The organism is Dyadobacter sp. OTU695, assembly GCF_038440355.1.
Taxonomy (GTDB): Bacteria; Bacteroidota; Bacteroidia; order Cytophagales; family Spirosomataceae; genus Dyadobacter.
The window spans coordinates 57,672-101,243 of record NZ_JASATN010000022.1; the positions used below are offsets into that span (position 1 = coordinate 57,672).

Below are 43,572 nucleotides of genomic sequence, written 5' to 3' on the forward strand. Positions count from 1 at the left end.
GAATCCGCTGGGAACGAAGGTATTTCGGAAACTGTTGCATTGTTACGCCGGGCTAAATGAATGGTTCTGGAATCCGGCAGTTTCCTCCGCCGGGCTTCCGGCGGGAGTGTATCATTACACGATCAATCGCGCAGAAGGCAGCTTCGCTCCTGCGTTTCCCTTCGAAGGTGTGCGGGGACATTTGCTTTACACGCCCTGAGCCAGCGCCGCAGAATGCCTGTTTTACCGCTGTACCTCATTTTGTTTCCACAAAAACTTATTATTTTTGTCCATTATATAAAAGATATCCCATTGAAAGAATACGGAAGTAACGTACAAAAACTGGCCGATCACATCGTCACGATCGAGGATAAGGCTAAGCGCACACTTTACGCGCATATCCTGGTCGAGCTTATGCGTCAGATACATCCCAACATGCGGGATAACCAGGACTACACCAACAAGTTATGGGACGACCTGTACATTATTTCCGGTTTCGAGTTGGATGTCGACAGTCCTTTTCCGCCGCCATCCAAAGAAGCGCTGGGCAAAAAGCCACTCCGGGTTGAGTATAACCAGCAAAACCTGACATTCCGCCACTACGGCCGCAATATCGATCTGCTTCTGGAAAAGGCTTCGCAGACAGAAAATCCGGAAGACCGTCTCGCATTTGTTTCCTATATTTTCCGACTGATGCGTTCATTCTTCAACGCATGGAACAAGGATAATCCGGAAGACAGCGTTCTGCTCATCCAGCTGGAACAACTCAGCAAAGGCCGTTTGCAAGAAGAAATCGACTATATCCGCAAATCTGGGCCGATTGATGCGGCGCCGAAAGACCGCAACAACAATCAGGAGCGCAACCGCGTAAACCAGATGGGCGGAAATAACTTCAAACCGCAGCCCAGCCACAATTCCGACAGACAAGGCAGCAACCAGGGCAACCAGAACCGGAACCGGAACAACAAATTCTCGAACCGGAACAACAACAATAACAACAACCGGAATAACAACCGCAAAAAACCTGGAATCTAACATCCAGGTTTCATTTTATACAGTCTCAATTGCCCAAAATCTTTCTATGGCATCATTCAAAATTACCGGGGATCGACGTCTCAAGGGTGAAATCGTGCCGCAAGGCGCCAAAAACGAAGCGTTACAGATTATCTGCGCCGTACTCCTGACCAAAGAGCCGGTTACGATCCACAACATCCCGAATATCCGCGACGTAAACCAGCTGATCAACCTCCTGGGCGATCTGGGCGTACGCCGCACGCGTCTGAGTGAAACTTCCATCCGTTTCGAAGCCGACGATATCAACCTCGATTACCTCGAATCGGATTCCTTCCGCCAGAAAGCTGCCGCATTGCGCGGCTCGGTAATGCTGCTAGGGCCTATGCTGGCTCGTTTCCGCAAAGGACGCATTCCCCGCCCGGGTGGAGACAAAATCGGCCGGAGAAGACTGGATACCCACTTTCTGGGTTTTGAGAAACTGGGCGCGGAGTTCAGTTATGACGGAGAAGATGGCGGGTTCTACCGGGTCGATGCCGCCAATCTGAAAGGTACTTATATGCTTTTGGACGAGGCTTCGGTAACGGGTACTGCCAACGTTTTGATGGCGGCGGTAATGGCCGAAGGCACGACTACCATTTACAACGCGGCCTGTGAGCCTTATTTGCAGCAGCTTTGTAAAATGCTGAACCGAATGGGCGCCAAAATATCGGGTATTGCTTCCAATATGCTGATTGTGGAAGGCGTAACGGAACTGAAAGGAACCGAGCACACGATGCTGCCGGATATGATCGAAATCGGCAGCTTCATCGGACTGGCGGCTATGACGCAATCCGAGATCACTATCAAAGACTGCCAAATTCCGGAGCTGGGCATTATTCCCGACGTTTTCAAAAGATTAGGTATTCAAATGGAATTCCGTGGTGATGATATCTTCATCCCGGCCCAGGAGCGCTACCGCATCGAAAACTACCTCGACGGCTCTACACTTTCTGTTGCCGATGCTCCATGGCCCGGCTTTACGCCCGACTTGCTGAGTATCGTGCTCGTTACGGCTACACAAGCCCAGGGAACGGTTCTTATCCACCAGAAAATGTTCGAAAGCCGTCTGTTTTTCGTGGATAAACTGATCGAAATGGGCGCGCAGATCATTCTCTGCGATCCGCACCGCGCTACGGTGATCGGACATAACCGCGAGACCCAGCTTCGCGGCATTCGCATGACATCACCCGACATCCGTGCCGGGGTTGCATTGCTCATCGCGGCGATGTCCGCCAAAGGTGTAAGTATTATCGACAATATCGAGCAAATCGACCGCGGATACCAGAACATCGACACACGTCTGAATGCGATCGGCGCGGAGATTGTGCGATTGTAACTCAAATGTCACCCTGAGCGCAGTCGAAGGGTAGTTGCGTGATGCCCATACGCGGCTACGGTAAGGATTGCCTTCGACTCCGTTCAGACTGACAATCTGCTAATTACTTCTTCTTTCCGTAGGTACACAAGCTATTGTCGGCCTTCACATAGTACGACTTGTAATTGGTCGCTTTGGGATCCATACAGCCTTTCAAATCCAATATCTCCACTTTTCTGAACTCCACCGGGTGGCTTTCGCTTTGCAGCGAGATCGACCCGTGATCGAGCAGTTTCCCGGCGATCATCAGCGACGGGTCATGGCCGCTTACATTGCCACCGCCCAGTTGTGGTTTGTTGTATTCCAGAACCATTTCCCCGTTAGCAAAATGCTGGATCAGCGAATCGCCCAATACTAGCACTTCGGCCCGCACCCACTGGTCGCCATTGTAAGTTTTGGACTTGGAGTTGATGCAATGCTGCGTAACCAGCTTACCATCAATTACTACATTGGTACCCGGCGTACAAAGATTGCAGGTCGTGCGGGTCTTTTCGTTTCCACCCAAAAGCTGCACCTCGATCGACGCAGGAAAGTCCTGATTTTTACCCATTGTGGCAGCCGGTTGTCCGTGTACCATGATACCACTGTTGCGCCATGCCCAGCCTTCGCCTTTGGGTGCCTGCTCGCCTACGAAGCGGTATTCAACGGCAATGCGGTAATAGGAGAAATCCCCCTTATAAAAGATGTGGCCGTATTTCTGCGCGAAATCGTCGTATTGATCGTAGCGTACCACCATTTTGCCATCCTCCACACGGAAAGTATTGTTGTAGTTATCGTTCAGGTCGTAGCCGCGGATTTTGATATCCCAGCCGTCTAGATTTTTTCCGTTGAAGAGCTGCTTCCATTCCTGTTTGCCGGCATCATTCTTTTGGCCAAAAACCATAAGGCACACCATGCTGAATAGGATCGTGAGTTGTAATTTCATGAATACTGGTTAAGTTAAGATTGATTGCGCCTTGACTCGGTTGCGGCGTCGGGCACCTGTAAATATACGATTTGAAAAACCATACTCGTGCGGAGGCAATGATTAAAAACCTTGTCCTGCCACAGGTTTCCTGATCCAAAAACAGACTTACTTCGTAGTTAATTTGTATTAATAATCCCTTATCCCGATCACAAGAGTTATATGAGCCTGAAAACGAAAGACAAAATCGCGATATTCTGGTTTCGTCGCGATCTTCGCTTGCAAGACAATGCAGGGCTCTATTATGCATTGCGCTCCGGTTACCCGGTCGTCCCGCTCTTCATTTTCGACCGGAATATCCTCGATGATCTCGAAGAGAAGAAGGACCCTCGCCTGACTTTTATATATGAGGCCATTTTAAAGATGCGGGAAGAGTTAAAGCAAAAAGAAGCGGATATGCTCGTTGAATACGGATTCCCATCAAAAATCTGGGAGAAGCTTGTAGATGAATATGACATTGCAGAAGTATATACCAACACCGACTACGAGCCCTATGCGACCGATCGGGACAAGCAAGTTTACCGGATTCTGAAGAAAAAGGGGATTGTTTTCAAAACCTGCAAAGACCAGGTTATTTTTGAGAAACAGGAAATACTGACATCACAGGGAACGCCGTACACCGTTTTTACTCCTTACAGCCGGGTTTGGAAAGAAAATCTCAACGATTTTTATCTCAAATCTTATCCTACGAAAAAGTATTTCAGGCATTTCTACAAATGGCACGGCGCAGCATTACCTGCATTGAAGGATATGGGGTTTGAAAAGGTCGACTATGAATTTCCTTCCGACCGCATCGACGATGCTTTGCTGAAAGATTATGCAACGGACCGCGATTTCCCCGCCAAAGAAGCCACAAGCCGCATCGGCATTCACCTGCGCTTCGGCACGGTGAGCATACGCGAGCTGGCAAGCCAGGCCCGCGGGCATAGCGATACCTTCCTGAACGAATTGATCTGGCGGGATTTTTATCAGCAAATCCTGTTCAATTTCCCGCACGTAGGCAAAGGCGAGGCCTTCCGGAAGGCTTACGACTTTATCAAATGGCGTTACGACGAGGCCGATTTCCGGAAATGGTGCGAGGGAAAAACAGGCTATCCGCTTGTGGACGCCGGAATGCGCCAGCTCAATGCGATCGGCTTCATGCACAACCGTGTGCGGATGGTCACTGCCAGTTTCCTTTCCAAACATCTACTGATCGACTGGCGCTGGGGGGAGGCTTATTTTGCCCGAAAACTGTTGGACTACGACCTGGCAGCCAACAATGGCGGTTGGCAATGGGCTGCGGGTTCAGGCACGGATGCAGCGCCGTATTTCAGGATATTCAACCCGGCATCGCAGGCGGAGAAGTTCGACCCGAAAATGGAATATGTTAAAAAATGGGTACCGGAGTATGGCACTGATGAATATCCGGCGCCAATGGTCGACCATAAAGAAGCCCGGGAGCGCTGCCTGAAAGCCTATAAGGACGCCCTTGATAAGGCTAACCAGTAACTATTTACCACCGGCAACGACCGTCACCATATCGTCAGCACTCAGGTAATTATTGGCCATTTCCATCACATCCTCGGCAGTTGTTGCGTGAATGCGGTCGATATACTGGTTGAAGAAATCGGCCGGCAAACTGTCCAGCAACAGTATCTTCCGTCGATCAGCCACTTCGAATGCGGTATTCAGAGAGCCGGCAAACTCGCCGGCCATAAAGCTTTTGACGGTCTGCAATTCTTCGGCACCAACCAGCTCGGTTTGCAACCGGACTATTTCTTTTTTGATCTCGTCGATGGTCTGTTGGGTAAATTCCTTCTTCACATCCGTACCGATCATCAGGTAACCCTCGTTACGCAACGTCACCACGTGCGAGGAGATCCCGTAAGTAAGCCCCTTTTCCTCGCGGATATTTCTCATTAGCCGCGACCCGAAATAACCGCCCAGGATTTCATTGGTAACCAGCATCTTGAAATAGTCGGGATGGTGACGGTTAAAAAGAACACGTCCCATTCTGATCGAGGATTGAACACTTTCAGGCCGCTCCACGATCGTCTCTTCGCCCTGGTAGGGCTCGGAAGCCTGGAACGAAAATTCACCCGGCTCTATATGGAAAGAATTTTGTCCTAACGTCGCATTCACATGTTGCACATCGGCGTCGGTAATCTGTCCGGCGAGCACTGCTGTAAATTTGCCATTCCGGATAAACCGTTCATAATGCGCCCTCACAGCGTCAAGATCCAATGCTTCGATTTCTTCTGCATTCTGGCTTTGCCCGTAAGGATGGCCTGCTCCGAACAACCGCGCCCTGAACTCCGTGGTGGCCAGGTATGCGGTCTTTTCCCTGTTCACTTTCAGATTCTGGACCGTGATATTTTTCAGTTCCTGAAACTCTTTCTCCGGAAACGTAGCATTGCGGATCAGCTTCTGAACCAATGGCAGTACCTCCGGCAGGAAGCGCGACAAGCAGTACACCACTATGCCAACGCGGTCCGACGTATGGGTTAGTTCTGTGAACGCTCCAACCCGATCGAATGCCTCGCTGATTTCCTGCGACGTCATCCCCCCGGCACCTTCCATCAGCATTTTAACCGCAAAATACGACGCCGCCGGCTCGCTCTCATACCAGTTGCCTGCTTCGAAAATACATTCGAGACGTACCACTGGCTGCTCTCCGATATTGATCACGTGTAATGCGATCCCGTTATCGAGCGTGTGGGTTTGAGGGCCGGGCAAATTGACGGTTTGAATGACTTTGAAATCAGGGGCAATAGTACGGTCCAGCATGGGCAGCGATGAGTATAAAAAAACGAATGACGTTGCAATAACGCCATTCGTTCGGAATAATTAAATTCTGTTAATGCTTAGTTTTCGTTGTCGCTTACGTCCAGCTTCTCGGCTTTGTTCAATCCGAGTGATACGGTGATACGCAATGTCTGAGCAAGCGGGCTTCCTTGTGTTGTCGGGAACATGTAGGCGAAATCGGCACCCCATTTATCTGCGAAACGAAGGCCGGCTCCCGCGGTGAAGAAACGGCGGTCGCCTTTATTTTTGTTCTCTCCAAAATACCCGGCTCTCAAAGCGAAAATATTGTTGTACCAGTATTCCAGACCTGTCGCGATGGCCACTTCCTGGATTTCCTCTTTAAACCCGTCCGGAGCATCCGAGAATGAACCGAACACACCGTTCAGCAAGGGCTTGGTATTGATATTGGTTTTCCCGTCGGGAGTAGGCACCATCAGTTTACTGAAATCGATGATGAAGTTGAAGCGGTTTCTGCCGTCGCCGGTATACGACAATCCGGTACCCACTTTCAAGGTTGTAGGAATAAAATTCTCTGTTTCACTGCTGGAACCGTAATTGATCTTACCGCCCAGGTTGGAAAGCACGGCACCCAATGACCATACGAGCTCGCTGCCGGTATCTTCGTTTTTGAATTCCTTCTTATAGTAAGCGCTGATATCACCCGCAGCTACACGTGCAGGGCTCAACGAAACATTATTGACTACCGCGTTTCCTGCAAGGTTCGAGGAGATGTATTTCAATGTCAAACCCATCGAGAAGTTTCTGCCCAACTGGCGTGAGTAGGTTCCGTTGAAAGCAACTTCACGGGAATTAAAATAACCGATATTATTACCTACGGCATCCCGCAAATCCAACTCACCGTTGTTGAAATAATTAGCAGAAAAAGCAACTGCCTGACGGTCTCCCAATTTCTTGTAAATAGAGACATAGCCGAGCCACATATCGTCCACCAGGTAACGGAGCCATGGAGTATAGGAAAGCGAAACGCCAAAATCTTTGGTATTGTAAGGAAGCTTTGCTGCGTTCCAGTAAGCTGAATTTGCATCGGGGCTGAGTGCTACACCGGCTTCTCCCATTGCTGCACTTCTAGCATCAGGGGCAAATGTCAAAAAGGAAAGTGGTGATGCCGGTATTCTTCTTGTAGAATCCTGCTGAGCGAAAAGCGTACCTGATGTTAAAAAGAATAGTGAGGATAATGTAACAAAAAAAAGTCTCATAGAAATTGGATTTGCGATAGGAAGTGCCTGTGTCAGCTTCTTTAAAGGGTCAAAAATACAATGAAAGATAGTTATTACTAAAAATTTGATAAGTTTTATTATCTTAAGGAGACCGGATCAATTTCCCGGCTTTCTGATCGGAAGAATTGTCTTTTAACGATCTGATCAGTAATTGGTAAACCAGCGATTGACCAACCGGCACTGTCCTGAGCCACTCGGTGACCTCCATGCTTTCCCTGATAACCGGCTCGCTGTTATAATAGCGCTTTTTATAAGTACCCAAACGCTGACCGTTAGCAAGCAATATATTAAAAATTAATTCTACATCGTCATTTACCCGGTTGTGCCCAAGCTCGAATGCAATATCCTTCTGAAATGGGTTAGGGTAAATCCTAAAAGTGTTGAGTTCAATTCCTTTGGCAGCGCCTACTAGAAACCCGAACGCTATTTCAGAAAAGTTAGTATACGCATCCCACACTTTTACACGGACAATATATTTTCCGGCAGGCAGATTATTTAGCGGATAATTGATAGTCCCCGATCGATAATTATCCAGATCCGCCGCGTAATAATCATTCAAAACGACTGTCAGCGTATCATTCAAAGTCATTGTAATATCATGCCCGATTCCCGCCCGGGAGATGCTGATCCCACTCTCGTCGCTCATCCGCAGCACGAGCACCGACGATGGCTCGACCGTATCACCATCCCGGAATGCGGGGGTATTGAGGTAACCGGCCAGCTTGGGGGGAATCGTATCTTTCTGCTGCACGGCGCTGCCTCCAACTACAAGCTCCAGTTGCGCCGAGGCATCTTCCGTACTGTCGGCATTCACGGCGTAAAGGCTCGCGCGTCCAGGGCCAATGCGGTAATCGATGTCTTTCGGCATTTGCAAACTGCATTGCAACCGACCGTTTTTCACCGTCACATTTCCATCAAAAAGTTTGCTGCGAAACTCCTTATAAGTTTCCGGGGTGCCCTCATTACCCAGCGTCCGGAATTCGATCGCTTTGTCGTAAACCACCAGCCTGGCCGTGCCGTTGAAATTCGCATCGGTCTTTCCCGTTTCGGGGTCAAAAACCTCTGCAAGCAACGTTGCTTTCTGCAATGCACGCAAGGTATCGGGCACAGAAGTCCATCTTAACCTTTTCTTTCCGGGCGTCAAAACCATCGACGGATCGGCCAGCAATGTGAAATTCCGGTTCAGGCTACCGGCCAGCGCATTGTTTTTGGTGTATTTAAAAAAATCACCTAGTCGCTCGCCCGGTTTTGCATTTAACAATGCTTCGTAAAATGCCTTGTTCAATGCAAAATTGGTACTGGAATAAACCGGTCGTGTAGTACTTATCGCCCCCATCGCCGCTCCTTTCGGACTTAAAACCATCAATTCGGCGCCTGATACGACGCCTGGGTCATCGTAACGCCCAAAATCACAGGTTGCTGTGATCAGTAAGGGCAGGTTACCCATGCCTCGACTCGAAAGCATATCTGCCAATGTCAGTACCTGTTCCTCGGCCCAGCCGCTGGTGCCTCCATGACCCGTATAATTCAATATCAGCGTCCCGTTGTCGATCGCATTCCGAATAGCCTTGTTGATAGCCGGCGCTTTCTGTCCGGCATCGGTCGTGGTTTGCGGCACTTCGTCGATGAAAGACCTTGCAGAAAACATTCTTCCCTGAATAAGATTGGCGAGCTGGTCGGCGTGACGCTGATGAATATTCCCATCACCGTCATCGGCCACAAACCGCACCGAATTTTTCCAAACCCCAAATGACGATTCGTAGCGTATCAACTTATCGACCACGATCCGCGCTTCTTCCAACGACTTCACAGGCAACCTTCCGATACCTGTATCGACAGTATGATCGCCAGCCGAGCTCTCGTTCCAGTCACCCTCATCTACATCCATAAAGCCGAAATAATCATCAGACGAATAGGTATAGACCGGGTTGAGCGATTCCCGGCTTTCGTACACGGGCACCCACGCGGCGCGCTGCGCCTGCGATTGATTTTTGAGGAGGTTCCTGTAATCGTAGGTGGCATCACCAAACAACAAAAGGTATTTCAGCTTGCCGGGTGTCTGGCGATAAAGGTGTCTGGCAAAATCGCGGATTGCGGTGATGTCGGGCCGGCCAGAGGCATACTCATTGTAAATCTGCTCGGTCGTTACGACCAGCACATCCAATCCGTCGTGGCTATTCCTGAACCCTGCGAGCCGGTTGGCTTCGTTCGCCCAGGCAGCCGGCGTTACAATGAGCAAGTCAGGTGTAGTTGCCGAAGCCACATTCTGGTTTTCGACGCGGCGCCAGTTCGCCGGTAACAATGCATCATCCGTTTTAAAACTGATGTATTTTTGAAGCATTTTACCGCCCTTTGCAGTCCACCTGAAAGCCCCGGAAGCATCTTTCTGAACTATTGAAAGCGGTGCAATCGGATTTGTGATATTCCAGAGACTGAACCCTTCCCCTGAACCCTGAAACTGACACGTAACGGTATCCACCGGTTGCGGCAACAAATAATAGGTCTGTTGGCCTTCGTAGTTCCTCAGTTCCCGTTTTACCTGTAAACCGATATAATCCAGATAAGCCTCGGCAGAGCTCTGTCCGTTTTTGTTATAGGTTACCCCAATATTGAAGTTCCCCGACGCCGGCGCATTTTTCAAAGTATAGGTATTCCCGGTCTGCAGCGCTTTCACATCATAAGTCCCGGGGCTCACTGTCCCGATGGCCTCCTGGCCTATCTCCCCGCCGTTAACCTGCCATATAAAACGGGTTGGCACCTGCGCCGCTCCTATGGTGGATGTTCTAAGTATAAAGTCGGAAGATGGTACTACTCCCGGCATATTTACCTGAATACTAAAACCCGATGTGCCGCCAAGATATTCGCCCCACCATTCACGCCCGGATTTGAGTGTATTGGACAATTCCGTTTCATGATACCAGTAATCATCAAACTGGCTCACTGTTTTTGAAGCGGTAACCGAAAGCCCGGCATCGGGTCTGATCCTCTGACCATCGCCTTCTGCGAACGTGATAAAATAGAAACTCGAATCGGAGTAGTAATTGAGCTGATGCCGGAGTTGCGCTTTTGCAGCGTCATACTGGACAGTATGCGGGCCTTCCGCGTAGAAGTATACGGCATCGCTTTTATCAAACTTCCCATCCTCCTGCCCGCTGACCCAGATCGCATTTTCCATTAATGCATTCACATATCCAGATTTGTTGGATTGCGGAAGCATAGTTCCCCCATTTCCATAAATCCGGATGCCGGCAGGCCGCACGGAAGTGATATCGATGCCCATTTTGGAAAGCAGGTCGGCATCCACGCGGTAAATGCCCGATTCCGTCACAGCCAGTTTAAACCACTGACCTTCGGACAATACCGATTTTTGCCCATAGGAAAAAAAGGACAGCAGCAATGCCAGACAGCTCAAAACTGAATGACAAGCTCTCTTCCGGACATCAACACGCTTCAACCAATGCATGAGCGGGGATTGTGTAGAGACGCTGAGAGGCTTTATCCGTGCAAAGTACGCGTGTGCGCCTGAGCGTTCCGCGTGTGAATGTCCTATTCTGGAAGACGAAGTTGGTACCCTCGTCCAACTGAAACAAACATACCTTGCCGGTATTCAACTCCTGCTCATCGTACTTTCTGAGCACATTAAAAAGTTTCTGATCACCACCGGTGGACGCGGCGGGGTTTTGAGCATAACGAAGCAGGTGGACGAGAATGTCTTCCGGGAAAATACTTTCGCGCATGACAGGCATCAGTAGTTCCCTGAACTCATGTTTCCATTCCGCACCGTGCGGCGCTACCCGTCTGCGGCCGCGGCCTTTATATTTGTAATGCACAACACAATGCGCCACTTCATGCAGGTAGGTAATGAGGAAACTGTAAGGATTCAGATTGACATTGACCGTTATCCGAGGAACCATGCCCGGTTTTACGGTGAAATCGCCCAGGCGGGTACGACGCGGGCGCGAAAGGAAAAAATCAAAGCGGTGGGAACGATACAACTCCTGGCAATACTCAGCTGCCCCGTCCGGCACATACGAACCCAAAGACACGTTTTTCATACCCCGAATAAAAAAAGAAAAGCCCTACTTTCATAGGGCTTTTCAAGATTTTCGACTTGTACGTCTGATTACTTCTTAGTAGTATCAGCAGCAGTAGTGTCAGCAGCAGCAGCAGTTGTATCAACAGCAGTTGTGTCAACAGCTGGAGTTTCAACAGTTACAGCAGTTGTATCAGCTGATTCGTCAGCAGGTTTGCTAGTACAAGCAGCGAAAGCTACCATCCCGGCAACAAACGCAAATGCAAAGAATTTTTTCATTTCTTGGGTGTAATTAAGGTTCGATGCAAAGGTAATAGGATCGAATTGAATATTCCTAAATTTTGAGTTTGTATTTTTCCAAGAACTTAAAATTTCCTTAGAAAATTCTTAATTCACTTTAATTTGTCCTATTATTTCTCTCCATCCCCCTAAACGCTCTCCAACTTTTGGTTATAAGCCTTCACACAGGCAGCGATTTCCGGTAACAATTCCTGGTTGGCTTCAATGCCGTTGCCGACTACGATCACATCCGCGCCCGCTTGCAGGGCCGCGTCCGCTTTTTCATAGGAATCGATCCCGCCACCGACGATGATCGGAATGTCCACGGCAGCCCGTACAGCTGTAATGGTTTCTGCCGGAACCGGGAACAATGCACCGCTGCCGGCATCGAGGAAAATGTTTTTAAGGCCCAGGTATTCACCGGCCAATGCGGTACAGGCCGCAATACCCGGCTTGTCGCGCGGGAGCGGTGTGGTATTACTGATATAGGAGACGGTCGTGAGCTTGCCGCTTTCAATGAGCATGTAACCCGTCGGCAGCACTTCCAGGCCGCTTCGTTTCAATAAAGGCGCAGCGATAACGTGCTGGCCAATCAGCAACTCGGGGTTGCGACCGGAAATCAGCGAAAGCAGCAAAATAGCATCGGCCGAGGGCTCGATGTGCAGGCTGCTGCCGGGGAAAAGTATCGCGGGAATGTCAGTATATTCATGAATGGCGGCAATCAGCTTGTCGATGGCGTAGTTGGTAATAAGACTTCCGCCTACGAAAAAGAAGTCAACGCCGTGCCCAGCCGCGTATTCAAGGAATTTCGGGAATGTGGAAAGGTTAATTTTATCCGGATCAAGGAGAACAGCAAACGATTTCCTTTTTTCGTCTTTACGTTCGGAAAGGAGGTCTGCGATTTGATGTTTCGCTGCTTTCATTCGGTTTTTCGTTCGTCATCAATAAAATGTTTCAGCTTCTGGCGCGCCCACCCCACAGCCAATGTCCAGGCTAAACTTTGAACGGCTTGTCCGACCGCAGACTGGGTTTTGATTTTGGTGACTTTCTTTTCGACAGGCTCTACCGGCTCGACCAAAATTTCCTTTTTCTTTTTCCCCTTTGGCAGCAATGCATTCATGACCACAAAAGTCGTTGCTACGACCCCGCCGATGATCAGCGCCTGCTTACCGTATTCAGTAGCCTCTTTTTTGAGCCCGCTCCATTGTGTTTCCAGCTTGTCGCGGTACAGATCAGCATCCTGCAACAAACCTTCTTTTTCCTTGTCCGTATCGGATGAAAACGGCTTCGTGATTTTTACCGAAGAATCTATTGAAGAACTCATTTCATATCTGTTGAATAGTGTCCGGGAATTTTTCAAAAGGAATCCAAAAATAGCAATTCAGAGAAACTAATTGCCAAATAAAGCAGCCAAAAAGCATTATTCCTCCTTCTCGCTGACAAAACGAACGATTATTTTCCGGATCAGTCTGATCCAGGTTTCTTTCCAGATGATGGTAACGGCCAGCTTGATAATGAAAACGCCCAGCAATATCACAAAGCCGAGGTAATCGCTGTGCAGCCACTTGTTCAGGAATGTCCCGAGCAATATGACCAGCAAAATCAGGATCGTAAGGCCAAGACAAAGCAGTATGGCGGCAAATATCCCTATGACAACGGCCCGCTCGATCTTGTCACGGGTCTCAATTTTAAATAGATCGATCCTGGTTTCGAAATATTTAAAAAGCGTGTCCTTGATTTCTTCCAGTTGACTCAGCATAGCGGTAAATTTCAAATCATGTGAAACGTTTTTAGGTCTGAACAACAGACTTTTTTCACATTAATCCAAAAACATACCAAGGATTGCGGAAACGACTGAAACGATAAGTCCGAAGAACAATGCGGAAATGAAACCATCGACCCGGAAGCCGTCTACAAGCGACGCAGCGAGATAAATGATGAAAACGTTGACTACAAAATAGAATAGCCCCAGCGTCAGTATCGTGATGGGTAAAGCGAGAAGTTGCAGGATCGGTTTGAGAAATGTGTTCAGAATACCCAACACAATGGCTACGATGATGGCCGTGCCCGTACTCGCAACCACAACCCCGGGCACCAAATTTGCGGCGACAATGATCGCCAATGTACTGATTACAAGACGCAGGAGTAGCTTCATACTAAATTGGTTTTTATTGGTGACGGCTACGAAGTACGTCAATTACCTCATCTAAGTCAATGTTTTTTTGTTCCAGCAAAACAAGCAGGTGGAACAGCAAATCCGACACTTCGTTCTTGAAAAGATTGTCGTCATTATCCTTCGATTCAATGACAACTTCGACCGCCTCCTCCCCTACTTTCTGAGCAATTTTATTGATCCCTTTTTTGAAAAGACTGCTCGTGTACGAAGAATCCGACGGGTTGAGTTTTCGCTCACGGATCACACTTTTTTGAAGATAATTCAGGAATGCCGCTTCGCCCGAACGTGTGTCATCAATTTCCGGCTGACTATTTTTTTCCCCAAAACAGGTATCCGCCCCGGTATGGCAAACAGGGCCCGCAGGCGTGGCTTTAATGAGCAAAGTATCACCATCGCAATCCGCCGCAATTTCATTTACAAACAGAAAATTACCCGACGTTTCACCTTTCGTCCACAAGCGCTGCTTGCTCCGGCTGAAAAAAGTAACGGTTCCCTGCTGCCTGGTAACGTCCAGGGCTTCGGCATTCATGTAGCCCAGCATCAGCACTTTACCGGTATTTGTGTCCTGGACAACTGCCGGCACCAGGCCGTCGGCCGATTTATTAAAGTCAATGGATGAAAACGTCTCGCTCATTTTTTGTTTTTCTATTAAAACTTTTCACCGCGGCCGCAGCCATGCGCTGGCTGGCCTGCCGGTTTAGTATATTGGATAAAACTCCGCGCCATTACCGGGTCACCCGGATCGGCAGGTCTTTGTTTTTGAGATATTCTTTCAAATCCGGAATATCGATTTCACGGAAGTGAAAAATGCTTGCGGCCAATCCGGCGTCGGCTTTACCTGCTGTAAATACGTCGTAAAAGTGCTCCATATTCCCCGCACCACCGGACGCGATCACGGGAATATTCGCATTGCCTGAGATTGTGGCGGTCAGTTCCAGCGCGAAGCCGTTCTTCGTTCCGTCCGTATCCATCGAGGTGAGCAGGATTTCACCCGCGCCCCGCTCTTCTACCTCTTTTGCCCAGGGTATCGAGCGGATTTCCGTCGCTTTCCTGCCCCCGTGCGTGTGCACGATGTGCTCGTAGCCGTTTTCCGTTTCGATATAACGCGTATCGATGGCCACCACGATGCATTGGCTGCCAAATTCGAGCGACAGCTCGTTGATCAGGTCCGGATTCCGCACCGCCGCCGAGTTGATCGACACTTTGTCCGCACCCGCATGCAGGAGCGCCGACACGTCCGCAATCGAGGAAATGCCTCCACCGACTGTAAAAGGTATGTTAATGGTCTGCGCTACTCTGCGTACGAGGTCGATAAATGTCGAACGCCCATCGACAGTGGCGGTAATATCGAGATAAACCAGCTCGTCGGCTCCTTGTGCCGCATACATAGCGCCCAGTTCCACCGCGTCGCCGGCATCGCGCAAGTTCACAAAATTGACCCCTTTGACCGTCCGGCCGTCCTTCACATCCAGACAGGGAATGATTCGTTTTGTAAGCATATTTTAAACTGAAAAACGCTGTAAATCGGCCAGACTGATCCGGTTTTCATAAATGGCTTTCCCGATGATCACGCCGTAGATATTCATTTCCGCCAGTTTCTCCACATCCTCGATCCCTGCAATGCCGCCGCTGGCGATAATGTTCAGGTCGGGACATTTGTCCTGGAGGTTTTTATATAAATCAAAAGAAGGGCCTTGTAGCAGGCCGTCTTTGGCAACATCGGTACTGATGGTGTATTTGACACCCTTTTCCACGTATTCTTCCACAAAGTCATATACCCAGATAGCAGTACCTTCCTCCCAGCCACTTACCGCGATCTTTTCGTTCTTCGCATCTGCTCCGAGAATAATCTTTTCACCGCCATAAGTTTTAATCCAATGCTCAAACAAATCGGGCTGCTTCACGGCAATGCTGCCGCCGGTAACCTGTTTTGCACCGCTTTCGAATACCGTTTTCAAATCATCATCCGATTGCACCCCACCACCGAAATCGACATGCAGCGAAGTTTTGGACGCAATTCTTTCCAGTACCTTCCAATTGACGACCTTTTTGGCCTTTGCGCCGTCCAGATCCACCAAATGCAGCCTTTTCAGCCCGGCGTCTTCAAATTGCATCGCTACTTCCAGCGGGTTTTCATTGTAAATCTTCTTCTGACCATAATCTCCCTGGGTGAGGCGGACACATTTGCCTTCAATCAGGTCGATAGCGGGAATAATCTGGATCATGGGTTCGGGGCAGGCGGTTGTCAGAGTTTAAGAAAATTTTCGAGGATTTGCTGGCCGGCATTTCCGCTGATCTCGCAGTGGAACTGGGCCGCGTAAAAGTTGTCTTTATGCAGCATCGCGCTGAATGGCGAAGCGTAATCGCAGCTGGCGACGGTATATTCGCAAACCGGTGCCGCATAGCTGTGTACGAAATAAACGTACGCATTGTCGGGCAGGCCGGCCGTGAGCGGCGATTGATAGCCAGTGATATTGTTCCAGCCCATATGCGGCACTTTCAGCCCCGAAGCTGCCGGAAAGCGCTTCACATCGACATCGAAAATGCCCATGCACTCGGTATTGTTCTCTTCCGAGAAGCGGCACATAAGCTGCATGCCCACGCAGGTTCCGAACACGGGTTGTTTTAATGAAGGAATCACTTTGTCGAGGCCTACATTCCGCAGATAACTCATGGTGGTGCTGGCCTCGCCTACGCCTGGGAAGATCACCTTGTCCGCGGAGCGGATCTCGGCCTCATCGTCGGTATAAAGGTAGCTGGCCCCAATGCGGTCGAGCGCGTACATGACCGACTGCACATTGCCTGCATTGTATTTGATAATGACGGTTTTCATACCATTCAGTGCTTGAAATCGACAACAAAAAAGCCCGATCTTAACAATCGGGCTTCTGGGATACTATGTATTCAACCTTATTACAACACTACTTGCAAAAACACATCACCCTAGACGTCCGAAAGCCAAAAGGCCGTGATGCAAATGATATGTTTCAGCTGTTAACATGCCACAAATGTAAGCAAAAATTACAATAAGCGGACAACAAAACGCGTAAATATTACATTAAAATTTGCTTAGAGAAACTTCGTACCTTGCGGGTAACAAATGGCCTTGAACCATGACCAGACCAACTATTCTGCCACTATTTTTCCTGTTCATTACCTTGATTACCATTGATTCCCAGGCACAAAACAAAGAGCTTGCCGACCGTCTTTTCAAGATTCACGAAACCTACCGCGAACAGTCCCTTACCCAGCGCCGTTTCAAGCAAAAAGACATTCTCCCCCTGATTTCCAGGCGGCAGGGTAATGCCATGTACCAGATCGAAAAAGTGGGAGAATCCTTTGAAGGAAGGAGTATTCAAATGATTAAAATCGGGGCCGGGAAGAAGAAGGTGCTGCTATGGACACAAATGCACGGCGACGAGCCGACCGCTACCATGGCGAGCTTTGATATCTTTAATTTCCTGGAAGGTAAAAACGACGGATTCGACGATCTGCGCAAAAAACTGCTCGACAATACCACCCTGTATTTTGTGCCCATGCTCAACCCCGACGGCGCCGAACGTTACCAGCGTCGGACCATGCAGGGCATCGACATGAACCGCGACGCAGCGGCACGCCAGACGCCCGAAGCACAAATCCTGAAAGGCCTCGTCGACCGCCTGAAACCAGATTACGGCTTCAACCTTCACGACCAGAGCCCGCGCTACTCTGCGGGCCGCAGCCCAAAAGTGGCTACGATCTCATTTCTGGCAACATCCTATGATTACGAACTGTCGATCAACGACGTACGCGAGCGCTCGATGCAGTTGATCGTGGGTATGAATAAAATTCTCCAAAAGTACATCCCGGGCCAGGTAGCGCGCTATGCCGACGACCACGAGCCGCGTGGATTCGGGGATAATGTACAAAAATGGGGTACCACACTGGTATTGATTGAATCGGGCGGCTATGTGGGCGATCCTGAAAAACAATATATACGTCAGCTCAATTTTATGGCCATCTTGTCCGCACTGGATAAGATTTCGGACAACTCTCTGACCAAAGAAAACCGCGAGGATTATTACAATATTCCCGAAAACGGCCGCTGGGTGTACGACCTCGTCGTACGTAATGCGACTGTCCGGCAATCAGGCAAATCGTTCACGGCCGACCTGGGCATCAACCGGGCGGAGGTCAACTATGCCAATGCTACCAAGTTCTTTTATTACAGCAAGATCGAGGACTTCGGCGACCTGCACCCACAATACGGCAGCCAGGAGCTCGACGCGACGGGGCTTACCATCGAAAAGGGTAAGCTTTACCCCACGGCATTTAAAAATGTGAGCGAGATCAGCAAGCTAAATGCATTGAACCTGCTCAGAGAAGGTTACACGTACGTGCGCCTCGCTCCCGACACCAACACCCGCGCATTAGGCCTGTATTTCACCACCGCGCCGCTGCATATTCTCAGAAGCGGGCAAGCAGTACCGACGGGTACGCCAGGCCTCGGGGCCACCGCCACGTTCATTCTGAAAAAAGCCGGAAAAGTGAAATATGCCGTGATCAACGGCTTCGTGCATGATTTGGACGACTTCGATGCTGAAAAAGGACAAGGAATTGTTGAGTAAACGGCTGATTTTTAAGGAAAAGTACAATTTTTAAATAATTGACGCGTAACATAGGGTTAACATTGGGGTAACATTGGCGATCTACTTTTGTGTCGAAAATTTGACACCTTAAGAATGAAGACCAAACTGTTTACTTTACTGTTTACCCTCGCTGCCGTCATAACGGCATTCGCAGATCCGGGTACTATCCGTGGCTCGATCAAAGACGCTAAAACCAAAGAGGCGCTCATCGGAGCGTCCGTTCTCATAGAAGGCACGCAGATCGGTGCGGCCGCCGACGTCGACGGAAATTTTGTTCTTTCCAATGTTCCTGCCGGTACCCACAAGATCATCATTTCCTTTGTTTCCTACCAAACCAAAGAAATCCCGAATGTCCGTGTAGAATCCGGAAACATTACGGTGATCGATACGGAACTGGATGAGGAAGGCAAAGCATTGCAGGAAGTTGTTGTTCGCGGTAGCCGTGCGACCAATACCGAAGTAGCAGTTATCAGCGAAATCAAGCAGCTTAAACCCATCGCTGTTGGTATCTCCGCCGCGCAGATCCAGAAATCGCAGGACCGTGACGCTGCCGCCGCTATCCGCCGTGTACCAGGTATCAGCATTGTCGACAACCGGTTTGTCATGATCCGCGGATTGGGCTCACGCTACAATGCAGTGCTGATCAACGATGTGATCACCCCTTCCAGTGAAGTGGATACCCGCTCGTTCTCATTCGACCTTATTCCAAGCAATATCATCGACCGGATGATCGTCTACAAATCCGGTTCTGCCGAATCTCCCGGCGATTTCGCAGGTGGTGTGATCAAGATCTATACCAAACGCCGTCCCGACCAGAACTTCACCGACGGTGCCCTCACAGTAGGTTACCGTGCCAATACCACGTTCCAGAACGTTCAGTCGCATTCGCGCAGCGGTGCCAACTGGCTTGGTTTGTGGGGCGCGGATCAGACATTGTCCAGCGCTTTCCCTAAACGTTCTGCCGATTTCAACACCCTTAGTTCACCTGAAAGAGCCGCTTTCGGCAGGATCCTTCCTAACAGCTGGGCTTTGAAAAACGTGAATGTTTCCCCGGACTTGCGTCTCGCATTCAATCTCGGCCGCCGTTTCGACATTGGTAATGTCGATGTGAGCAACATCACGAACATCAACTATTCGATGACCAACCAGGTTTCCAACATTGATTTGAAACTCTATCAGAATGGTCTGAATGCAAATGATGTTTTTGAAAAATATAAAGATTCCAACTACTCACGCCAGACGCGTATCGGCGTGCTGCATAACTGGACATTCCGCTTCTCCCCGGTTTTCAACCTGGAATGGAAGACGTTGTTCAACCAGATGGGCAATACCGAAACCGTGGCCCGCGAAGGCCAGCGTGTAGTGGATGGTTACGATATCAAAAACTATTCTCAGCGATTTGAAAACCGCAGCATTGTGACAACCCAGGTTTCGGGCGACCACAAGATCGGCGACCTTACCAAACTGAACTGGATCACAGGTTTCGGCTACACAGGCCGCTGGGAGCCCGACTGGAAAAGGATCCGTTTTCAGCGCCAAACTGCCGAAGACGGTGCAGAAGCATCTCCTTACCAGGCTGTGGCGCCGATCGATCCTAACCCGATCGACCTGGGACGCTTCTACTCCAAACTCAATGAGCGTGTGCTGACACTGGCTGTAAACGGTGAGCACGCATTCGGCAACCCGGTTGACCGCGAGCCTAACAAGATCCGTTTCGGGATTTATGGTGAGCGCAAAGACCGCGATTATTCTGCCCGTTTTTATGGGTATACCAATGTAGGAAATGCTTCTGACATCCTCCGTGCCGACATCGGTTCGATTTTCACTCCTCAAAACGTTACCGGCCAGGATGGCGGTCTGACCATTAAGGACGGAACCAAAGACCTTGATTCTTACAATGGTATCAACAACTATTACGCGGCCTATCTGAGCGGTGATGTTAACTTCGGTTCGAAAGCCATTCTGACCCTCGGTTTCCGTGGCGAGTACAATAACCAGCAGTTGCATTCGACGATCGTGAACGAACGCAAGGAGCTTGTGAACAACATCGTGTTCATCCCGCTGCCATCCCTGAACTTCACTTATAAGCTGAGTGAAAAACAGAACTTGCGCCTGGCCTACTCCTCAACCCTTAACCGTGCTGAATTCCGTGAAATGGCGCCATTTACCTACTTCGATTTCAACCTCCTGGCTGACATCCGCGGTAACACGGCACTGAAAACGGCAAAAATCCAGAATATGGATGCCAAATGGGAGTTTTACCCAACACCCAACGAACTGATCTCGGTTACAGGTTTCTACAAGCATTTCAAAAACCCGATCGAAACATTCCTGATCCCGACGGGTAATGGCCTGGCTTACACGTTCATCAACGCCGGTTCCGCACAGAGCTACGGAGTTGAGGCGGAAGTACGCAAAGGATTTGCACAGGCTTCAAGCCGCTTTTTCCAGAACCTGACATTGGTAGCGAATGCTTCCATTATCAAAAGCAAGGTAAACCTTGGACAAGTGGTGGAAGGACCGGATTTGAGCGGTGCTATTCAGAAGTATGACCTGACAGGCATCACCGATACCAAACGCCCGATGGCCAACCAGTCACCTTACCTCGTGAATGCGGGTGTTTACTACGCCGAACCAAGCGGCTGGCAGTGGAATGTGCTTTACAACGTTTTCGGACAGCGGATCTTCGCAGTGGGTAATGTCGATAACCCGACGGTTTATGAAATGCCCCGCAACGTGATCGATCTGAACATCAGCAAAAAGTTCAAAAGCAACCTGGAATTGCGCCTAGGTATCCAAGACATCCTCAACCAACCGGTTCGTTTCTCACAGGATTTCAACCACGACGGCAAAATTGGCAGCGACGTGACTACCAAGGGGCCTAATGCCGATCAGGATATACGCAAGTTCAGACGTGGCAGCTACTTCACGCTTACTGCTGCCTACAATTTCGGAAGAAGGACAATCATACCATAATTCAATCAATACCAGCACGGCGAGCGCCGGAGTAATATCAGTATCAGTTCAAAACCATCCAATTGCAAACAAACTTGAATTCACTATGATTAGCTTAAAAAACAAACTGTTTTCATTACTCCTTCTGACGGGTCTGGTGGCAGGTCTGACGGCTTGCGACAATGACGATGAGCCGGATACAACTCCGCAACCTGTGCTGGCTGTTACCGCTATCGCACCTGCATCCGGCCCGGTTGGTACCAAAGTAACGATTACCGGAACAAAGTTCGACCCAACGCCCGCTAACAATACCGTATTGTTCAACACAACACCTGCCACTGTAACTGCCGCGACTACGACTTCTTTGGAAGTAACGGTTCCTGCCGGCGCTACTGCCGGGGTTATCTCTGTGACGGTTGGTGGAGTAACTGCAAAAAGCGCAACAAGTTTCACCGTATCCGACCGCACAACAGTGGAGATTACCGGCGAGATTAAGGCTAACGCTACCTGGACCAAAGACAAACTTTACGTATTGAAAGGCTTTGTTTACGTAACATCGGGCACTACCCTGACGATCGAAAAAGGAACGATCATCAAAGGAGCCGGCAAAGACGCCGATCCTACGGCTTCCGGAAAAGGTGGCGCGTTGATCGTCGAAGCTGGTGCGAAACTGGTGGCAATCGGTACTGCCGAAGAGCCAATCGTATTTACTTCTCTCAACGATCCGGGCAAACGTAGCTACGGAGACTGGGGTGGTGTTGTTTTGATCGGTAAAGCTCCAAACAACCGTCCGGGTTCAACCGCATTCGAAGGTGGTATCCGCGGAACCATCGGCACAGGAACGGCCGCTGACGACAACTCAGGAACATTGCAATATGTACGTATCGAATTCGGTGGTATCGCATTGAGCTCTACTGCCAACAGCGAGATCAACGGCTTGACACTTTACGGTGTAGGTTCAGGCACAACAATCGATCACGTACAGGTTTCTTACTCAGGTGACGATTCATACGAGTGGTTCGGTGGAACTGTAAATGCTAAAAACCTGATCGCATTCCGTGGTTTTGATGACGATTTCGATACAGACTGGGGTTTCACAGGAAAAATTCAGTATGCTGTTTCATTGCGTGACCCAGAGTATGCGGATCAATCTGCATCGAACGGTTTCGAATCGGATAACTTCAACTCTGGCGAGCCTGCAACAGGCCCTAACAACGGTCTGCCATTGACAGAACCTACTTTTGCCAACGTAAGCCATTTCGTAACTGCCGGAACTCCTTCCACGGCTACTGTAAAAGGAAGCGGCGGCTACCAGTCGGGAATGCACCTTCGCAGAAATACTGCTATCAGCATCCTTAACGCAGTATTCGTAGGTGAGCCGGAAGGTCTTCGTCTGGACGGATCTGCAACCGGAACCTGGAAAAACGCACAGGATGGCAAACTGGACCTGCGAGGTATCGTATTGTCGAACAACCTGACTGCAATCGTAGGCAAAGGCGAGATCACTAGCGCCCAGGCTACTACCTATTTCAATACTCCTGCACGCAAGAACGAAACCAAAGACCTGGCTTCATTGCTGCTGAACAGCGCAAACTTCAACCTGACAGCTCCAAACTTCCTGCCACAGTCTACTTCCCCTCTCTTGACGGGTGCTACCTGGGAAGGAAAAGGTGCTGACGCGTTCTTCACAAAAGAACTTTTCAGAGGTGCTTTCGGAACAACAGACTGGACCAAAGGATGGGCCAACTGGGATCCGCAAAACACGATCTACAAATAAGCATTCTAAAATCTTATATAATTGGTGTCAGAATTTAGAAAGGCCGGAAGCAGATGCTTCCGGTCTTTTTCTTATGCAGCTTGTCCTGAAAATGGAAGGGCAGATGTAGCATTTTAACCACATTGTTGGTTTACACTTCCGAAAGAAATATCTTCGGGTTTATCTATTTTTGTCTTGACAATTAATTTGTCGGGCGTTCATTTTCTCCTAACCCTGGTTTAATGTCCGAGTTTCAGGCTTACCTCCAATTGGGATTCAGCCATATCACTGATTCCAATGGCTATGATCATATTCTTTTCATCATGGCAATATGCGCGGTCTACACGCTGGTAGACTGGAAAAAAGTAATCGTGCTGGTGACCGCATTCACCGCGGGGCACTCCATCACATTGGCATTGGCCACGTTGGGTTATGTTAACGTCAATCCCGACTGGATCGAACTGATGATCCCGGTAACCATACTTCTGACTGCTTTCATCAACTTTTTCCACAGAATTCCTAAAAACTCCTACGCGCCCAAAGAGAAGGCCCCCGCATTCAGGTACCCGCTCGCACTGGGCTTCGGTTTGATCCATGGATTAGGCTTTTCGAACTATCTGAGGGCATTGTTGGGCAACGAAGCGAATATTTTCAATCCGCTGCTCGGCTTTAATGTCGGGCTCGAACTGGGGCAACTGATTATCGTCTTTATTATCTTAGCCATTGCATTCGCGATGATCGAGCTCCTGCGGGTGCAGAAATTAAGCTGGATACAGATACTATCCGGTATTATCTTTGGAATGGCGCTCTCGCTGATCCTGAACAATGAACTTTTCCGCACACTTACAGGCATGCCTGTCGACTCATAAAAGCCAAACTATCTATGACCAACCGATTATGAAAAAAAAGCTGCTCCCGTTACTAATGCTGCTCGTGTCGCTCAACACCATGGCACAGCAGCTCCCCACTTCTCCCAATTACCAGGCCAACGACCGTTTCGAACAACTGGGCACTGTACTGCCGACACCCAACACCTACCGCACCGCTTCCGGCGCACCAGGTAAGGAGTACTGGCAACAGCGGGCCGATTACGACATTAAGGCCGAGCTCGACGACGATAACCGCCGGATCATCGGGACCGAAACCATTACTTTTTACAACAGCTCGCCGGATGACCTGAAATACATCTGGATGCAACTCGACCAGAACCTTTTCAAAAAAGACGGTATCGCAGCCCTCTCGCGCACAGGTACCGTCAATGAAAAAGGTATGAGTACCACCCAACTGGCGGCATTGAACACCGGTCGTGGCTCTTCGCTGGATCCTAAGGTGGAATATGGCTACAATATCACCGCAGTAAAGGATAAGGCTGGTAAAGCATTACCTTTCACCATCAACGGAACGATGATGCGCATCGACCTTCCGCTCGTCATGAAACCCGGCACTGCATTTGTTTTCAGCGTAGATTGGAATTACAATATCACCGAATACTATGGCCGCAGCGGCTACGAGTATTTTCCAAAAGATGGTAATGCCAACTATTTCATCGCGCACTGGTTTCCCCGCCTGGCGCCTTACGACGACGTCAATGGCTGGAACCACAAGCAGTTCCTGGGCCAGGGTGAGTTTGCATTAATTTTTGGAAATTACAAAGTGGCCATTACCGTTCCCGCCGACCACGTGGTAGCGGCCAGCGGCGAATGCCAGAACTACGCCCAGGTACTCACCGCCACCCAAAAACAACGCCTCAAACAAGCCGAAACTTCCAAAACACCGGTCATGATCGTGACACAGGCGGAAGCTGAAAAGGCGGAGAAGCGCGAAAACAAGAACCCCGGTAAGAAAACATGGATCTACAAGGCCGATAATGTACGTGACTTTGCTTTCGCAAGCAGCCGGAAATTCATTTGGGACGCCATGCAGAGCGATGTTTACAAAAGCGGGCGCAAGATCTGGTGTATGTCAATTTATCCAAAAGAAGGCAATCCGCTGTGGGAACAATACTCGACCCGCGCAGTGGCGCACACCTTGAAGTCCTACGGCGCACGCACATTTGAATATCCTTATCCGGTGGCGATCTCCTGCCATTCGGTAGCGGGCGGTGGGATGGAATACCCGATGATCAGCTTCAACGGCGGTCGGCCTGAGGAAGATGGTACTTACACCGAAGCGACAAAATATGGTATGATCGGCGTGATCATCCACGAGGTGGGTCACAACTTTTTCCCGATGATCGTCAACTCCGACGAACGCCAATGGGCATGGATGGACGAGGGTTTGAACACTTTCTGCCAGTATCTGGCCGAAAAGGAATGGGATTACAACTTCCCGACACGCCGCGGCGAACCTAACCAGATCACCGACTATATGTCGTCGGATAAATCGGTACTGAGCCCGATCATGGCTTCGGCCGAGAATGTGATCGGCCTCGGGCCCAACGCCTATGGAAAGCCTGCCACCGCATTAAACATTCTTCGAGAAACGGTTATGGGCCGCGAGCTGTTCGACCACGCATTTAAAGAATATGCGACCCGCTGGCGCTTCAAAAGCCCTACCCCGGCCGATTTCTTCCGGACCATGGAAGATGCCTCGGGAGTGGACCTTGACTGGTTCTGGAAAGGCTGGTTCTACGGCACCGAGCCGGTGGATCAGGATCTGGTAACGGTCGACTGGTTCAGCATCGATACCCAAAACCCGGCTATCGAGAAAGAGATCGCCCGCAAGGAAGATGCGCGCAAGAAAATGACCATGAGCAAAATCCAAGATGCCAAAACCAAGGGAGAGACCGTGGTGGCACAGGATTCGACCATGGCCGACTTTTACAACCGCTACGATCCGTTCAAGGTAACAGACGCCGACAAGCAGAAGTACGAGCAATACCTGGCGACATTGACGGAAAACGAGCGTCAGCTGATTCAGGAGAATACCAATTTTTATACATTGGCTATCAAAAATAAGGGTGGCGTACCAATGCCTGTAATTGTAAAAATGGGCTTCGAGGACGGCACCGACTCGGTGGCCGTGTTCCCGGCGGAAATCTGGCGTTTCAATGACGTGCAGATCAACAAGGTGATCTCGACCAAAAAGAAAGTAGTCCAATGGACACTCGACCCGTACCAGCAAATCGCCGATATCGACACCGAGAATAACTCGTTCCCGCGCATCGCGCAACCTACCCGGTTCCAGATCTTCAAGCAGCAACAACAGAAAAAAGCGCCTAACCCCATGCAAATGCAAGGCGTCGGCGGCGGAAAGATCAGTACCGACCCCAAGAACTAGCGTTATATCAATAATATTTAAAGCCCTCCCAAGTGTATTTTAGGAGGGCTTTTTTATGTAATTTCAAAATAGAATCTATGTAATTTCAAAATAGAAACTATGTAATTTCAAAATAAGACTATCTTTGCATTGACGATTAGATAGTTATGATGTTCATTGCAAGACATATAGAGGCGGCAATCAGGCAGCAAAAGGAAAAATATCCGGTGATTGCCGTCACGGGGCCACGGCAATCGGGAAAAACCACATTGCTTAAATCCGTCTTTGAAGATTACCGTTATATCTCATTGGAAAACCCTGATAACCGGGCATTTGCTACCGATGACCCGCTCGGGTTTCTACGGGAGTATCCCGAGCGGATGATCTTCGATGAAGTTCAGCAGGTACCGGGCCTTTTTTCCTATATTCAAACCATTGTCGATGAGTCCCGCCAAATGGGACAATTCATATTATCCGGCTCGCAAAATTTTCAGCTGCTCAGCAACATTACCCAAACCCTTGCGGGCCGTGTTGCGCTCTTCAAACTGCTCCCATTCGATTTCGGCGAACTGAAATCCGCAAGCCTGCTGGCTGAAACGTTTCCCGAAGCGTGTTTGAAAGGTTTTTATCCAGCAATTTACGATCGCGACATCGACCCCACCACGTTTTACGCCAATTACATCCAGACCTACGTGGAACGCGATGTAACGGAGCTTGCAAACATTCGCGATCTACGGCAGTTCCGGACATTCCTCAGCCTCTGTGCAGCACGTGTGGGGCAACTGATGAACCTATCTTCTATTGCCAATGAATGCGGAATATCGCAACCGACGGCCAAAGCCTGGCTATCGATTCTGGAAAGCAGTTACATTACTTTTCAACTGCAACCGTTCTACCGGAATTTCAGCAAACGGGTAGTCAAAACGCCGAAAGTTTACTTTTACGACACGGGGCTTTTGTGCCATCTCCTGGGCATCCGGAATACCGCTATCTTCGCAGAAAACCCACTGCGCGGGAATATCTTCGAGAATATGATCATCGCGGAGATTCACAAACAGAACGAGCACGGCTATCTTCACAAAGATTACTGGTTCTGGCGCGACTCCAACGGGCACGAGATTGACCTGCTGACCCAAAATGGCAATTTGTATGACATTTTTGAGATCAAATCCACCCAGACAATTATGACCGAGCATTTCGCAGGACTAAAATATTTCAGCGAGATTTCGGAGAATAATGCCGGAGATAAAACTTTAATATACGGCGGTAGTACAAACCAATCCCGAACGCAGTACACCGTTACGGGTTGGAAAAACATTTAATTACTGATTTCATGAACATCGTAATTCTCGACGGATATACATTGAACCCCGGTGACCAGGACTGGGCGCCGATTGAAAAACTGGGAAATGTGAGCATTTATGACCGTTCGGCCAGAGAAGAAATCGTGGAGCGTGCGAAGGACGCGGAAATATTGCTGGTTAATAAGGTAGTACTTTCAGAGGAAACGCTGGCGCAACTGCCAAAAGTCAGGTATATCGGCGTAATGGCTACGGGTTTCAATAATATCGATATTGACGCAGCCAGAAAACACGGCATTACCGTCACCAATGTGAAAGCATACGGCCCGGCTTCGGTCGCGCAGCAGACTTTCGCATTGCTACTGGCGATCGTAAATCGCGTTGAAACGCATAGCCAAAGCGTATTTGCAGGTGACTGGGCCGCTTCCGCCGATTTCTGCTACTGGAAAACGCCGCTTACCGAACTGGCAGGAAAAACGATGGGGCTGATCGGTCTCGGGGATATCGGTTCGCAGGTTGCGAAGATTGCTGCCGCTTTCGGAATGAAGGTGATCGCATACCGGAAACACCCGGTGCCGACGGACGGGGTAGAAATGGTATCGCTCGATGAAATTTTCAGCCAAAGCGACGTCATAAGCCTGCATTGCCCGCTTACCGACGAAACAAGGGAAATTATCAACCGGGAAAGCCTTTCAAAAATGAAACCGGGCGCCATTGTGCTGAACACGGGCCGTGGGCCGCTTATCCACGAGCAGGACCTTGCCGATGCACTTCAAAACGGCACTATCGCCGCAGCCGGACTGGATGTACTGTCGGTGGAACCGCCAAAGGCCGGTAACCCATTGCTATCTGCGCCCAACTGCGTGATCACACCGCATGTAGCATGGGCAACATTCGAAGCGCGGCAGCGGCTGCTACAAATGGTTGCCGACAATCTGGAGAATTTTCAGTCGGGCAAACCGGGCAATGTCGTTTCCTGAAATTGAGGTTGAAAGTACGCCCATTACGCACGTACACTAACAAATCCTGTTCCGGGCCCAAAATAATCGCGTACCTTTGAACTACTAAAATTCACGCACGAACCCGCGCAGACGGGGATTCTGCTATTTTTCAGTTCGTTTTCATTCCGTATATGGGTATCTGTTTACTCCCGATTTCGTTTGCCTGTATTTTCGCGATCTTCTTCCTGCGCTCCTCCGAAGCCGGGGTTTATACCAACCTGCGACGGTCATTCCTGTTGTCGCTGATCGCCAATGCAGGCATCGTATTCATTTACAACGAAATAGCCTCTCTTTTCAACATTATTAATACAACATCCGCACTGGTTTTCTGGCTAACGGAAGCTCTTGGGGTGTCGGGATTGGTTTACTATCTGAATCGTTCGGGGAAAATTGATCTGAGGAAACTCGCCATACTGAAAGACGCCTTCCGCCTGACCGGGTTGGGAACGACGCATAAAATAGTAATCGCCTTCATAACGCTGCTATACATGCCCCCGCTGTTGTTTTTGGCCATATATGCCGCGCCGAACAACTTTGATACGCACATGTACCATTTAAACCGGATCCTGATCTGGATTTACAATGGTAACCTGGACCACTTCCCTACCATGCATTTGCAGCAGTTATATCTCAATGTATTTGCAGAATACCTTGTGCTTGATACCGTGCTGCTGTCCGGCTCCGATCAGTTCTCGGGCCTGATCCAATTCAGCGCCTTCATCGGCTCGATCTGCGGGATCGGATTGATAGCCAAAAAATTCGGGCTGGGCAGGGAAGGACAATTACTAGCGTCGATCTGCTTCCTGACATTGCCGATAGCGATTTTTGAAAGTACCAGCACACAAGTCGACCTTTGCGGATGCTTTTTCTTCATCGCATTCGTGTATTTCGGTTTTGAATTACTTGAAAAAAAATCGGCACTGGCGCTTGTGGCGATGATGCAGTCGCTGGCATTCGGTGGCTTTTCAAAATATACGATCCTGATCTTTGCCATACCATTTGCCATCTATTTCGGTGTCCGCATCCTGGTACGGTTCCGTTTCGCTTACGCCATGAAAGTGCTTGCAGTGGCATTGGCGTTGCTCACCATCACATTTTCGCCTTTCTTTTACCGTAACTACTCGCTTTTCGGGCATGTAATGAGCCCGCTAAGGGATACGCGATTTGCTTCGGAAGAGCTCCCGGCCAAGAAGCATTCAGTGGTTTTTACACTTTCCAGTGTTGTCAAAAATGCCGGACTGAACATCGGTCTGCCCAACACGAGCTTCAACCGTATGCTGGACGACAAGATCCGGTCGTTTCACGAATCCATCGGCGTCGATATCGATGATCCTGATCTCAGCGTGGACCCATTTTCGGTCAAATACTCGGTTCATGAGGATATGATTCCAAATACATTACACTTCTGGCTGATCGTAGGTGCCGGCATTATGCTCTTGTTCCTGCCTTTAAACCGCGATGTGAAATGGTTCTGGACGTGCTCGGCACTTGGTTTTCTGCTGTTTTGTACATTAATGAAGTTCCAGCTCTGGAGCACGCGCACGCAGATGCCCCTGTTTGCGATGGGCGCGATCATGATCGCCTGCGTGTATTCACTTAAATTTCGCTGGAAAACCGTTTACCTGATCGTTCCATTGCTGCTCTCCTCCCTGCCGTTCGTTTACGGCAACCCGAGCAAGGAGCTTGTTTCCATCAGTTTCGTGACCCGAAAAGCGTTGGGCCATATTCCCGTTGCGATTTGTGAAAGCAGCGCGGAGGCAGGGAAAATCTACGAAAAATACCTGAGCGACTACTACGAATTTCCCGGCAAAGACAACTGCCATCCATTGAAAAGATGGCCGGACTATGCCGAAAGGACCAAAGTATTTTCGTTGCTTGAAAAAGCGGGTTATTACGATCTTGACCGCAACTCCAATATTATTTCCATGAACCGCAACAGGGCCTATTTCCTGAGCAACCCCGACAACTACCTCAGCTTTAAAGAGCTACTGCCGCACATCCCGACCGACCGGAACGTGGGCGTGATGTTTCGCAGGAATGTGGGTTATTACCATTTCTGGAGTGCGACGGACAATAATGTGCAACGCCCCGGCCAGATGGACTATATCCGTTATATGAAGGAACTTTCGCCGTTGAAAAACGCCCAGAAAAAATTCTGCTACGAATACATCCTTTCCGATGACCCGACGCTAATAGACTCGTTTATTCCGCGGGGCAACATCGCCCGTATTTATTCGAGTGAGCTGCTGCATTTGGTTGAACTCAAAAAAACCAGCTGCGAGAAATACCCGTTCTGAAATCCTGACCTGATTGAACACCATGGCCCACCCAATTCAGCCGCTGCCAATACGGGTAATATTGCAAGTGGTGCTGGCTATGAGTGCTTTTGCGGCCAACTCGCTGCTGTGCCGGGTGGCGCTCACTCAAACTACCACCGACCCGGCGAGTTTCACCATCATCCGCATCCTGGCCGGAGCGGGCACGCTAGGTCTGATTGTATTACTGCGTAAACGTGGGCCCGGCAATAACGGCAGCTGGCAAGGCGCTCTCAGCCTTCTGGTTTACGCCGCCGCATTCTCATTCGCCTATGTGGAGTTGCCCACCGGGACCGGTGCATTGCTCTTGTTCGGTTCGGTACAAGCGACCATGGTCATTACCGGTCTATACCAGGGGGAATATTTACGCATCATCCAGTGGGTTGGCCTGGTAACCGCATTTAGTGGGCTGGTGGTTCTGGTAGCTCCTGGAATCCACGCACCTGCCCCACACAGAGCGGCGCTAATGGCCATTGCCGGAATAGCCTGGGGTTCTTACTCACTGCTTGGAAGGAAACAAAGCGACCCGCTTAAAGCAACGGCTGGTAATTTTCTGAAAGCGGCCCCGTTTTCATTGCTATTGCTTCCTTTTGCCGACTCCATCGATTCGGCAGGCGCCACATTTGCGATCCTCTCCGGGAGTATCAGTTCCGGTGTAGGATATGCTATCTGGTACAGCATTCTCCCTTCGCTCAAAGCCGCTCAGGCAGCGTCGGTGCAGCTAACCGTCCCCATCATCGCCGCTTCGGCAGCTATTTTTATTTTGGGCGAGAGCCTTACCTGGAACCTCGTTATTGCTTCTTTTGCCATTTTGGGAGGTATTGCACTGGTTATTTTTGGAAAAAATCGCCTCTAAGCGATTATATTTACCCATACCAGGGTGAAAATGAAGGGATTTCATTCATGCAAATTTTTACTATCAAAAATTTGCTTTACCTTTGCATTAATCTATAAAAGAAAATTATGAACAAAGGAACAGTTAAGTTTTTCAATGAGACCAAAGGTTTTGGTTTCATCGCTCCAGAACACGGTGGAGCTGACATTTTTGTACACGTGTCGGGATTGAAAGACGATGTCCGTGAAAATGACAGCGTATCTTACGAAGTTGAAGAAGGCAGAAAAGGGTTGAACGCGGTGAACGTGACCATTATCTGATCAGATATAAACGAAAAGTGAGCAAAATCCTCCTGAACAGGGAGGATTTTTTGTTTTTACACAAAATACAAGAACTACTCGCTCCGCAGACTTTTCACAGGATTCGCCAGCGCCGCCCTGACACTTTGAAAGCTTACCGTAGCCAGGGCGATGGCAACAGCTAAAACGCCCGACAAGGCAAAGACCCACCACTCGATATCGATCCGATAAGCGAAGTCCTGCAACCACCGGTCCATAGCATACCACGCGATAGGCGACGCTACCAGGATGGAAATCAGGACTGGTTTCAGAAAATCTCTGGCCAGCAAAGTGGTAATACCCGCTACGGAAGCACCCATCACTTTACGTACACCGATCTCTTTGGTCCGTTGTTCAGCCGCAAACACGCTAAGCCCGAAAAGGCCCAGGCAGGCAATCAGAACAGCCACTATGGCAAAAACGGTGAATAATTGCCCGATACGCCGTTCGGTACGGTATAGCGCATCGAATTCATCACTTAAAAAGCTGTATTCAAATGGCTTGCCTGGGGCGGTTTTCTTCCAGGTCGCCTCTATCGATTTCAGGGTAGCGGCCATGTCGGCCGATCTCAACCGAAACGAGACAGCGTCCAGAGACATTTTTTCAACACTACCTCCCAGCGTCTTTGCATTAATCACCAGCGCTACAGGCTCAATGGCCGTCCGCAGCGATTCATAATGAAAGTCCTGCACCACCCCGATGATCGTCAACTGCTCCCCGCCGGTCTTGTGAATCGTTTTCCCGATAGGCTGAGTATAGCCCAGACGTTTGGCGGCTATCTCGTTAATAATTACGGCAGTACTGTCGGCAACCCGGGCTTGCATAAAATTGCGACCCTGCTCCAGTTTTAGTTCGAGCGTCGGGATGTAGTCCGGGTCCACCTTCCACTCCTGCATATTGACCGATTGCTTCTGATCAGTTGTCCCGGCAGGATACCACATATCGTTCCAACGATTGGACGCGACAGGCAGAAAGCCACTCACCGCACCCATTTTAACCCCCGAGTTCCTTAGTACCTCCTGCTTAAAGGTAGTTATATCAGATTCCGTGGTTTCATTCGTCCTGACAACAACTACCTGATCTTTTGTAAAACCTACTTTTTTCGTTTGTATGTAGTGGAGCTGCTGATGGATAAGTACCGTGCCGATGATCAGCAGGATGGATAGCGCGAATTGAAATATGACTAAAAATCCCCGGAGGTTATAGCGCCCCGGCACAAGCCAGGACTTGCTTTTTAACACTTCAATAGGCTGGAAGGCAGATAAATAGAAGGCCGGATACAGCCCTGCCAATGCGCCTGTAAGAACAACTCCCAGAACGAAGCAGCCAACAGACCAGGCATTCACAACCTGACTAACAGACAAGGACTTGGCGGCCAGCCTGTTGAAATCCGGAAGCAGCAGGTATACCAGCCCGATCCCTGCTATTGACGCAAGAATTGTAAACAGCAGGGACTCCGCCAGAAACTGACCGATGAGATCCGCCCGGGTAGAGCCCATTACTTTTCGTACGCCCACTTCCCGGGCCCGTTTGGCCGAGCGTGCTGTCGACAGATTGATAAAATTGAAAACGGCGATCAGCAGAATAAAGAAAGCAATGCTCAGGAAGAGGTAAATGTACTCGACGCTGTTGTTTGGAAGCAACTCTCCCTCCCGGTCGGAATGGAGGTGAATGTCCAGCAGCGGCATCAGCGAATAACTGAAATTGTTGCCTGCTTTGCGTGTTTCTGCCAGCGTCGTTTGAAAAAAACGCCGCAGCGCCGGATCCATATAGGTTTGAAGTACTTGCTCGAATTTGGCTTCCACCGATTTGGGATCGGTTCCGGGCCTCAGCAACAGGTAGGTGTTAAAAACATGGTTGCCTCATTTATTCACCTTAGCTTCCGCGGTTTCATGCAACGGCAGCAGAAAATCAGCCTGGAAGTGTGACTGAGCGGGAATATCAGCGATAACAGCGGTCACGCGCCTGACCTGGTCGGTATCGAAAGTGAGCGTCCTGTTGAGTGCATCGGAAGCACCAAAATACTTTTGCGCCATCCGCTGTGTGATCACCACGGAATTGGGTTCGGCTAATGCTTTTTTGCGATTTCCCGCTATCACCGGCAGGGTAAATACATCGAAAACAGTCGAGTCAGCATAGAGCACGCGTTGCTCCCGAATAGCAATCTTGCCGCTTTTTACCAAATGGCTCCCATATTTCCCCAAACGGGTCGTTTGCTCTATTTCCGGAAAATCCCGTTTCAGCGTTTGCCCCATCGGAGTGGGCGCGACAGCCACTTTGCTTTCTTTCAGTGAATACGTAATATCGCCGTTAATGCGGTAAATACGGTCGGCTTTCCGATTAAAGCAATCGTAGCGCAGCTCATCCATCACATAGAGAATACTGAGCAAGCTGACAGCAAGCCCAAGCGCGAGGCCAAAAATGGTAATGGCCGAATAAACCTTACTTTGGGTCAGGTTCCGGTAAGCGATTTTGATATATTTCTGATACATGGTTGAGTCGGTGGTACAAATACCCGGCCAACTCCAATAATAGGCCAGAACGCATCTAAAACGGCTATTTTATTTATTCAACCGATTATCCTCTGTCCATTTACGGACAAGCCCAATGCATAAGCGGACAAGCCAAAGCCTCACAAATTCTGCCGCTTCAACTCTGAGACGGCATAGTCAGCAGCCCTCGCGGTCATAGCCATGTACGTAATGGACGGGTTCACGCACGAGGACGATACCATCGCTGCGCCGTCGGTGACGAACACATTTTTACAGTCGTGAATTTGGTTAAATTTGTTCAACACCGAAGTTTTCGGGTCTTTTCCCATACGCGCCGTGCCCATGTCGTGGATGCCCAGGCCCGGATGCGTGTCCTGCCGGTTGAATCCGGTCACGTCTTTAAAACCTGCGGCTTCCAGCATTTCCACGGCCGAGGCCATCATGTCTTTTCGCATGGCCAGTTCATTTTCACCGAAGGCGGCGTCGAAAACGATCATGGGAATGCCCCATTTGTCTTTCTTTTCCTTGTCCAGAAACATGCGGTTGGAGGGATCGGGCAGGATTTCTCCGAAACCGCCAAAACCCATTGTCCAGGTCCCGGGGCGCGACATATCTTCCTTGAAACCGGCGCCGAAACCATTCGTTGTGATGCCCCGTTTCCAGTCTGATTTACTCGCACCACCCTGGTATCCGTACCCGCGCAGAAAATCCTTTTTGTCGGTCCCCCAGTTTCTGAAACGCGGTATGTACAATGCATTCGGCCTTTGACCGAAAATATAGTCGTTTTCAAAACCTTGGACTGTCGCATTTGCGCCCACACCGAGATGATGGTCCATAATATTCCTGCCGACCTGATCGCTGTCATTACCCAACCCAGTAGGAAAGCGGTTCGACTTCGAGTTCAGTAAAAGTGCTGCCGAATTCATCGAACCGGCATTGAGGAATACGATTTTTGCAAAAAACTCTTCGACGGCCATGGAGTGCTGATTAATCACCCGAACGCCTTTGGCCTTCTTCGTTTTTTCATCGTAAATAATCTCACTGGCGATGGTATCGTGCAGAACGGTCAGCTTATTGGTCTTCCTCGCTGCCGGTATAGAGCCCGAAAGTGAACTGTAATAGCCGCCATACGGGCACCCGCGGGCGCATTTGCTGCGGTACTGGCACGATGCGCGGCCCAGATCCGTATGCCAGGGCTGCGGCTTGGTGAGGTTAGCGACACGCCCGATCGTAACGGGCCGGTTCAGCTTTTTCATCATTGTCTCCCTGAAATAAAGCTCGGGAGCGCTCATAGGCATCGCCGGCAGATAATGGCCGTCAGGTAAAACTTCCCAGCCTTCCGCCTGACCGCTGATACCGACAAATTTTTCGACATGCGTGTACCACGGTTCGAGGTCTTCGTACCGGATCGGCCAGTCTATTGCAATGCCTTCTTTGGCATTCGCCTCGAAATCCTGTTTGTTCATCCGGTACGACTGCCGCCCCCAATGCATGGACTTCCCACCCGTGTGGTATGCCCTGATCCAGTCGAAAGGACGTTTTTCTATGTAAGGATTCTCTTTATCATCGGTAAAAAACGGACTGGTTTCTTCATTGGCCAACGTTCCGAAGCGGCTGTTTGCCCAGTATTCCTCCGCCGAATGGATCGAAACTTTTCCCCTGTGCTTAAATTCCCAGGGGCCTTTCATGGCCGTGTCGTAATCTTCGATGTGCTTTACTTCCCGCCCGCGCTCGATCATGAGCACCTGCAAGCCTTTTTCAGTGAGTTCTTTCGCCGCCATACCGCCCGTCATGCCCGAGCCGACCACGATCGCGTCGAAAGTATGTGTTTTATCTGCTTTTAAATTCAAGTTCATGGTGAAGTTGGCGGCTAGTAGGCGAAAGATTTCTGGTTAGGCTTCATTTTGATCATTTCCAGCTTTCCCGGAATGGGGACGTATTCAAAGGACGATTTGATTCCTTCCTCGGAGGTAAAGTACCCCAGCATGGTGAGCTCCTTCATCAGGCGCCAATAAGGCAGTCCTTTTGCCTGTGCCGCCATTTGTTCCCGGTCTTCGTTGTCACCCATTTTGGTCTGTTGCACCTGATATGCCTTCATCTCTTCGGCAGAATCGGTCTCGACCTGCTTCAAAACGGTTGTTTTCTGTTCAGCATTCAGGCTCAGGAACTGCTTCTTTTCCAGCTTGTTCAGCCCTTCAACAAAACTTTTATGCTCCGGGGTTTTGTAACAATCCTGCAACATCATCACAATGAAAGCCGGAACGCCCACATCATTCGCGCCAGGTGTGGTTGTCACGGGAATGATCATTTCCGCGACTTCTGCGACGATCAGTTTTTGATTTTCGGTCAGTATGAACTCTGTCGTAAAACTTTCCGGGAGCACGCGGTCTTCCCACCGCTTCATTGCCAGCAAAGTCGGAGCGGAAAACGCTCCTCCAAGCAGGGCGGCAGCGCGGGTAATGGCAGTTCTTCTGTTCATTGTTGCATTTGGGCTAGCATGACGAGATGATTGAACATAGCTTATAAAGCCCCGGGCGCCTGATGTTTACCCAAAGTCAGCGGTTCACCAATTTTTGAGGACAGTGGCAAAGATTTAAATCTTGCTTTAAAAATGGATGCATTTCCTAGAATTTACCTCCGATTACCCGCTCGTTGAGCCTGGCGTACCTGCCTTTGATTTCCGGCAGACGCGCCGGCCTCGCGCTTGTGCCCGAAGTGTCGGTGAGCGCGTGCACGAAAGAAATAAGCGCCTTCTTTTCTGCGGCGTCCAGATTCAAGGAGTCGGGTAGAATCGACAGGAATATACCCCGGAATCCAAATTTATTACCTGCTCCGTGATTATAGAAGTCAACCACCTGGTCGAGCGACCGATAAATCCCATTATGCATATATGGCGCGGTGAGCGCCGCATTTCTGACGGTCGGAACCTTAAATGAAGCTTTAAACAACGGGTTCCTGCTGGAATGCTGCAACCCTATATCAGCGTCGATCTCGTACTTGCTCATCGTGTCTTTCACGGGCACACCCAGACTCCGATGATCGGAAATGGAGAAATAGGGCGGCAGACTGCCGTTGAACAGCGGCGCATAATGGCAGCTTCCACACCGGCCTTTACCCATGAATACATTAAAACCCTTTATTTCCTGCGTGGTCAAGGTTGCTTTTTCACCTCTCATATATTTGTCGAACCGCGAATTGAGACCAACCAATGTGCGCTCATAGGACGCAATGGCGCTCTTAATCTGTTTTCTGGAAATCCCCTGTTTGACGGTTTCAGGGAATGCCTTATTGAATAGCTTGATATACTCGTCGCTGGCGGTAATACGCTCCGTCACGATTTCGAATGAGGTTCCATGCATTTCATTGGGGTTCATAATCACGGAATCTGCTTGATCTTCCAGGGAATTGGCGCGTGAATCCCAGAATTGCACCGGCTGGAAAACGGAATTGATTACCGTAGGCGCATTACGGGGAAGCTGGTCGAGCGTAAAACTTATACTTTTTCCCAAACCATCTGTAAATGCCATTTCAGGTTTGTGGCAGGATGCGCAGGAACGTTCGTTGTTGTCGGAAAGGATCGGATCGAAGAACAGGAGTTTGCCCAATCCGGCACGTTCCCTGAAAAGTGTAGGGCTGCTATCGGGCATGAAGAAGGACAAATTGAAAATGTCTGCTTCGAACAACCCGTTGGCTTCGGGCTTGAGTGCTGCGAAACGGGGCTCCGTTGGAATATTCAAAGCTTTTCTCACCGCGGCAAGGTGTCGGCACAGCGGATTGAGATACCGGGTAAGCATTTCCATCCGGTCGAATGTGTCAAAATCCGTATTGACAACCATATACTTTTCAGTTTCGTCCAGCAAACGGCTAACCTCGGTTTTCAGCTTTTGAGAAGAAGCGGGAAGCTCGGCCAGATATATCCTCATGATTTTACTCCAAACCTCTATTTCAGCCTGCACACAGGGCAAATTGACGGGATTGAGCTGAAAATCACCATTGCCCAGCCCCACGCTGCTGATATTGAACAGTTGCAGTTTCATGGCTTCCATGATCTGGCTGTCTGTTATTCGCAGAATGCCTTCCGAATAATGTGTTTCGGCCATCGTCGCACGGAAATTGCTAGCGGCGCGGGTGATAAACATCTTTTCAAAGTCGCGGCCTGCCTTGCTGGATTTCGCGACGACCGAGTCCGTATCGATGCCCAAAGGCCCGGCGATGAGGAAATTGTCCGGTAACGGTGGCCCGGCGGGCTGCTTGGTCGACTGGATCGGCTGCCACATGGTAGCGTATGCCTTTTCAGGATGAAAATAGAGGAAGAAGAGCTCCACGCGCTTGAACTGGCGGGCCAGGTCGGTGTAAACGCGGATTCTGGCGGCGTAATTGCTATCCAAAAAGTAGCTGGGGTACGCAACGAGCATGGAGTCCAGCCGATGCATTTCTTTCAGATAAATATCCCCCACCTGTCGGGCCATGCCCGTGTTTGTACTGCTATGGGGGCGAAAAACAGCAGCGGAAAACAAAATGACTACGCCGAGGCATAGTGCCGAAAAAGATTTGCTTGTCATACTGAACGAGGAGAAAGGGTGCGTAACTGAGGTGTGAGCAGATTACTGAATTTACCCTAAAAGCCCGACACAAGCAAATCGTTTGAGTTAGTGGTAAGCTGCCAGGCTGCAACCCCGATATTCACGAAGGTAGCAGCCTGGAATACTTGATAATGTGAAAGTTACTTCACCACTTCGCCTACCAAAATAATGGGAGTGATATTGGTATAATTTGAAAAATCGGCGCGAATAGCGTCCCTGTTCGGCGCGATGGCCGCCTGATATTCGCTCAGGTTTTTTACATAGAATGTGCCGATCGCCATGAAAGGCAGTGGCTGGTTTGGAATGCCGCTGGCAAGCCCTTTCTCGATGGTGTATTTAACGAGGTTCGATCCTAAAAACTTTGCAACCATAGGCATGTGCGTGCTTTCATAGTACTGCATGTTGAAGGTTTTACCCTCGGCATAAGGGTACATGACGGACACTTTTGTCAAGCCTTTGTCGGCAACAGACGAACCTTGATTTTCCTGACCAAACACAGCAAAGCAAGACGTTAAAAGGATGAACGATACAAAAAGTCTTAATTTCATGGTTACTTCATTTAGGGATATAAAATGTTCATTTTGAGTTATTTGAGCAAATATTAAAATATTACCTATATTCGCAAAACGTTATTTTTCGATGAGATCAATCGAAAAAACCGATTTAGAAATATGGAACTGAGACAGCTCAAATATTTTCTGAAAGCCAAAGAGTTACTGAATTTCACGGAAGCCGCTACGGCTTTGAACATCAGTCAGAGTACTCTATCGCAGCAGATCAAGCAGTTGGAAGACGAGTTGGACGTTCCGCTCTTCAATCGCATTGGGAAAAGAATCACGCTTACCGAAGCTGGAAACCTGTTCAGTGAATATGCTTTGCAGAGTATCAGCAGAGCGAATGAAGGACTGCTGCTTTTAAAAGATCTGAAAAATTTAAATACCGGGAAAATTACGATTGGTGTAATCTATTCCATGCGAATTCTTTTCGCTAAAATCTTAATACAGTTTGCAAGTCAATACCCGAACATCAAGATCAAAATTGTATTCGGTACCACCAAAGACCTGCTCGAAAGGCTCAATCTGCATCATTTCGACTTCATCCTGACATTTCACGAAGAAATCAAAGAGCCACATTTGAAGTATCAGACGCTTTTAAAAGCTAATATGGTGCTGGTGACGGCCAAAAATTCTACGCTGGCGCAAAAGGCCAATATATCGCTTCAAGAAGTGGCAGGGTTGCCGTTGGCTTTGCCTTTCAGCGGCAACAATAGCATACAGTTTTTTGACGAGTCGTTCAGCCAGAAAAACCTCGTCCCGAATGTTTGCATGGAAATCAACGACATCCCCACCCTATTTGAAATTGTAAAAACAGGCCATTGGCACACCATACTCAGCGAAACCAGCGTCAACGACCCCGATGTGGTGGGAATCCCTATCGACGGAAAAAACATGAGGCGAACTATTATGATCATTTCCCTCAGAGAAGCCTACGAAAAGAAAGCCGTGACAAAGTTTTATGAGATGCTGGCGGGGATTTGACGATGCAGAGCTGCCGAAAGCAAAAGATGAGACCGTAAATTGCTTATCAAAGTCAGGAAAGAAACGTAACATATGAAAGCAGCCGTCATTCACCGACCAGGCCCTGCGAGCCAATTCATCCTGGAAGACCGACCTTTGCCAGTCCCGCAGGAAGGGCAGGTATTAGTAAAAATAAAGGCATTTGGACTCAACCGCTCGGAGCTCATGACGCGGAAAGGCTTTTCACCAAATGTGAAATTTCCCCGTATCCTGGGGATTGAATGTGTTGGAGAAGTGGAATTGGACCCATCCGGAGAAATGCAGAAAGGTCGGCAAGTGCTGGCATTAATGGGTGGAATGGGCCGCGATTTCGATGGTAGTTATGCCGAATTTGCTGTTTTACCCAGACATTTGCTGCGCCCATTTAAGAGTAATCTTTTGTGGCAGGCGTTGGGTGCGATTCCGGAAATGTTCCAAACGGCGCAGGGTTCCCTGCATTTGGCACTTGATATTCGGGAGGGAGAAACCCTGCTTATCCGCGGCGGGACTTCATCGGTAGGCATGCTCGCGATTCAAATGGCACGTCGCGCAGGACTGACCGTCATTGCTACCACACGAAACCCCGCCAAAGCGCAAACGTTGTTGGATAACGGTGCCTCGCATGTGCTGATCGACGATGGTCATCTGAAAGAAAAAATACGCGAAATCTTCCCAAATGGAGTCGATAAAGCATTGGAGCTGGTCGGGGCAACGACGTTGAAAGATTCGCTGGAATGCCTCAGGCCAGGCGGCACGGGTTGCATGACAGGCATGCTTTCGGAAACCTGGACGGTTCCAGATTTTGCACCGATGGAATTTATCCCGGCAACGGTCCGGCTGACGGTCTATGATAGCGGGCAGATTACAAGCCCTGCATCTGATTTTCAGGAGTTCATTGATTCCATTGAAGCCGGTAAAATCTCACTTCCCATCAGCAAAACATTCCATTTGGAGGAGATTGTAGAAGCCCATGAATTTATGGAAAGCAACCAGGGAGCCGGGAAAATTGTTGTTTTAACTTAAACAGAAAAGTAGTCGAAACGAATGGTCTAATTCCATTTCAGGGTTTAAATCAGACAGACGCAAGAGGCCGTCTCAAATGTGAAATGAGACGGCCTCCCTAATTATTTCCTGGATTCAAATGCTCTATTGCAAAACGATCGTCGGCAATTGTGCCTCAAAAAGGGCGGTAAATTGTTGAGCGGTCAGGATCTGTCCTTGTTTTTGAGCGCTGTTGGCAACGCTGTAACCAAATTCAGCAGCAGCCATTCTTTGCGTTGGTGTTCCGTGGTGACCATCGCTCGTAAATGAGCAATCGCCGATATTAAAAAACACCTGCATAAACAATTTCACCCTTTTCCATTGCATGGAAGCCCCCCTCGAATGTGCCAAATAATATGCGGCGTAAGCATCAGCCATCAATTCGGTTCTACGCGTAGCTTCGGGACTTTCCTGATCGCCGAACAAATCCAGTTCAAATTGAATATGGTGACCGAATTCGTGGGCGAGTATTGCCTGAGGGGCCACATCGCCAAAGCCGGTTGCCGTGAATGCTGCCAAAATTCCATCACCCATGATAATCTTATCAGGAATGTTGGCGAATGGTGGATAATCAAAGCCCTGCAAGGCAAATGCATTGAATGTAAAAATAGGGTGATCACCTTTTCTGTATTGCGGAATCACGTTGGTCAGTTCCACCACAATGTCGGCAAGCTGGGCAGCAGTCGCCGCGTCGACATCGAATGCGGCTACGTAAGTCCGGATGATTTTATCGCGGTTAAGCAACATGTTACCATGCATGGCTGCGAGTATAATGTCATCAGACGGAATGTTCCAAAATCGTTTGAGATCCTTAAATGTTTTAGTAAGCGTTTGGGTGTACTCACCCTTAATGCCGAAATACTGGTTGGCAGAGCTATTTTCAAAGACAAATGCGTCATAGGTTGGCAGGTCGAGCATTGCAAAGTCGAGCACATAACCAATGATTTCGTTGTTCCAGTCAGCTAGTTGCTGATCCAGCCATTGCGTTACGGCCGTGTTGTCGTTGCAAGGAGTCTCCACTAAGTTCAACGCCTTGAGTATCAGATTCCGGTATTCCGGGTGCATTTTCAATACCAGCTCAGCGCTCTGACGCTGATTTTTTTGGCCGCCAACAGGCAATGATGCCCGCACCTTGTCCAACTTCGCCTTCAATTCGGCGGAAAGTCGCGCTGCGTTCCGGGTATTTTGCAATTCTGTGGGGCTTACTGTGCTTTGCTTTTCAATGTCTTTTTGGCAACTTGTGATCAGTACCAGTGAAAGGGCGACGGCCGCCATTAAACGTTTGAAGTGTTTCATAGATAGTTCGTTGTTTAGAATGGTCAATGAGCGAAGATAGAAATTTGCACTCAATACTTGCGTTTTTTGCTGATATCCAGTACCATTACCATCGAAATGTCAGATTCCAGGCCCGCGGGCTTTCCGATCCCATCTCAATTTCCCCAGATAGATAAATATCATCCCAACACCAACATTACCGACCCCCGTAAATTACATTCTCCGGCCTGTAAATTATCCGGAAACTTCCCGACGAAATCATATAAATTGCCTTTTTTAACCAAACACCTCTCCGCATGACACATACTATCTCCCCTCCCCAGGATCCACGAAGGCCGTAATCTAAAGCGCTTC

Annotated in this window: 37 protein-coding genes (1 of these 37 cut by a window edge); 16 read left to right on the top strand and 21 right to left on the bottom strand. The window is 49.3% G+C overall.

What is annotated here, in order from left to right:
* The 3 genes from AAHB90_RS27640 to murA form a co-directional block, all read left to right on the top strand.
* Nucleotides 1-199, top strand: partial view of a C25 family cysteine peptidase gene (locus AAHB90_RS27640; protein ID WP_342088495.1) — the 3' portion only. It extends 2,594 nt beyond the left edge of the window; the window shows 199 of its 2,793 coding nt (coding positions 2,595-2,793); its start codon lies beyond the left edge, outside the window; it ends in the stop codon at nucleotides 197-199.
* Nucleotides 200-291: 92 nt separating this feature from the next.
* Complete coding sequence (locus AAHB90_RS27645) at nucleotides 292-1,014, top strand: DUF4290 domain-containing protein (RefSeq protein ID WP_446717936.1); 723 nt, start codon at nucleotides 292-294, stop codon at nucleotides 1,012-1,014.
* Between the two features lie 46 nt (nucleotides 1,015-1,060).
* Nucleotides 1,061-2,368 (top strand): UDP-N-acetylglucosamine 1-carboxyvinyltransferase, encoded by a 1,308-nt coding sequence (gene murA / locus AAHB90_RS27650; protein ID WP_342088497.1) that lies wholly within the window; start codon nucleotides 1,061-1,063, stop codon nucleotides 2,366-2,368.
* Between the two features lie 103 nt (nucleotides 2,369-2,471).
* Here murA and AAHB90_RS27655 read toward each other — a convergent pair whose 3' ends face one another.
* Nucleotides 2,472-3,332, bottom strand: coding sequence for a 3-keto-disaccharide hydrolase (locus AAHB90_RS27655; RefSeq protein ID WP_342088498.1), 861 nt, complete (start codon nucleotides 3,330-3,332; stop codon nucleotides 2,472-2,474).
* A 201-nt stretch (nucleotides 3,333-3,533) separates the two neighbouring features.
* Between AAHB90_RS27655 and AAHB90_RS27660 the strand changes: the two genes are divergently transcribed.
* Nucleotides 3,534-4,862, top strand: coding sequence for a cryptochrome/photolyase family protein (locus tag AAHB90_RS27660; protein WP_342088500.1), 1,329 nt, complete (start codon nucleotides 3,534-3,536; stop codon nucleotides 4,860-4,862).
* On the opposite strand, the gene AAHB90_RS27665 is transcribed toward AAHB90_RS27660, so the two are convergent.
* From AAHB90_RS27665 to hisH, 13 genes are all read right to left on the bottom strand, one after another.
* Nucleotides 4,863-6,140, bottom strand: a complete 1,278-nt coding sequence (locus AAHB90_RS27665) for a M16 family metallopeptidase (RefSeq protein WP_342088501.1) — start codon at nucleotides 6,138-6,140, stop codon at nucleotides 4,863-4,865. It lies immediately after the preceding gene.
* Between the two features lie 77 nt (nucleotides 6,141-6,217).
* Nucleotides 6,218-7,375 (bottom strand): type IX secretion system outer membrane channel protein PorV, encoded by a 1,158-nt coding sequence (gene porV, locus AAHB90_RS27670; RefSeq protein ID WP_342088502.1) that lies wholly within the window; start codon nucleotides 7,373-7,375, stop codon nucleotides 6,218-6,220.
* Nucleotides 7,376-7,478: 103 nt separating this feature from the next.
* The gene (gene porU / locus AAHB90_RS27675) at nucleotides 7,479-10,859 is read right to left on the bottom strand and encodes a type IX secretion system sortase PorU (RefSeq protein ID WP_342088503.1); all 3,381 of its coding nucleotides are present in this window, start codon (nucleotides 10,857-10,859) and stop codon (nucleotides 7,479-7,481) included.
* Nucleotides 10,837-11,451 carry a hypothetical protein gene (locus tag AAHB90_RS27680; RefSeq protein WP_342088504.1) on the bottom strand — a complete coding sequence of 205 codons (615 nt, stop codon included), beginning with the start codon at nucleotides 11,449-11,451 and terminating at the stop codon, nucleotides 10,837-10,839. Before AAHB90_RS27680 ends, porU begins: the two co-directional genes overlap by 23 nt.
* A gap of 68 nt (nucleotides 11,452-11,519) precedes the next feature.
* On the bottom strand, nucleotides 11,520-11,708 hold the full coding sequence (locus AAHB90_RS27685) for a PG1828 family lipoprotein (RefSeq protein ID WP_106594198.1): 189 nt from the start codon (nucleotides 11,706-11,708) through the stop codon (nucleotides 11,520-11,522).
* A 149-nt stretch (nucleotides 11,709-11,857) separates the two neighbouring features.
* Nucleotides 11,858-12,631, bottom strand: a complete 774-nt coding sequence (locus AAHB90_RS27690) for a geranylgeranylglyceryl/heptaprenylglyceryl phosphate synthase (protein ID WP_342088505.1) — start codon at nucleotides 12,629-12,631, stop codon at nucleotides 11,858-11,860.
* Nucleotides 12,628-13,032, bottom strand: a complete 405-nt coding sequence (locus tag AAHB90_RS27695; RefSeq protein ID WP_342088506.1) for a hypothetical protein — start codon at nucleotides 13,030-13,032, stop codon at nucleotides 12,628-12,630. Before AAHB90_RS27695 ends, AAHB90_RS27690 begins: the two co-directional genes overlap by 4 nt.
* A 96-nt stretch (nucleotides 13,033-13,128) precedes the next feature.
* A complete protein-coding gene (locus tag AAHB90_RS27700) occupies nucleotides 13,129-13,467 on the bottom strand; it encodes a phage holin family protein (protein WP_342088508.1) in 339 nt (112 codons plus the stop codon).
* A 60-nt stretch (nucleotides 13,468-13,527) separates the two neighbouring features.
* A complete protein-coding gene (locus AAHB90_RS27705) occupies nucleotides 13,528-13,863 on the bottom strand; it encodes a phage holin family protein (protein WP_090375179.1) in 336 nt (111 codons plus the stop codon).
* A gap of 13 nt (nucleotides 13,864-13,876) precedes the next feature.
* Nucleotides 13,877-14,518, bottom strand: a complete 642-nt coding sequence (gene hisIE / locus AAHB90_RS27710) for a bifunctional phosphoribosyl-AMP cyclohydrolase/phosphoribosyl-ATP diphosphatase HisIE (RefSeq protein ID WP_342088510.1) — start codon at nucleotides 14,516-14,518, stop codon at nucleotides 13,877-13,879.
* A gap of 91 nt (nucleotides 14,519-14,609) precedes the next feature.
* A complete protein-coding gene (hisF, locus tag AAHB90_RS27715; protein WP_342088511.1) occupies nucleotides 14,610-15,383 on the bottom strand; it encodes an imidazole glycerol phosphate synthase subunit HisF in 774 nt (257 codons plus the stop codon).
* Nucleotides 15,384-15,386: 3 nt separating this feature from the next.
* The gene (gene hisA, locus AAHB90_RS27720) at nucleotides 15,387-16,109 is read right to left on the bottom strand and encodes a 1-(5-phosphoribosyl)-5-[(5-phosphoribosylamino)methylideneamino]imidazole-4-carboxamide isomerase (protein ID WP_342088512.1); all 723 of its coding nucleotides are present in this window, start codon (nucleotides 16,107-16,109) and stop codon (nucleotides 15,387-15,389) included.
* Nucleotides 16,110-16,129: 20 nt separating this feature from the next.
* Entirely contained in the window at nucleotides 16,130-16,717 is a 588-nt protein-coding gene (hisH, locus tag AAHB90_RS27725; protein ID WP_342088513.1) for an imidazole glycerol phosphate synthase subunit HisH, read from the bottom strand.
* 280 nt (nucleotides 16,718-16,997) lie between these two features.
* Here hisH and AAHB90_RS27730 point away from each other — a divergent pair, with 280 nt between their 5' ends.
* The 10 genes from AAHB90_RS27730 to AAHB90_RS27775 all read left to right on the top strand — a co-directional run bounded on the left by AAHB90_RS27730 (nucleotide 16,998) and on the right by AAHB90_RS27775 (nucleotide 32,253).
* Complete coding sequence (locus AAHB90_RS27730; protein ID WP_342088514.1) at nucleotides 16,998-18,491, top strand: M14 family zinc carboxypeptidase; 1,494 nt, start codon at nucleotides 16,998-17,000, stop codon at nucleotides 18,489-18,491.
* Nucleotides 18,492-18,605: 114 nt separating this feature from the next.
* Nucleotides 18,606-21,488 carry a TonB-dependent receptor gene (locus AAHB90_RS27735; RefSeq protein WP_342088515.1) on the top strand — a complete coding sequence of 961 codons (2,883 nt, stop codon included), beginning with the start codon at nucleotides 18,606-18,608 and terminating at the stop codon, nucleotides 21,486-21,488.
* 85 nt (nucleotides 21,489-21,573) lie between these two features.
* On the top strand, nucleotides 21,574-23,244 hold the full coding sequence (locus AAHB90_RS27740) for an IPT/TIG domain-containing protein (protein WP_342088516.1): 1,671 nt from the start codon (nucleotides 21,574-21,576) through the stop codon (nucleotides 23,242-23,244).
* Nucleotides 23,245-23,465: 221 nt separating this feature from the next.
* Nucleotides 23,466-24,092 carry a HupE/UreJ family protein gene (locus AAHB90_RS27745; protein ID WP_342088517.1) on the top strand — a complete coding sequence of 209 codons (627 nt, stop codon included), beginning with the start codon at nucleotides 23,466-23,468 and terminating at the stop codon, nucleotides 24,090-24,092.
* A gap of 28 nt (nucleotides 24,093-24,120) precedes the next feature.
* The gene (locus AAHB90_RS27750; RefSeq protein ID WP_342088518.1) at nucleotides 24,121-26,502 is read left to right on the top strand and encodes a M1 family metallopeptidase; all 2,382 of its coding nucleotides are present in this window, start codon (nucleotides 24,121-24,123) and stop codon (nucleotides 26,500-26,502) included.
* Between the two features lie 146 nt (nucleotides 26,503-26,648).
* Nucleotides 26,649-27,803 carry an ATP-binding protein gene (locus AAHB90_RS27755; RefSeq protein ID WP_342088519.1) on the top strand — a complete coding sequence of 385 codons (1,155 nt, stop codon included), beginning with the start codon at nucleotides 26,649-26,651 and terminating at the stop codon, nucleotides 27,801-27,803.
* 11 nt (nucleotides 27,804-27,814) lie between these two features.
* Complete coding sequence (locus AAHB90_RS27760; RefSeq protein ID WP_342088520.1) at nucleotides 27,815-28,762, top strand: D-2-hydroxyacid dehydrogenase; 948 nt, start codon at nucleotides 27,815-27,817, stop codon at nucleotides 28,760-28,762.
* 152 nt (nucleotides 28,763-28,914) lie between these two features.
* Nucleotides 28,915-31,080, top strand: coding sequence for an ArnT family glycosyltransferase (locus tag AAHB90_RS27765; RefSeq protein WP_342088521.1), 2,166 nt, complete (start codon nucleotides 28,915-28,917; stop codon nucleotides 31,078-31,080).
* Nucleotides 31,081-31,102: 22 nt separating this feature from the next.
* Entirely contained in the window at nucleotides 31,103-31,954 is an 852-nt protein-coding gene (locus AAHB90_RS27770) for a DMT family transporter (protein WP_342088522.1), read from the top strand.
* A 107-nt stretch (nucleotides 31,955-32,061) separates the two neighbouring features.
* Complete coding sequence (locus AAHB90_RS27775; RefSeq protein ID WP_188935108.1) at nucleotides 32,062-32,253, top strand: cold-shock protein; 192 nt, start codon at nucleotides 32,062-32,064, stop codon at nucleotides 32,251-32,253.
* 74 nt (nucleotides 32,254-32,327) lie between these two features.
* Here AAHB90_RS27775 and AAHB90_RS27780 read toward each other — a convergent pair whose 3' ends face one another.
* The 6 genes from AAHB90_RS27780 to AAHB90_RS27805 all read right to left on the bottom strand — a co-directional run bounded on the left by AAHB90_RS27780 (nucleotide 32,328) and on the right by AAHB90_RS27805 (nucleotide 39,894).
* Nucleotides 32,328-34,106: an FtsX-like permease family protein gene (locus tag AAHB90_RS27780; RefSeq protein WP_342088523.1), complete on the bottom strand. Its 1,779-nt coding sequence runs from the start codon at nucleotides 34,104-34,106 to the stop codon at nucleotides 32,328-32,330.
* 27 nt (nucleotides 34,107-34,133) lie between these two features.
* Nucleotides 34,134-34,763 (bottom strand): ABC transporter permease, encoded by a 630-nt coding sequence (locus AAHB90_RS27785; RefSeq protein ID WP_342088524.1) that lies wholly within the window; start codon nucleotides 34,761-34,763, stop codon nucleotides 34,134-34,136.
* Nucleotides 34,764-34,903: 140 nt separating this feature from the next.
* On the bottom strand, nucleotides 34,904-36,619 hold the full coding sequence (locus AAHB90_RS27790; protein ID WP_342088525.1) for a GMC family oxidoreductase: 1,716 nt from the start codon (nucleotides 36,617-36,619) through the stop codon (nucleotides 34,904-34,906).
* A 14-nt stretch (nucleotides 36,620-36,633) separates the two neighbouring features.
* Complete coding sequence (locus AAHB90_RS27795; protein WP_342088526.1) at nucleotides 36,634-37,242, bottom strand: gluconate 2-dehydrogenase subunit 3 family protein; 609 nt, start codon at nucleotides 37,240-37,242, stop codon at nucleotides 36,634-36,636.
* 145 nt (nucleotides 37,243-37,387) lie between these two features.
* Entirely contained in the window at nucleotides 37,388-39,232 is a 1,845-nt protein-coding gene (locus AAHB90_RS27800) for a cytochrome-c peroxidase (RefSeq protein WP_342088527.1), read from the bottom strand.
* A gap of 254 nt (nucleotides 39,233-39,486) precedes the next feature.
* Nucleotides 39,487-39,894 (bottom strand): EthD family reductase, encoded by a 408-nt coding sequence (locus tag AAHB90_RS27805; protein WP_342088528.1) that lies wholly within the window; start codon nucleotides 39,892-39,894, stop codon nucleotides 39,487-39,489.
* A gap of 123 nt (nucleotides 39,895-40,017) precedes the next feature.
* Here AAHB90_RS27805 and AAHB90_RS27810 point away from each other — a divergent pair, with 123 nt between their 5' ends.
* Both AAHB90_RS27810 and AAHB90_RS27815 read left to right on the top strand, forming a co-directional pair.
* Nucleotides 40,018-40,884 (top strand): LysR family transcriptional regulator, encoded by an 867-nt coding sequence (locus AAHB90_RS27810; RefSeq protein WP_342088530.1) that lies wholly within the window; start codon nucleotides 40,018-40,020, stop codon nucleotides 40,882-40,884.
* Nucleotides 40,885-40,956: 72 nt separating this feature from the next.
* The gene (locus AAHB90_RS27815; RefSeq protein WP_342088531.1) at nucleotides 40,957-41,925 is read left to right on the top strand and encodes a zinc-binding alcohol dehydrogenase family protein; all 969 of its coding nucleotides are present in this window, start codon (nucleotides 40,957-40,959) and stop codon (nucleotides 41,923-41,925) included.
* A gap of 123 nt (nucleotides 41,926-42,048) precedes the next feature.
* Here the strand turns inward: AAHB90_RS27815 and AAHB90_RS27820 are convergent, their stop codons facing one another.
* Nucleotides 42,049-43,239: a hypothetical protein gene (locus AAHB90_RS27820; RefSeq protein ID WP_342088532.1), complete on the bottom strand. Its 1,191-nt coding sequence runs from the start codon at nucleotides 43,237-43,239 to the stop codon at nucleotides 42,049-42,051.
* Nucleotides 43,240-43,572 lie beyond the last annotated feature (333 nt).

Excerpts from the sequence above, each read along its gene's own strand:
- porU (WP_342088503.1), bottom strand. The coding sequence starts at position 10,859 with ATGCATTGGTTGAAGCGTGTTGATGTCCGGAAGAGAGCTTGTCATTCA.
- porV (WP_342088502.1), bottom strand. The coding sequence starts at position 7,375 with ATGAGACTTTTTTTTGTTACATTATCCTCACTATTCTTTTTAACATCA.
- AAHB90_RS27740 (WP_342088516.1), top strand. The coding sequence starts at position 21,574 with ATGATTAGCTTAAAAAACAAACTGTTTTCATTACTCCTTCTGACGGGT.
- AAHB90_RS27700 (WP_342088508.1), bottom strand. The coding sequence starts at position 13,467 with ATGCTGAGTCAACTGGAAGAAATCAAGGACACGCTTTTTAAATATTTC.
- AAHB90_RS27800 (WP_342088527.1), bottom strand. The coding sequence starts at position 39,232 with ATGGCCCGACAGGTGGGGGATATTTATCTGAAAGAAATGCATCGGCTG.
- hisF (WP_342088511.1), bottom strand. The coding sequence starts at position 15,383 with ATGCTTACAAAACGAATCATTCCCTGTCTGGATGTGAAGGACGGCCGG.
- AAHB90_RS27660 (WP_342088500.1), top strand. The coding sequence starts at position 3,534 with ATGAGCCTGAAAACGAAAGACAAAATCGCGATATTCTGGTTTCGTCGC.
- AAHB90_RS27785 (WP_342088524.1), bottom strand. The coding sequence starts at position 34,763 with ATGTATCAGAAATATATCAAAATCGCTTACCGGAACCTGACCCAAAGT.
- AAHB90_RS27735 (WP_342088515.1), top strand. The coding sequence starts at position 18,606 with ATGAAGACCAAACTGTTTACTTTACTGTTTACCCTCGCTGCCGTCATA.
- AAHB90_RS27705 (WP_090375179.1), bottom strand. The coding sequence starts at position 13,863 with ATGAAGCTACTCCTGCGTCTTGTAATCAGTACATTGGCGATCATTGTC.
- hisIE (WP_342088510.1), bottom strand. The coding sequence starts at position 14,518 with ATGAGCGAGACGTTTTCATCCATTGACTTTAATAAATCGGCCGACGGC.
- hisA (WP_342088512.1), bottom strand. The coding sequence starts at position 16,109 with ATGATCCAGATTATTCCCGCTATCGACCTGATTGAAGGCAAATGTGTC.
- AAHB90_RS27755 (WP_342088519.1), top strand. The coding sequence starts at position 26,649 with ATGATGTTCATTGCAAGACATATAGAGGCGGCAATCAGGCAGCAAAAG.
- murA (WP_342088497.1), top strand. The coding sequence starts at position 1,061 with ATGGCATCATTCAAAATTACCGGGGATCGACGTCTCAAGGGTGAAATC.
- AAHB90_RS27770 (WP_342088522.1), top strand. The coding sequence starts at position 31,103 with ATGGCCCACCCAATTCAGCCGCTGCCAATACGGGTAATATTGCAAGTG.
- AAHB90_RS27810 (WP_342088530.1), top strand. The coding sequence starts at position 40,018 with ATGGAACTGAGACAGCTCAAATATTTTCTGAAAGCCAAAGAGTTACTG.
- AAHB90_RS27685 (WP_106594198.1), bottom strand. The coding sequence starts at position 11,708 with ATGAAAAAATTCTTTGCATTTGCGTTTGTTGCCGGGATGGTAGCTTTC.
- AAHB90_RS27815 (WP_342088531.1), top strand. The coding sequence starts at position 40,957 with ATGAAAGCAGCCGTCATTCACCGACCAGGCCCTGCGAGCCAATTCATC.
- AAHB90_RS27695 (WP_342088506.1), bottom strand. The coding sequence starts at position 13,032 with ATGAGTTCTTCAATAGATTCTTCGGTAAAAATCACGAAGCCGTTTTCA.
- AAHB90_RS27805 (WP_342088528.1), bottom strand. The coding sequence starts at position 39,894 with ATGAAATTAAGACTTTTTGTATCGTTCATCCTTTTAACGTCTTGCTTT.
- AAHB90_RS27730 (WP_342088514.1), top strand. The coding sequence starts at position 16,998 with ATGACCAGACCAACTATTCTGCCACTATTTTTCCTGTTCATTACCTTG.
- hisH (WP_342088513.1), bottom strand. The coding sequence starts at position 16,717 with ATGAAAACCGTCATTATCAAATACAATGCAGGCAATGTGCAGTCGGTC.
- AAHB90_RS27795 (WP_342088526.1), bottom strand. The coding sequence starts at position 37,242 with ATGAACAGAAGAACTGCCATTACCCGCGCTGCCGCCCTGCTTGGAGGA.
- AAHB90_RS27760 (WP_342088520.1), top strand. The coding sequence starts at position 27,815 with ATGAACATCGTAATTCTCGACGGATATACATTGAACCCCGGTGACCAG.
- AAHB90_RS27655 (WP_342088498.1), bottom strand. The coding sequence starts at position 3,332 with ATGAAATTACAACTCACGATCCTATTCAGCATGGTGTGCCTTATGGTT.
- AAHB90_RS27745 (WP_342088517.1), top strand. The coding sequence starts at position 23,466 with ATGTCCGAGTTTCAGGCTTACCTCCAATTGGGATTCAGCCATATCACT.
- AAHB90_RS27690 (WP_342088505.1), bottom strand. The coding sequence starts at position 12,631 with ATGAAAGCAGCGAAACATCAAATCGCAGACCTCCTTTCCGAACGTAAA.
- AAHB90_RS27750 (WP_342088518.1), top strand. The coding sequence starts at position 24,121 with ATGAAAAAAAAGCTGCTCCCGTTACTAATGCTGCTCGTGTCGCTCAAC.
- AAHB90_RS27790 (WP_342088525.1), bottom strand. The coding sequence starts at position 36,619 with ATGAACTTGAATTTAAAAGCAGATAAAACACATACTTTCGACGCGATC.
- AAHB90_RS27665 (WP_342088501.1), bottom strand. The coding sequence starts at position 6,140 with ATGCTGGACCGTACTATTGCCCCTGATTTCAAAGTCATTCAAACCGTC.
- AAHB90_RS27820 (WP_342088532.1), bottom strand. The coding sequence starts at position 43,239 with ATGAAACACTTCAAACGTTTAATGGCGGCCGTCGCCCTTTCACTGGTA.
- AAHB90_RS27680 (WP_342088504.1), bottom strand. The coding sequence starts at position 11,451 with ATGAAAAACGTGTCTTTGGGTTCGTATGTGCCGGACGGGGCAGCTGAG.
- AAHB90_RS27775 (WP_188935108.1), top strand. The coding sequence starts at position 32,062 with ATGAACAAAGGAACAGTTAAGTTTTTCAATGAGACCAAAGGTTTTGGT.
- AAHB90_RS27765 (WP_342088521.1), top strand. The coding sequence starts at position 28,915 with ATGGGTATCTGTTTACTCCCGATTTCGTTTGCCTGTATTTTCGCGATC.